General features: G+C 43.8%; 47 protein-coding genes and 3 tRNA genes. 7 read left to right on the forward strand and 43 right to left on the reverse strand.

The annotated features are described in order from the left end of the window. Positions 1-156: 156 nt before the first annotated feature. From ABS301_RS06205 to ABS301_RS06270, 14 genes are all read right to left on the reverse strand, one after another. A complete protein-coding gene (locus ABS301_RS06205) occupies positions 157-1,965 on the reverse strand; it encodes a cadherin-like beta sandwich domain-containing protein (RefSeq protein WP_349671394.1) in 1,809 nt (602 codons plus the stop codon). Positions 1,966-1,986: 21 nt separating this feature from the next. Continuing rightward, positions 1,987-4,368: a dockerin type I domain-containing protein gene (locus ABS301_RS06210; protein WP_349671395.1), complete on the reverse strand. Its 2,382-nt coding sequence runs from the start codon at positions 4,366-4,368 to the stop codon at positions 1,987-1,989. 226 nt (positions 4,369-4,594) lie between these two features. Further along, the gene (locus ABS301_RS06215; RefSeq protein WP_349671396.1) at positions 4,595-5,044 is read right to left on the reverse strand and encodes a MarR family winged helix-turn-helix transcriptional regulator; all 450 of its coding nucleotides are present in this window, start codon (positions 5,042-5,044) and stop codon (positions 4,595-4,597) included. A gap of 22 nt (positions 5,045-5,066) precedes the next feature. Next, positions 5,067-6,923 (reverse strand): ABC transporter ATP-binding protein, encoded by a 1,857-nt coding sequence (locus ABS301_RS06220; RefSeq protein ID WP_349671397.1) that lies wholly within the window; start codon positions 6,921-6,923, stop codon positions 5,067-5,069. After that, entirely contained in the window at positions 6,920-8,650 is a 1,731-nt protein-coding gene (locus tag ABS301_RS06225) for an ABC transporter ATP-binding protein (RefSeq protein ID WP_349671398.1), read from the reverse strand. The genes ABS301_RS06220 and ABS301_RS06225 overlap by 4 nt, the downstream gene beginning before the upstream one ends. A 171-nt stretch (positions 8,651-8,821) precedes the next feature. Next, positions 8,822-10,234, reverse strand: coding sequence for an oxaloacetate decarboxylase subunit alpha (locus ABS301_RS06230; RefSeq protein WP_349671399.1), 1,413 nt, complete (start codon positions 10,232-10,234; stop codon positions 8,822-8,824). Positions 10,235-10,300: 66 nt separating this feature from the next. Then, entirely contained in the window at positions 10,301-11,449 is a 1,149-nt protein-coding gene (locus ABS301_RS06235; RefSeq protein ID WP_349671400.1) for a sodium ion-translocating decarboxylase subunit beta, read from the reverse strand. 56 nt (positions 11,450-11,505) lie between these two features. Then, positions 11,506-11,886 (reverse strand): biotin/lipoyl-containing protein, encoded by a 381-nt coding sequence (locus tag ABS301_RS06240; protein WP_349671401.1) that lies wholly within the window; start codon positions 11,884-11,886, stop codon positions 11,506-11,508. A 19-nt stretch (positions 11,887-11,905) separates the two neighbouring features. Then, entirely contained in the window at positions 11,906-12,688 is a 783-nt protein-coding gene (locus tag ABS301_RS06245) for an OadG family transporter subunit (RefSeq protein ID WP_349671402.1), read from the reverse strand. A gap of 17 nt (positions 12,689-12,705) precedes the next feature. Beyond that, positions 12,706-14,160, reverse strand: coding sequence for an acyl-CoA carboxylase subunit beta (locus ABS301_RS06250; protein WP_349671403.1), 1,455 nt, complete (start codon positions 14,158-14,160; stop codon positions 12,706-12,708). Between the two features lie 273 nt (positions 14,161-14,433). Beyond that, the gene (locus ABS301_RS06255) at positions 14,434-15,018 is read right to left on the reverse strand and encodes a hypothetical protein (protein WP_349671404.1); all 585 of its coding nucleotides are present in this window, start codon (positions 15,016-15,018) and stop codon (positions 14,434-14,436) included. A gap of 135 nt (positions 15,019-15,153) precedes the next feature. Next, positions 15,154-15,999, reverse strand: coding sequence for a YitT family protein (locus ABS301_RS06260; protein WP_349671405.1), 846 nt, complete (start codon positions 15,997-15,999; stop codon positions 15,154-15,156). Positions 16,000-16,027: 28 nt separating this feature from the next. Then, positions 16,028-16,870 carry a tyrosine-protein phosphatase gene (locus tag ABS301_RS06265; protein ID WP_349671406.1) on the reverse strand — a complete coding sequence of 281 codons (843 nt, stop codon included), beginning with the start codon at positions 16,868-16,870 and terminating at the stop codon, positions 16,028-16,030. An 82-nt stretch (positions 16,871-16,952) separates the two neighbouring features. Further along, positions 16,953-18,275 (reverse strand): D-alanyl-D-alanine carboxypeptidase family protein, encoded by a 1,323-nt coding sequence (locus ABS301_RS06270; protein ID WP_349671407.1) that lies wholly within the window; start codon positions 18,273-18,275, stop codon positions 16,953-16,955. Positions 18,276-18,388: 113 nt separating this feature from the next. On the opposite strand from ABS301_RS06270, the gene ABS301_RS06275 reads away from it, so the two are divergent. Next, a complete protein-coding gene (locus ABS301_RS06275) occupies positions 18,389-19,633 on the forward strand; it encodes a DNA polymerase Y family protein (protein WP_349671408.1) in 1,245 nt (414 codons plus the stop codon). A 29-nt stretch (positions 19,634-19,662) separates the two neighbouring features. Here the strand turns inward: ABS301_RS06275 and ABS301_RS06280 are convergent, their stop codons facing one another. Together ABS301_RS06280 and ABS301_RS06285 are read right to left on the reverse strand one after the other, a co-directional pair. After that, complete coding sequence (locus ABS301_RS06280) at positions 19,663-20,541, reverse strand: YitT family protein (RefSeq protein WP_349671409.1); 879 nt, start codon at positions 20,539-20,541, stop codon at positions 19,663-19,665. 31 nt (positions 20,542-20,572) lie between these two features. After that, positions 20,573-20,842, reverse strand: coding sequence for a U-box domain-containing protein 56 (locus tag ABS301_RS06285; protein WP_104436877.1), 270 nt, complete (start codon positions 20,840-20,842; stop codon positions 20,573-20,575). An 87-nt stretch (positions 20,843-20,929) separates the two neighbouring features. Here ABS301_RS06285 and ABS301_RS06290 point away from each other — a divergent pair, with 87 nt between their 5' ends. Continuing rightward, positions 20,930-21,853, forward strand: coding sequence for an RluA family pseudouridine synthase (locus tag ABS301_RS06290; protein WP_349671410.1), 924 nt, complete (start codon positions 20,930-20,932; stop codon positions 21,851-21,853). Here the strand turns inward: ABS301_RS06290 and ABS301_RS06295 are convergent. After that, positions 21,816-23,219, reverse strand: a complete 1,404-nt coding sequence (locus tag ABS301_RS06295; protein WP_349671411.1) for an RsmB/NOP family class I SAM-dependent RNA methyltransferase — start codon at positions 23,217-23,219, stop codon at positions 21,816-21,818. The genes ABS301_RS06290 and ABS301_RS06295 overlap by 38 nt on opposite strands. A 101-nt stretch (positions 23,220-23,320) precedes the next feature. On the opposite strand from ABS301_RS06295, the gene ABS301_RS06300 reads away from it, so the two are divergent. Further along, entirely contained in the window at positions 23,321-23,896 is a 576-nt protein-coding gene (locus ABS301_RS06300; protein ID WP_349671412.1) for a hypothetical protein, read from the forward strand. A gap of 8 nt (positions 23,897-23,904) precedes the next feature. Here ABS301_RS06300 and yedF read toward each other — a convergent pair whose 3' ends face one another. The 20 genes from yedF to ABS301_RS06400 all read right to left on the reverse strand — a co-directional run bounded on the left by yedF (position 23,905) and on the right by ABS301_RS06400 (position 41,927). Beyond that, a complete protein-coding gene (yedF, locus tag ABS301_RS06305) occupies positions 23,905-24,516 on the reverse strand; it encodes a sulfurtransferase-like selenium metabolism protein YedF (RefSeq protein ID WP_349671413.1) in 612 nt (203 codons plus the stop codon). 95 nt (positions 24,517-24,611) lie between these two features. Then, entirely contained in the window at positions 24,612-24,950 is a 339-nt protein-coding gene (locus tag ABS301_RS06310) for a DUF1292 domain-containing protein (protein ID WP_170822987.1), read from the reverse strand. A gap of 95 nt (positions 24,951-25,045) precedes the next feature. Beyond that, entirely contained in the window at positions 25,046-25,570 is a 525-nt protein-coding gene (locus tag ABS301_RS06315) for a cob(I)yrinic acid a,c-diamide adenosyltransferase (protein WP_349671414.1), read from the reverse strand. A 16-nt stretch (positions 25,571-25,586) separates the two neighbouring features. Continuing rightward, positions 25,587-27,419 carry an ATP-dependent helicase gene (locus ABS301_RS06320; protein WP_349671657.1) on the reverse strand — a complete coding sequence of 611 codons (1,833 nt, stop codon included), beginning with the start codon at positions 27,417-27,419 and terminating at the stop codon, positions 25,587-25,589. 82 nt (positions 27,420-27,501) lie between these two features. Further along, positions 27,502-28,962 carry a glutamate--tRNA ligase gene (gene gltX, locus ABS301_RS06325; RefSeq protein WP_349671415.1) on the reverse strand — a complete coding sequence of 487 codons (1,461 nt, stop codon included), beginning with the start codon at positions 28,960-28,962 and terminating at the stop codon, positions 27,502-27,504. 95 nt (positions 28,963-29,057) lie between these two features. Next, positions 29,058-31,607, reverse strand: a complete 2,550-nt coding sequence (locus ABS301_RS06330; RefSeq protein ID WP_349671416.1) for a transglycosylase domain-containing protein — start codon at positions 31,605-31,607, stop codon at positions 29,058-29,060. A 79-nt stretch (positions 31,608-31,686) separates the two neighbouring features. Continuing rightward, a tRNA-Thr gene (locus ABS301_RS06335) sits at positions 31,687-31,759 on the reverse strand. A gap of 193 nt (positions 31,760-31,952) precedes the next feature. Next, positions 31,953-32,906: an L-lactate dehydrogenase gene (locus tag ABS301_RS06340; protein WP_349671417.1), complete on the reverse strand. Its 954-nt coding sequence runs from the start codon at positions 32,904-32,906 to the stop codon at positions 31,953-31,955. A gap of 56 nt (positions 32,907-32,962) precedes the next feature. After that, positions 32,963-34,039, reverse strand: coding sequence for a type IV pilus twitching motility protein PilT (locus tag ABS301_RS06345; protein ID WP_349671418.1), 1,077 nt, complete (start codon positions 34,037-34,039; stop codon positions 32,963-32,965). A 19-nt stretch (positions 34,040-34,058) separates the two neighbouring features. Then, positions 34,059-34,481: a short-chain dehydrogenase gene (locus tag ABS301_RS06350; protein WP_349671419.1), complete on the reverse strand. Its 423-nt coding sequence runs from the start codon at positions 34,479-34,481 to the stop codon at positions 34,059-34,061. Between the two features lie 16 nt (positions 34,482-34,497). After that, positions 34,498-34,905, reverse strand: a complete 408-nt coding sequence (locus tag ABS301_RS06355; RefSeq protein WP_349671420.1) for a hypothetical protein — start codon at positions 34,903-34,905, stop codon at positions 34,498-34,500. After that, positions 34,898-35,389 (reverse strand): DUF4860 domain-containing protein, encoded by a 492-nt coding sequence (locus ABS301_RS06360; RefSeq protein WP_349671421.1) that lies wholly within the window; start codon positions 35,387-35,389, stop codon positions 34,898-34,900. Before ABS301_RS06360 ends, ABS301_RS06355 begins: the two co-directional genes overlap by 8 nt. A gap of 10 nt (positions 35,390-35,399) precedes the next feature. Continuing rightward, entirely contained in the window at positions 35,400-35,723 is a 324-nt protein-coding gene (locus ABS301_RS06365; RefSeq protein ID WP_349668529.1) for a hypothetical protein, read from the reverse strand. A gap of 9 nt (positions 35,724-35,732) precedes the next feature. After that, the gene (locus tag ABS301_RS06370; protein WP_349671422.1) at positions 35,733-36,785 is read right to left on the reverse strand and encodes a type II secretion system F family protein; all 1,053 of its coding nucleotides are present in this window, start codon (positions 36,783-36,785) and stop codon (positions 35,733-35,735) included. Between the two features lie 29 nt (positions 36,786-36,814). Continuing rightward, positions 36,815-37,798, reverse strand: coding sequence for a transglutaminase-like domain-containing protein (locus ABS301_RS06375; protein WP_349671423.1), 984 nt, complete (start codon positions 37,796-37,798; stop codon positions 36,815-36,817). A gap of 20 nt (positions 37,799-37,818) precedes the next feature. Next, on the reverse strand, positions 37,819-38,556 hold the full coding sequence (gene rlmB / locus ABS301_RS06380; RefSeq protein ID WP_349671424.1) for a 23S rRNA (guanosine(2251)-2'-O)-methyltransferase RlmB: 738 nt from the start codon (positions 38,554-38,556) through the stop codon (positions 37,819-37,821). Further along, positions 38,553-39,011: a Mini-ribonuclease 3 gene (locus ABS301_RS06385; protein ID WP_349671425.1), complete on the reverse strand. Its 459-nt coding sequence runs from the start codon at positions 39,009-39,011 to the stop codon at positions 38,553-38,555. The genes rlmB and ABS301_RS06385 overlap by 4 nt, the downstream gene beginning before the upstream one ends. Beyond that, positions 38,996-40,399 (reverse strand): cysteine--tRNA ligase, encoded by a 1,404-nt coding sequence (gene cysS / locus ABS301_RS06390; protein WP_349671426.1) that lies wholly within the window; start codon positions 40,397-40,399, stop codon positions 38,996-38,998. The genes ABS301_RS06385 and cysS overlap by 16 nt, the downstream gene beginning before the upstream one ends. 21 nt (positions 40,400-40,420) lie before the next feature. Beyond that, positions 40,421-40,966, reverse strand: a complete 546-nt coding sequence (ispF, locus tag ABS301_RS06395) for a 2-C-methyl-D-erythritol 2,4-cyclodiphosphate synthase (RefSeq protein WP_349671427.1) — start codon at positions 40,964-40,966, stop codon at positions 40,421-40,423. A 34-nt stretch (positions 40,967-41,000) separates the two neighbouring features. Further along, the gene (locus ABS301_RS06400) at positions 41,001-41,927 is read right to left on the reverse strand and encodes a diacylglycerol/lipid kinase family protein (RefSeq protein ID WP_349671428.1); all 927 of its coding nucleotides are present in this window, start codon (positions 41,925-41,927) and stop codon (positions 41,001-41,003) included. Positions 41,928-42,169: 242 nt separating this feature from the next. Between ABS301_RS06400 and ABS301_RS06405 the strand changes: the two genes are divergently transcribed. Further along, positions 42,170-42,613 (forward strand): hypothetical protein, encoded by a 444-nt coding sequence (locus tag ABS301_RS06405; RefSeq protein WP_349671429.1) that lies wholly within the window; start codon positions 42,170-42,172, stop codon positions 42,611-42,613. A gap of 122 nt (positions 42,614-42,735) precedes the next feature. Here the strand turns inward: ABS301_RS06405 and ABS301_RS06410 are convergent. From ABS301_RS06410 to ABS301_RS06420, 3 genes are all read right to left on the reverse strand, one after another. Next, a tRNA-Met gene (locus ABS301_RS06410) sits at positions 42,736-42,809 on the reverse strand. A gap of 34 nt (positions 42,810-42,843) precedes the next feature. Further along, positions 42,844-42,916 (reverse strand) — tRNA-Val (locus tag ABS301_RS06415). A 390-nt stretch (positions 42,917-43,306) separates the two neighbouring features. Beyond that, entirely contained in the window at positions 43,307-44,221 is a 915-nt protein-coding gene (locus tag ABS301_RS06420) for an NYN domain-containing protein (RefSeq protein ID WP_349671430.1), read from the reverse strand. 196 nt (positions 44,222-44,417) lie between these two features. On the opposite strand from ABS301_RS06420, the gene ABS301_RS06425 reads away from it, so the two are divergent. From ABS301_RS06425 to ABS301_RS06435, 3 genes are read left to right on the forward strand one after another with little or no spacing between them, the layout of a single operon-like run. Further along, positions 44,418-44,609, forward strand: a complete 192-nt coding sequence (locus ABS301_RS06425) for a spore coat associated protein CotJA (RefSeq protein ID WP_349671431.1) — start codon at positions 44,418-44,420, stop codon at positions 44,607-44,609. Continuing rightward, complete coding sequence (locus tag ABS301_RS06430; protein ID WP_104436902.1) at positions 44,606-44,902, forward strand: spore coat protein CotJB; 297 nt, start codon at positions 44,606-44,608, stop codon at positions 44,900-44,902. The genes ABS301_RS06425 and ABS301_RS06430 overlap by 4 nt, the downstream gene beginning before the upstream one ends. Further along, a complete protein-coding gene (locus ABS301_RS06435; protein WP_349671432.1) occupies positions 44,902-45,519 on the forward strand; it encodes a manganese catalase family protein in 618 nt (205 codons plus the stop codon). The genes ABS301_RS06430 and ABS301_RS06435 overlap by 1 nt, the downstream gene beginning before the upstream one ends. A gap of 76 nt (positions 45,520-45,595) precedes the next feature. On the opposite strand, the gene ABS301_RS06440 is transcribed toward ABS301_RS06435, so the two are convergent. From ABS301_RS06440 to ABS301_RS06450, 3 genes are read right to left on the reverse strand one after another with little or no spacing between them, the layout of a single operon-like run. Then, positions 45,596-45,904 carry a DUF3837 family protein gene (locus ABS301_RS06440; protein WP_349671433.1) on the reverse strand — a complete coding sequence of 103 codons (309 nt, stop codon included), beginning with the start codon at positions 45,902-45,904 and terminating at the stop codon, positions 45,596-45,598. 14 nt (positions 45,905-45,918) lie between these two features. Next, positions 45,919-49,122, reverse strand: a complete 3,204-nt coding sequence (carB, locus tag ABS301_RS06445) for a carbamoyl-phosphate synthase large subunit (RefSeq protein WP_349671434.1) — start codon at positions 49,120-49,122, stop codon at positions 45,919-45,921. Next, complete coding sequence (locus tag ABS301_RS06450; RefSeq protein ID WP_104436906.1) at positions 49,115-50,194, reverse strand: carbamoyl phosphate synthase small subunit; 1,080 nt, start codon at positions 50,192-50,194, stop codon at positions 49,115-49,117. Before ABS301_RS06450 ends, carB begins: the two co-directional genes overlap by 8 nt. Between the last annotated feature and the right edge of the window lie 35 nt (positions 50,195-50,229).

The following is a 50,229-nucleotide window of genomic DNA, read 5'->3' on the forward strand; positions in this document are numbered from 1 at the left end:
ATAACAAACCAATTTAGTCTTTTCAATAGAAGAGACTTTACAGGAACCTAGCTTTTTTCCTTTTCTAGAAAAAAATATCTAAAATTTTATCATAAATAAAACGAAAGCACCTGTAAAACCTGGCGCTCTCGTTGGTATTTTCACTTATTTTATTATTTAGTCGTTAAGATCCATGAACTCAAAGTCATCATCGTCATTTTCATTCACTTCTCTGCTTCTTTTGGTATCGACTGTCCGTTCCTCTGGCTGGGTCTGATGAACTCTTTTTTTCGGCATTAAGTTCTGTTCCATCTCTTCCAGACTGGACTCTTCCATAAAGTCATCCTCTTCCTCATAGGCAGGGGTTTTGGGGATGAATGTGTCCGGCCTGTCCATACCATTTTCTTCAAAATCGGAATAAAGACTTCCTGTCCGTTCTTTTTCGTCAAATTCCTCCCGGCTGTAACGCTTTACGTTTGCAGGCGGAGCGGCCTGTGCTCTGCTTTCCCTGCGGCTTACGGGCTCGTCCTTCTTCTTTGTGTCATGGAACGGTTCTCCGGAATCATATGGCCTTACATCCGATCCGCCGCCTCTTTTGATCAGGAAAATTACAATGATCAGTAATGCCAGTGCCAGCACGCTGATAGCGATTAATATATAGAACTGCAAATGATAATCCTTAAGCAAATCGCTATAGGTTTTGGCAAGTTCCACATATTTATCATTGGTAACTCCGGAAGCAAAATATCTCTGAACGGTCTTCTCGGTAAGATCATACCGGTAGAAATTCTTTTCTCCATTCCAGTTCATACCATAGAACAGACAGTATTCCGGCTTTGATTCCGAATCGGCAACCCAACCGGTTACCTTTATTCCATCAATTTCGATCTGCTGCTCTTTAAAGCCTTCCGGAGCTGCAGTGTCTGTATCAAGAGGCATAATTACAACTGCTTTTTCTGTGGTTTTTACCTCAACAAACTGAGACCAGCTGTCTGCTGCTTCATTATAGATAAAGAATCCGCCGTTACCGCCCTCATCTTTTAAATACAGTAAGAGGATGTCTTTTTCAAGACCTTTTCCAGCCATCACCTCAGTACCTTTATACTGATAGGTTTTCGCTTCAAATCCCTCTGGCAGTGTGGCTTCGTCAAAGGATGAGGCAATGCTGTACACAACATCATGAATGGTTACGGAAGCAGAGCCAAACTGAGCTTCACCAGTTTCTCCGCCCTCATTGGATGCAGGAGTGGTTTCTCCCCCTTCCGGCTTGGTGACTTTAATCGTATAATTCTTAACCGTCTGACCGTCCTCTGCCGTTACTTTCACAACTACCTGATTCTCTCCGGCCTTTAATCCCTTTTCACCCTGAAGGGTTACATTGGCTCCCGCATTGGAAGCAACTGCGTTGACTACAAGGTCTGCTGTGTCTTTATCAACCTCTGCCGTATAGCTGTCCACTGCTGCAGAAAAAGCAGGAGTTAAGGTTCCGGGTGAAATCTTCAAGGATTTTAATGAGGCATCCTTTGAGGTTGTTGCAGGAGATGTGACTTTAACAGTGGCGCTTCCCTGCTTTGATAATGATATGGCAGCGGAATTCACATCATAAATTTCCTGGGATGTGACACTTATTTTCGCGTTACCTGCCTTTAATGATTTAAACTTCAAAGTAAAATTAAAGGCTTTCTGATCAGCAGAATTCATGGTTCCAAGTATTTTAATCGCTCCGGCTCCGCCGTTGGCGCTGGTTCCACTTACAAATTCCAAAATTCCCGGGTCATAAGACAGCATGATTTCTGCTGTCCCCAGGGGTGTATCGCTGGTGACTTTCATATTCACAGTTACATCATTTCCCACCATGACGGATGGGTCAGAAAATGAAATCTTTGCATCCGATGCCAAGGATACCATGCAACCCCAGGGACTTGCAACTGCCATCATACAAACCAGCATAAGGCTGGTGATCAATCTTTTCAGTTTCCTATTCATATAGTCTCCTATTTCCTAAACTTACATTCCGAGTACTTTCTTCTGTAACAGAAGAAGATCCTGGGAATTTACTTTTCCGTCTCCATTTAAATCGGCTGCTGCTTTCCCAGCATCTGATAGTTGTTCCAGACCCAGAAGATATCTCTGCAGCTTTAAGACATCCAGACTGTTAACTTTTCCGTCACCGTTCACATCACCACTTCCTTTTGAGGCGGTGTTTGCAGAGGTTGCCTGTGTCTGGGCTGGCTGTGTCTGGGTTTGTGCCTGGGTTTGTGCCTCTGTCTGGGCAGGGCTTCCCGGTCCCTGTGAAGCCCCGGAAGATGCCTGAACCGATATATTAGAGGCTCCTTCGGGTGCTATGGTAATATTGCTGCCGCCTGGTGTTCCGGAACTGGTTTCTGAGGATGGATTGGAAACTCCAGGTCCCCTGCTGCCGGAAGAACTGTTACTGCCGGAGGAGCTGTTACTGCCGGAAGAACTGTTACTGCCGGATGAGCTGTTGCCGCCGGATGAGCTGTTACCACCGGTAGAACCGGGGTTACTTGGAGTACTGCTTCCTGAATTATAGGTCGGTCCGTTTGCCTGTCTGACTACATGAAGAATATACTCCCTCACATTACCGTTCTGGGCAGTAACGGTTACTTTAATATCATTATTACCATTTTGAAGTGCAATAGTCCCGGTTCCGCTTACATTAGAAGCGGAATACAGTGCAGAAGCATTCACTTTAATACTGGTCACGCCAGAATCCACAATCAGATTAAATTCTTTTGTATCCCGGTCAAAGCTTGGTGTCATAACAAATCCATCTACACTAAGACCTGAGAGCTTGTTATTTGGATTACCATCACCAGTTGGCTGGCTGCAGGGATTTTCAGGCATATTATTATAAACCGGAATTTTAAATTCCAAACCGGTCTGTTTCATATCATTATTATAAGCTTTTGAATACACCGCAGCTTCGGATGCCGCACCCTGCACATTGGTCATATACTGATGTTTATACAGATTCGCCCCCTGTACATTAAATTTCTTCAGATAAAATGTATCCTGCCCAACTTTTACGTAGTTATTACCATAATATAATGCGCCGCCTAAAATTGATTTTTCCGGCGAATTCCAGGGACGTTCATAATTGCCTGCCTGAGACGCCCACCATAATCCTCTTTGCACAGCAGTCATGTTTCCAGACTGATATGCTTCAATATTAAAGAAATTGTAAAACCCGGCATAGCCTGATTCTGTGCCGGAAATACTTTTGCCGGTACCTGCAGAACCCTGCTCCTGAATGATCATCGCTGCCAGAACATAAGGATTAACGCCGGACTGCGTGGCTGCATTCATAATCATATTGGCATAAGCACCGCTTCCAGTGGTAGTCCCAGTAGAAGGCGCAGAAGCAGAAGGTCCGGTGAGACTTGCTCCGGGCCCATAATCCATAAGAACGGCCGCATGGTTGGGTGTAATGGATGCATGGGGTGATTCCTGGCTTACATTACCGGAAGAAGTACCCTGTGTTTCGGTTTTTCCGCCAGGGCCAATATTGGCTCCGGGGCCTGCAGGGCTGCCTGACTCCGTAGACGTACTGCTTTCCGGTGAGGTGGTTGCACCTGACTGGGAAGTATCTGTATTAACGGTACCTCCTGACAGGAAGCTGCCCTTAACCATGGTATTTAATCCTTCCATTGTATGCTTGTTGCTGTCATAGGTATGTGTTAAAAACTGAAATACATTGGTTTCGTCCAGAAAATTCCTGGGATCCATATAATACTTTACAATATCCTCTGATGCGGTAACCCAGCTGCTTCCGTCAAATCCTACCCAGGTACTGTTGTTCCAGTCATAAGCACCGGTTTCCGTGGATTTCCAGGAAGACATACTGTTTGTGTGTACCAGTGTCTTTCCCACCAGACTCTCTTCTTTAACTGCAGTATTCCAGTCTATATTGGTTTTCTGAGCAGTAAACACCCAATTGGGGTATTGGGCATGAAGCGCCCTTAAGCGCGTCTTATAGCTTTCAGGGAACCCCTGCGCAGACAGTCTTGACTCAAAATCAGCATTGCTGGTATATACTGCGGCAAATTTTAAATAGCTTTTTGTAACGTAACCTGACACGGTTTGTCCGTTGGAATTGTTAAAGCGTATCTCATACCAGAGGGCTCCATCCGATCCGTTCTTTTCATTGACCACAGTGACCGCTGCACCATTGGTCAGTTTTGTAACGATTGAATAGGAAGTACCCGGTCCGCTTCTCACATTCAGTGTTGAAGCATTCACCGTTGCCGACTTATTCGTATAAGCATACGTATCTATGTAAGGCGATATCGGTCCTACAAAAGAATCGATCACCATAATACTGGCAAGAACTGCTGCCATCCTGCCAGCTTTTTTATACTTTCTCATCTGTTTCTCCCATAATACCCTTAAGTATTTTAATTTCCAGTTATATGTAAATCATACATTATTTTATTATAATGACAAATGATACCATGTGTCAACACAATCAGTTAATCTTCAATTAATTGGAAATATTTGTAAGAAAATCTTTCATTTTATCCACTGAAGAAAAACAGCGGAATGCATAAGCACTCCGCTGCCCAAAAAACTGCTTTCACTTCTATTAATTATGCTATTCTTCACTACCACTGACATTATAACGTTCCAGATTGTCACACATGTTTTCCATAACTCTGTAAAATACATCCATATCTGCCTGAGAGATTCCCTCACCAGCAATCTCTTCAAACTGTTCGAATACTTTTCGTATTTCTCCTGCTTCCTGATATCCCTTTTCTGTCAGGCAGATGGAAAACGATCTTCTGCAATCGGGATTGCTTTCCCGGACAAGAAGCCCCAGTCCTTCCAGCTTATCGATGTTTCTGGACATGGCTGCTGCATCGATTCTGCATCGGTCTGCCAGCTCTTTCTGGGTAATGCGGTCCTCTTGCTGAAGATGATACAGTATTTTCGCCTGCCCCTGACCAGGCGTCAGTCCTAAATCAGACAACAGAGGGAAAAAGATCTGTTTTCTTGCTTTTTCACCCCGCACCATCAATTCCCTGATACTTTGTTTCTTCACAGTCTGCCTCCTTCTTTCTTATTTATTCCAATTCAAACTGCCCTGTATAGAGCTGATAATACTTGCCCTGCTCTTCAAGAAGTTCTTCATGGTTTCCACGTTCAATAATCTCTCCCCGCTCCAGTACTAAAATGGCATGTGAGTTTCGGACGGTTGAAAGCCTGTGGGCGATAACAAACACGGTCCGCCCTTTCATCAGCGTATCCATCCCTTTCTCAATCAGCTTTTCCGTACGGGTATCAATGGAACTGGTGGCCTCATCCATGGCCAGCACCGGCGGACGGGAGATGGCAGCTCTGGCAATGGCAATTAGCTGTCTTTGTCCCTGGGATAAATTACTTCCATCATTTTCAAGCAGTGTATCATATCCGGCAGGAAGTCTTCTGATAAAGGAATCTGCATTGGCAATTTTTGCAGCTTCCCGCACATCCTCCTCCGTCGCATTCAGCCTTCCATATCTGATATTATCGGCAATGGAACCGGTAAATAAATGTGTATCCTGTACAATCAGTGAAATAGATCGCCTTAAGTCATCCTTTTTAATCTGCCGGATGTCAATTCCATCATAGGTAATCAGTCCTCCGTTTAATTCATAGAATCGGTTGACCAGATTAATGATAGTGGTTTTTCCTGCTCCTGTAGATCCTACAAACGCTATTTTCTGACCGGGCTTTGCATATAAAGTAATTCCATTCAATATGGAGTGTTCCGGATTATAGCCAAAAACCACATCATGGAAACGAACATCTCCCTTAAGGGGTATCAGCCGGTATCCTTCTTTCTCATCTGGCACCTTCCATGCAAAGCGCCCTGTATAAGTCTGGGATTCTATTAAAATACCATGTTCCCCTTCTTCCGCTTTGACAAGTGTCACATCTCCCTCATCCACTTCCTGCTCTTCTTCCATCATCAGAAAGATCTTCTCCGCACTTGCCAGAGCCACCATCAGGAAATTAATCTGCATGGTAAACTGGTTCATCGGCATGGCGCTTTGTCTTACATACACCAGATAAGAGGCCAGCGTACCCAGGTTAATCAGCCCGGCGATTGCAAACAGACCTCCCACACAGGCAGAGACTGCGTAATTAAAATAAGACAGCGCAACAATTGTAGGTACTGTAATTCCGGTATAGATGGATGCCTTGGTAGCGGAAAGCCGGAGTGCTTCATTTAATTCACAAAACTTCTCAAAATCCTGTTTCTCATGGCGGAAAATCTTTTCCTCTTTCTGCCCTTCTACCATTTCTTCTACAAACCCATTGATGCTTCCCAGATTCCTCTGCTGCTTTGCAAAATAATTTTTACTTATCTTTCCATTGTGCCGGATATAAAGAAGCATAACCACAAGAAAGAAAACAACAATCATGGAAAGGCGCACATCCAGGATCAACAGCATGATGATAGTTCCGGTTGAAGTAATAAAACTTTGAATCAGCAGGGTAAAGCTGTTATTTAACGCTTCCGATATGGTATCCACATCATTGGTAAAATGACTCATCAGTACCCCATGGGTATGGGTATCAAAATAAACGAGAGGAAGCTTTTGTGTATGGCGGAATAAATCCATTCGGATCTCACTCACCACCTGCTGGGAAACATGAACCATCATTCTGCTGTAAAGCAGACAGGAAAGTGCTCCTGCCAGATAGATTCCGCCCATAATAAGAATCATGCGGATGAGACCAGGAATGTCCCCTGGCAGGATATAGTTGTTTATCACCGGCTTTAAAAGATAGGTTCCCATAATTCCGGAAAATGCACTGATGCATACCAGAACTGCTATGATCAAAATGGAAATCCTGTAATGCCCAATATACTTTAAAAGATGGAAAAGGGTCTTTTTTGCATCCTTTGGTCTTGCACGTCCTGTCTGTTTCATGCCAAAAGCCCCCCTCCTTTCTGCTGGGATTCAAAGATATCCCGATATATTTCATTATGGTTTAAAAGTTCCTCATGGGTACCGACTGCATTCACCTTTCCGTCGTCTAAGATAATAATCTGGTCTCCATGGGAAACGGAAGAAATTCTCTGGCTGATTATAATCTTGGTCATATCAGGAAGTGCATCCTTTAAGCCATCATTGATCTTTTGCTCTGTAGCTGTATCAAGAGCACTGGTTGAGTCATCCAGAATAAGAATTCTGGGTTTTTTTAAGATTGCCCTTGCGATGCAAAGCCTTTGTTTCTGCCCGCCGGAAAGGTTCACGCCTCCCTGTCCAAGGACTGTATCAAGCCCGGCATCCAGACGGTCAATGAATTCATCCACACAGGCAATCCTGCATGCTTCTTGGATCTCTTCGTCGGAAGCATTCTCCTTTCCCCAGCAGAGGTTTTCTTTCACTGTTCCTGAAAACAATGTGTTTTTCTGTAATACCATACCAATGGCTTCTCTTAAATGATCCTGGGTATACTTGTAAATCGGCTGTCCATCTATTAGAATTTCTCCGGAGTTTATCTCATACAACCGCTGGATCAGCTGAACCAGCGTGCTTTTTGCAGCACCGGTCTGCCCGATAATTCCTACCGTCTGGCCAGGTAAAATCTGAAAGGATATATCAGAAAGCACATATTCTTTTGCAGTCTCCCTGTATTTAAAATATACATGATCAAACTGTATGCCTCCCCTGGTAATCTCAATGTCAGTTGCACGGTCATCACGAATTTCAGGCTCTTCTGCAAGAACTTCTGAAATTCTTCTCCAGGAAGTTAAGGATCTGGTAAACAAAAGGAATACATTGGAAAACATCATAAGAGAATTCAGCACCTGAAGCACATAGCTTAAAAAGCTGGTGAGGGCCCCCACCTTCATTTGTTCTCCGATTACCAGATTCCCGCCAAACCAGAGAATGCTTAAAATGGTTCCGTACATAACAAACTGCATGGCAGGCATGTTGAGAGCTGCCAGTGAGAAGGAGCGTTCGGAGGTGTTCCTTAAATATGTATTGACCTCTCCGAATTTTTCTGTCTCATACTCCCCCCTGACATATGCCTTTACTACACGAATTGCTCTTAAGTTTTCCTGTATGGCGCGGTTTACTAAATCCATGGCGCCCTGCATTTTCCCATAAAGGGGTCTTACATTCTTAATAATAAAAAATAAGATTACCGCAAGCAGGGGGGCAGCGATAAAAAACACCATCGCCAGGCGGGCATTCAGCCGGAAGGATACCACCAAAGCGGTCAGCATCATCACCGGCGATCGAAATCCGGGACGCATCCCATTGGTTATGGAGTTCTGAATGGTGGTAACGTCACTGGTGAGTCTTGTTACCAGGGAAGATGTGCTGAATCGGTCTGTATTGGCAAAGGAATAGGTCTGCATCTTCTGAAATTCCGCTTTGCGGATCTCCGCACCGATTCCATTTCCACAGATTGCTGTCAAACGTGCGCAGGCATGCCCCAGTAAAAGAGCAACTGCTGCAAAAGCAATCATCTGTCCTCCCTTCATTAAAATATAACTTTTGTTGCCACTGGCAACTCCCACATCAATAATATCTGCCATAATCATTGGTATGATCAGTTCAAATACGGTCTCGGCCTCGATGCAGATAATTGCAAGAATTAATTCTTTTTTGTACTTCCTGGCATAATGCAGCAGATTATTCATTTTTTCTTCTCCACATTGATTATTACAATAATTGTATTTGCAACTATTGACTATACAACTATTATATTCTCTTCTATGGGAATGTCAATGAAATTCCCTCCATTTTCCAAAAAAATCAGGCCTGGAGTCCCTGTACAGGAAGCTCCAAAGCCTGATTTTAAATCTGGTTTATTAAACCGGATAAGTCTTATTCTGCTTGTCAGCCAGAGTGGAATCCACACCTGTCTGCTGAGCTGCACGGTATTCAAAGAATTCCCTGGCAACACTTGGGAACAGAGCATAGGATAGAACATCTTCATCCTGTTGTTTCCACTGTGCACATTCTTTCTCAAACTGAGGAAGCTGTGGTGCGATTAAGTCAGCCGGACGGCAGGTAATCGGTGTTTCATCACCAATGATCTTTTTCTGTACTTCTGGATTAAAGGGTTTTACTGTCTGTCCGAACTCACCCATAAGGATTTTTTTGGTCTCCTTGGTTACCATCTTGTAACGTTCCCCGCTGATCACGTTTAATACAGCCTGAGTTCCCACAATCTGGGAAGATGGAGTAACCAGAGGTGGCTCACCAAAGTCAGCTCTTACTCTTGGAACCTCTTCTAATACCTGTAAATATTTATCTTCCTGTCCTGCTTCCTTTAACTGGCTGACAAGGTTGGAAAGCATACCGCCTGGCACCTGATACTGGAGTGTCTTAATATCCACACCAAGCACTTTGGGATTTAACCGGCCGCTCTTTAATGCCTCATCTCTGATCGGCTGGAAATGAGCTGCAATTTCAGCCAGCAGGTTCTGATCATATCCTGTGTCATAAGGTGTTCCACGGAAGGTTTCCACCATTACTTCAGTGGCTGGCTGGCTGGTACCTAAGGCCAGAGGTGACATTGCTGTGTCAATAATATCGCAGCCTGCCTCTACTGCCTTTAAATAGGTCATGGAAGCAACACCGGAGGTATAATGGGTATGAAGGTCAATGGGAAGTTTGGTTGACTCCTTTAATGCACGAACCAGCTCATCCGCATTATACGGTGTTAAAAGTCCTGCCATATCCTTAATGCAGATGGAATCTGCACCCATATCCTCAATTCTCTTTGCGATGTCTTTCCAGTAATCCAGAGTATAGGAATCACCCAGCGTATAGCTTAATGCAACCTGAGCATGACCCTTTTCTTTATTACAGGCTGAGACTGCAGTCTGTAAGTTGCGCATATCATTGAGACAGTCAAATATACGGATGATATCAATTCCGTTTGATATGGATTTCTGAACAAAATATTCCACTACATCATCAGCATAATGATTGTATCCCAGAATATTCTGGCCGCGGAACAGCATCTGCAGTTTCGTATTCTTAAATCCGTCTCTTAATTTTCTCAGTCTCATCCAGGGATCTTCTTTTAAGAAGCGCAGGCATGAATCAAAGGTAGCACCGCCCCAGCATTCAACTGCATAATAACCAACCTGGTCCATCTTCCCCACGATGGGAAGCATCTGCTCAGTTGTCATTCTTGTAGCAAGCAAAGACTGATGAGCGTCACGAAGAACTGTCTCTACAATCTTAACCGGCTTTTTTTCTATATCTGCCATTTTCTTACCTCCTGGTTATTGTTCATTTACTTTGCTTTTCGGGTATCGTCATGATATCCGGTTCGATTATCTCACTCCGAAAATAGCCATGAATGTACCGGCTGCTACTGCAGTACCGATAACACCGGCTACGTTTGGTCCCATGGCATGCATCAGCAGGAAGTTGGTTGGATCAGCCTCTGCTCCGACTTTCTGGGATACACGGGCTGACATGGGAACTGCGGATACACCGGCGGAACCGATGAGCGGATTCACTTTGCCTCCTGTCAGTTTGCACATGATCTTTCCGAACAGAACACCTGCAGCTGTTCCAAATGAAAATGCAACCAGTCCCAGAATAACAATTTTAATTGTGTCTAAGTTTAGGAATGCCTCCGCACTTGTGGTTGCTCCTACTGAAGTACCCAGAAGAATAACTACAATATACATCAGTGCGTTGGCAGCCGTTTCCGTCAGCTGCTTTACAACTCCGGATTCTTTAAATAAGTTGCCAAGCATCAGCATACCAATTAAAGGAGCAGTTGTTGGCAAAATCATACATACAACAGTTGTTACAATGATTGGGAACAGAATTCTCTCAAGTTTGGATACCGGACGAAGCTGTTCCATCTTGATCTTACGCTCTTTCTCCGTTGTGAGAAGCTTCATAATCGGTGGCTGTATAATTGGAACCAGAGCCATATAGGAATATGCCGCAACTGCAATCGGTCCCATCAGAGAAGTCATTCCCAGTTTACCTGCCAGGAAAATAGAGGTAGGGCCATCTGCGCCTCCGATAATGGAGATCGCTGCAGCTGCTTTATCGCTAAATCCCATAAAAATTGCAAGAAAATATGCGGTATAAATACCGAACTGGGCAGCTGCTCCTAACAGAAAGCTCTTAGGGTTCGCAATGAGCGGACCAAAGTCTGTCATAGCTCCTACACCCATGAAGATAAGCGGAGGAAGAATCCCCCATTCATCCAGTTTAAAGAAATATTGCAGCAGTCCGCCGCCGGCACCATCCGCTCCAACTTCTTTCATAATATCTGGATAGATATTTACCAACAGCATACCAAAAGAAATCGGCACCAGAAGCAGTGGCTCAAACCCTTTTTGAATCGCCAGATATAAAAACAGAAAAGCGACCAGGATCATAAGCATGTTACCTGCAGTCAGGTTGAAGAATGCGGTCTGCTGAAGAAGATTGGTGAATGTATTACTAATATAATCCATGTTAATCCCTCCATAAGGAATCCGCGCTATTTATTGTGATAGCGGATCTTTCCGTACTAGTTTAATGTAGCCAAAGTTGCGCCTGCTTCTACGGAATCACCCACTGCTGCCTGAACGCTGGCAACTGTTCCATCGGAAGGTGCTACGATTTCATTCTCCATCTTCATGGCTTCCAGAACAAGAAGAACTTCGCCTTTTTTAACAGACTGTCCTGCACTAACCTTAACACCAAGAATCTTACCTGGCATTGGTGCAGTTACTTTTACGGAACCTTCCGGTCCTTTTGCTGCTTCTTTTTTAGGTGCCGGAGCGGGAGCTGCTGCTTTAACCGGTGCGGATACCGCTGCCGGAGCAGATACTGCTGCGGCTGTACCTGTTGTTTCTTCTACGGTTACATCGTAAACATTACCATTCACTGTAATTTTATAATTTTTCATGATGACAATCCTCCTGATTTTATGCTTTTTTCCAATTACCGGTTGCTGCACGTTTAATGGAACGAACAACAAGACCGCTTGGTGATACTCCTTCAGATGCTGCAATCGCTGCTGTTATTACAGCTGCCAGTTCCAGATCATCCTTCAGCTCGTCTTCCTCTGCGAGGGGTTGGATAAATACCGGTTCAGCTTCAACAGCCACCTTTATTTCCGCTACGTTCTTTTTATTAAGCAGTTTCTCTTCAAATATACTGATATAGCGGAAACAACCAATCAGCATACTGATGAAAATCAATACAACAAATACCGTTCCCATTCCCATGAGCGTATTAAAACCGGCTTTTTCCATCTTTTCAGCTATATTGTACTCTGGAACAAATGCCACTCCGGTTATCTTGGAAAGCTTATGGTCAAAGGTTACGGTAAAGTCCATATTTCTCTTTTCAAATACGGTATTGACCGTAGCACTGTATCCATCCTTGCTTTCTTCTAATTTTACAGAATCCGAAGCTGAAACAAAACTGCCTAAATCACCCTTTACATTATTCCAGGAATCGATTCCCTCTGCTAACGCAGCCACCTCATCCTTTTTCGTCAGGCTCTTTCGCATCTGCTCGGTATCTTTGTCCTCAAGACCGGTGTACAGCTCCAGATACGAGGCGACGGGAATCTGCTCAAGCTGCGCCTTCATATCAGCATCAATACCTTCGGACTGTTTACTGGCAGCACCGCATGCAGATAATGAAAAGAGGCAGACTGCCATAGTAAGACCCACTACTGCTCGTTTCAAATTTAATTTCATATGCCTGTCACCTCATTCTATATCGTGCCATGTTTTTTCGCCGGACGATCCTCTCTCTTTGTGAATAACATCTCAAATGCAGCGATTACTCTGGCTCTGGTTTCGCTGGCATCGATAATGTCATCAACATATCCTCTTTTTGCTGCAGAAAGTGCGCTGGACTGAAGAGCCCGGTAGCTTTCCGCCTTTTCTTCCATCACTGTCTTTCCATCTTCTCCCTTTGCAATCTCATCTGCATACATGATCTTTGCTGCCTGAACCGGGTCCATCATTCCTATGGCTGCCTCCGGCCATGCATACACAATATCAGCACCAATGGATTTGCTGTTCATGGTCAGATAAGCGCTTCCCAGTGCCTGGCCAACCACAACGGTTACTTTCGGAACTGTTGCATTAGCAAATGCATAAGTAAGCTTTGCAGCTGCTTTCGCAATGGTTTTTTCAGATCCGGTTGTGCTCTCATAGCCGGTTACGTTCACCAGGGTGAGAAGCGGGATATCAAAAGCATCACAGAAACCAACAAACTCTGCAGCCTTCTCACAGCCTTGTCCCGTTAATTTTGCTTCACAGGACATAGTCTTTAATCCACTCTCGTCATAGGATTCTGTTCGATTGGCAACGCAGCCCACGGTGATTCCGTTTAAACGGATAAAGCCGGTAACCATAGAGGAGCCATATTCTTTTCCGGTCTCCATAAAGAAATGATTATCAGAAATCTGTGTGAGCGCAATTTTCGTATCACCAACATAGTTTGCTAAATCGGAGCATACGCGGTTTAAATCATCCGTGCACTCATCGTAAGACATGTCATCCTCGCTATTGGCAGGTAAAATCGTGACCAGAGTTCTGATGTTTTCAAAAATCTCATCTTCCTCTCCGATAAAATCTACCAGTCCTGCTTCCCTGCTCTGAAAACTTGCGGAAGCGGTATTTAATTTTTCTGTATAGTTATCCTGAATGGCATTGGGTGAATTAACAAACAGCTTTGCAGACTTTCCTTCCATAAAAGTAAAATCTGCCATAGCTGCAGAAACAGCCATTCCACCGCCACAGGTGCCAAAAATTGCTGCGATCTGCGGTACCACTCCTGATGCTAAAGTCTGGCTCATATAAATTTCACCAAAGCCGTTTAAGGCATCTGTTGCCTCCTGAAGTCTTAATCCGGCACAGTCGATCAGACCGATTACCGGTGCTCCCATTTTCATTGCCATGGCATAAAGTCTTGTGATTTTTTTAGCATGCATCTCTCCTACAGCCCCACCAAAAACAGCTGAGTCCTGACTGTAAACATACACAAGGCAGCCCCCAATGGTTCCATAGCCGGTAACAACACCGTCAGAAGGAGTTTCTCTTGCTGTCATGTTAAAGTCTGTACTTCTGGCTGTTACATAGCCGCCGACTTCAACAAAACTGTTTTCATCAAGCAAAGCGTGAATTCGATTACTTGCTGATGTTTGTGTTGAATTACTCATTTTGCAATCCTCCATTTTGTAATATTTGCATAGCCTCCGTTAAAAAAACAACGATAGGACTATATAATAACACCAATTTCTGCCAATTATAATTGTATAATTAATTTCAACTTATTTCAAGTTCTTTTTAGTAAAAAAAGAGCAAAAAACTATGGATTTCTTACAATCCATTGTCTCTTGCTCCTAATTTTCGTTGGCATAATATCGATTCGTGTAAAATTTTCCGGCATTTTGTATAATTTTGTCGAATGTTTTTGTATGTTGTATACAATGCTATTCTTTCATTTCCGTAATCCCAATGCTGCCATCTGCTGTTTCCTGGAATACAATCCTTGATGCACCCTCTCCCATCACGATTCCTGCCTCGGACTTCTTTAAGGTAGCTGTGTCCACCTTGGCGATTGATACCATTAAATCATCCCCAAATACCATATCCGGATTCAGCTTTAATAAATCTTCCTGCTTCTTTAAAATAATTGTTTCCTGATCCCCGTTGATAAATACACATGGATAGGCTATCAGCTCTGCCAGTTCTTCTAAATTTTTATCTGAAACTGCTTCCTGTATTTTTTCCGCAAAGGCTTCCGCCTGCGTTCCCGGTCCCCCGTAGGTCTCGTCAGCCTGCATCTCTTCCTGATCTTTCATAAGTGAATCCGGTTCCCCATCTTCTGATGAAACCGTTCCTTCTGTGCTGCTTTCCGATACGGACTTTTTCATATTACTGTCCGCAGCCTCTGATTCAGTTATCTGCCCAGTGCCTGTACCAGCGGCAGATTCACCCTTTTTCCCGCAGCCAGCTGCAAAAAACACAGCCAGTGCAATGATAAAACAAACGATACCGAATCTTTTCCTGAGCATCTTTTTTTCGTTCCTCCCTGCGTCCATTTACTGCTTCGGGCACAGTATAGCACCGGTAAAGATTGGAAGTCAATAGAGTTCCCAAAACCGTAAACCTTAGTCATTTTTCCGTAAGATATTTGTCCGCATTTTTAATTATTTATATTCTTTATGAAGTGTAAAGCCTCTTCCACGCACCTCTGTAACCTGGTTGATAATCATAAAGGCATTGGGATCAATTTCAAGAACCAGTTCATTGAGTTTGGGCAGCTGCCTCCCTGATATGACAGTAAGAACAGCAAAGGAGGATTCTCTTAAATGTCCTCCTTCGCTGGCAAGCAGGGTTGTCCCTCTGTCCATACGCCGCTGTATCTCCTGGCTGATCTGGTCATACTTTTTACTTATGACCTTTACCTGCATCTGATTACGGCCTGTCATAAGAACTTTATCCAGAACCATTGTGTATAAAAGAACAAGAAGGATTCCGTAAAGAATCTGTTCCAAACTGGAAAAAATCATCTGGGTAAGCAGAATCAGGCAGTCAAAAACAGACATGGTCTGGGAAATCGACAAATTCCACTTTTTATTCAGTATGAGCGGTGGAATATCCATTCCTCCCGTAGAAGCGCCGGCCCGTATTACCATTCCAATGCCGGCACCAATTAAAAGACCGGAAAATACAGTGGCAAGCATGCGATCCTGGGTTATGACCATATTACCGGACAGCCTTTCAATTACCCCCAGAATAAAGGGATAATAAAATGTGCTGATCAGGGTTGTCAGGGCAAATGCCTTACCCAGTACGAAAGCACCTGCAACGAACATAATGATATTAAAAACTCCTATGAAAAGAGCTATGGGAATCCCCAGTTTTGCATGGGCTACTAAAGCGAGACCTGTCGTACCTCCTGTAATCAGTCCGTTTGGAAGAATAAACAGGGAAACAGCAAGTGCATATACGGTGTTTCCTGCCAGCACCGTCGCTATTTTTTTTAAATTCATACTTCAGTAACTTCCTTTCAACTTCTTATTATGCCAAAAATTTTGCTCTCAGCTCATTCCTTTTTTCCGGAGTTACAAAGAGCCGTTCTGACAGGTAATGGTCTATGGTTCCATAAGACTGCTCGATGGCAGAAAATGCACGGAGAATATAGGCCTCTGAAACAGTAAATAATACACGGACGCAGTCTGCAAGACCCTTGTCCCCAGTCTGTTGTTCAATCAAAGAACAGGTCTGGTTTACCTGCGCTATTACATAATCATTGGTTTTTACGAAATCCTTTATAATGGTTTCCCGCTGTACCCCAAGGGCAGTCAGAAGAAGAGCAGTTCCAACTCCTACCCGATCCTTTCCGGCTGTGCAGTGCCATAAAACCGCTCTGTCATCTGCTTCCAGCAAAAGATTAAAAAAACGGGAATAAGACTCTGCAGCATGATCATTTAAAACCAGATCCTCGTAAAGCCTGTCCACATATGTTTCCGGCTTACCACCTAAGGAAGAGGCATGGAGGAGGATTGATTTTATTGCATCTGGTTCCCCTTCCTCTGCCTCTTGTTCTTCCTCTTCAAAGGTGATTCCCACTGTCTTTTCATCCAGAATGGGATTGAATATATTACGGACTCCCGGCATATCCGGATCCGGCTTTTGTTTTCTTTCCGTTGCCGTTCTAAAATCAATCACCGTTCCAAGACCGCAGCGGTCGGATAATATCCGGATATCCTCTCCCGTTGCCTCGTAAAGGGTACCACTCCTGATCAGCCTGCCCGGCAGTATCATCTTCCCATCCTGAGTCTTCAACCCGCCTAAATCTCTGGTGTTATGCAGCTTTTCAAGCTTTATTCTTCCCACGAAACCGGTATTTTTCTCATTCATTTTTATTATTTCCTCCCATTCCTTTTGTACCATATCTGATCAAAAGGAATTGTGTTTTTGTCAAGTATATCATAAGATTCCATTAAGAGGAAGTCAGTATTTGGAAAAAACCAGGCATGGAAAGATAACGGGTAACCATATTTTTAAGGCACCAGATAACAGTCAGGCGTTTGGTTCCTTCCGTTAAATAAACCGGATATTCTTTCACTGGCTGGTTGTTTAACCAATATGTAACTGACCCTATTTTCTGTCCTTTTTTAACAGGAGCCTCTATCTTATCTGGAATGCTGGTCTTCACAGTGACCTTCTCATCATCTGCCAGCAGGAGTTTAAGACTTTTCTCTCTGTCTTCTGCCATGGAACTGGCGATGAAAACCGGCTTGTCAAGCCCACCGGATATGGGAATTCCCTCATTAATCAGCACCTCTGGCATGGGTACTTCTTCATATACATCCCGGTAATGAAACCGATCCATTCCATACTGAAAGAGTTTTCTGGCATCGGACCATTTCCAGGTTTTGTGAGGAGGCCAGCCGCATCCTAACAGAGCGATGGTAAAAATTCTCCCATCACTTTTCACAGATCCCACATAGGAATAACCTGCACCACCAGTAAACCCTGTTTTCCCTGAGAACGCTCCGCTCATAGAGCTTAAAAGGGCATTGTGATTTGTGCAGCTAAAGGATCTTTTTCCATCAACATCTGTAAAATAATAGCTCTGGGTTCCGGTTATTTCCAAAAACTCTTTGCTTTTTGGGGAATTTCCAATGCAGTAATTCATAATCCTGGCTAAATCGGCTGCTGTGGTAGAATGTTCTTTTATTTCTCCGTCATTCTCCTCCTTCGCATCCAGACCGTTGGGAGTAATAAAGTAAGTATTGCTGCACCCCAGCTCTCTGGCTTTCTGATTCATGAGTTTCGCAAACCCCTCTCTGCTTCCTCCTACATGCTCTGCTATCATCATGGCTGCATCGTTGTGTGATTCAAGCATCAGACTGTAGAGCAGATCCTTTAAATAAATGGTCTCTCCTTTATAGACTCCCAGATGAACCTTGGGCTGGTTAGCCGCATTCTGGGTGGCAGCCACCGGATCAGAAAGATTGCCGTTTTCAAGAGCGATAATACAGGTCATGATCTTAGTCGTACTGGCCATGGGGCGCACCAGTTCCTCGTTTTTTCCATATAAAATCCGGTTGGTTGAGGCATCCATTAATACCGCTGACTGAGCATAAAGATTGAGTTCGTCGGTTGTCTCAATTTGTGTCTTATGATCCATTTTTTCTGAAGTCACTGATGTATGGTTTTTAATGGTCTCTTTTTCTGCCAGCTTCACCGCAAATGTTCCCATAAAGGAAACAATGGCGATTCCTGCTGCTGCCAGGAGTATTCCTTTGGCATGCCTCATAAAAGAGCCTCCCCCTAGACTTTATTTTATCCTATTCCGCGTATTTTTTAATTATTCCCCTTTACATTCCGAACATATTTTCGGTATAATAAAAGAAAAAAGGAGAATCAGATATGGTAACGGAGCCTCTTATTTTCCATATTGATGTTAACTCTGCATTTTTAAGCTGGGAATCTGCAGACCGCTTAAGACAGGACCCGGAAGCTCTTGATTTGCGCACCATCCCCTCTGCAGTCGGCGGTGATGCCCAGTCAAGACACGGGATTGTGCTGGCGAAATCCACGCCTGCCAAAGAATATGGAATTACAACCGGAGAACCCATCGCCCAGGCTCTTCGCAAGTGTCCGGGGCTTACAGTGGTTCCTGCCCGCTTTGATATCTATCTGGAATATTCCAAAAGACTGATGGATCTTTTGTCTGACTATACACCGGACATTGAACAGTTTAGCATAGACGAAGCCTTTCTTGATATGACTTCCACCATCCATCTTTTCGGATCTCCCATTGATACAGCCAATCTCATACGGGAGAAGGTCTGGCAGGAGCTGAAGTTTACGGTGAATATCGGAATTGCGCCTAATAAGCTGCTGGCCAAGATGGCTTCGGATTTTAAAAAGCCCAACCTCTGCCACACTCTGTTTGCCCATGAGATTAAAACCAAGATGTGGCCTCTGCCTGTGGGAGAACTGTTTTTTGTAGGACATTCCGCGAAACAGAAGCTTGTGGGGATCGGCATTCATACCATCGGACAGCTGGCAGCCTGTGATGTAAAATATTTAAAGCACCTGCTGGGAGAAAAATATGCGGTTTTAATCCACGACTATGCCTGCGGGATTGATTCCTCTCCGGTAGGCCACCGGGAACCGGTGAATAAAGGGTATGGAAACAGCACCACCTTGTCAAGAGACGTGGAAGACATGGAAACTGCCCGTTCTATTCTTTTATCCTTAAGTGAGACAGTGGGGGCCAGACTGCGCAGAGATCATGTGTTGTGTGACTGTGTCTGTGTGGAGATTAAGGATTGGGATTTTCATACTACCACCCATCAGACTACCTTAAACTGTCCCACTGATTCTACCACTCTTATTTATGAACACGCCTGCAGACTGCTGGAAGAATTCTGGGATCGTACGCCCCTTCGTCTTTTGGGAGTGCGCGCCACCAAGATTTCGGATGAGGGATATTTGCAGATGAACTTATTTGAATCAGAACAATCAAAAAAGATGAAAGAGATGGAAAAAGCTGTGGATCATATCCGCAGCAAATTTGGTACTGACAGCGTAAAAAGAGCCAGTTTTTTAAAGAAAGACCGGATGGTGGATCATGCAGCCGGAAAGGAGAAGCACATGAAGCAGTGATGCGCTCCTTTCCACTCCGCTATTATCAGTTAAAACTGTCCGTTTATGGGTTTAAAGCCTTCCCCATAAACTTCGTTGGAATCGGTTATGATCAGGAATGCATCCTTGTCCGTTTCATGAATTGCTCTTCGGATGGAGACCACCTGAGAATTGTTGCATGCGCACATAACCACATTCTTTTCATCTTTGGTAAAAGAGCCCTGGCCTTTCAAAAAGGTGCAGCCTCTGCCCGTTGCTTCTTCGATTTTACATGCTACCTCCTCTTCATGAGAGGTAACCACAAATACCAGTTTGCCGGCACCCAGACCATACATGATTTTATCAATCACCATGGTGGTCACGATGGAAGAAACCAGACCAAGTATGACAGCATCCACATTCCGAAACACCAGTCCGCCCGCTATGATTACTACAGCATCCACCACAAGGGAGATCTTGCCGATGGTAAGATGAGGAAATATCTTTCTGATTGCCATAACCAGGAAATCAGTTCCTCCAGTGGAACCGTTTCTTAAATATACCAGGGTTAAACCAAGCCCGGAAAAAATTCCGGTACACGCCGATGCATAGAGGGGATTGCCCTGATAGGCCGGAAACATAGGAACAACATAATCCAGTACCAGTGCAAAGATCAGCATGCTTTTCATAGAACGCAGAAGAAAGCTTCTTCCCAAAAGCTTATAGCTGACCAGTATAATGGGGATATTTAAAACAATGCTGGTGATACCCATAGGCAATCCGAACAGATAACGCAAAATTAATGCAATACCAGATACTCCCACCGGTGCAAACTGTGCATTGACAGCAAAGTTATAGATTCCCACATTAAATAAAAGTGCTCCCACAAGATCACACAGCAAATCGATGCCAAGCTCTTTGGGGGAGTATTTATCACGGTCTCCCATCATGTTGTACTGCCTCCGTTTCTCTTTCGATTATTTATAGAAAATAATCATTGATTTCAAATTCTTTTTTGCCAATCTTTATGTGTTTAATCAAAACACTGACCTCGCCATCTTCGTCAGTGCAGATTCCGGTTGCATAGATCTGTGTCTTACCATAGGATTCCGTCAAATTCAATTCTTTATCCAGAATTCCCTTATCTGCCAGTGCTTCTGCAAGATCAAGCAAAACCTCCTCTACTTCTTCCTCAATATGGTATTTCTCAAACTCTGCTTCCAGTTCCTCATACGTTTCTTCATTAAACATCTGATATCCCCCTTTCCATTTTTACAAATTAATTATACACGCAAGTTGCTTCTTGTCAATCATGTTCCCTCATGATAGAATCGGTTTATGAAAATGAACATAAATTACTTAATCACAGAAGCTTCCAACCATAAAACCATAGGGCAGTTTCTATTAGACCAGGGATACTCCCAAAGCCTGATCCGGCGCTTACGCAATACGGAGAATGCAATCACAGCCGGAGGCAGGCCAGTGTACACCACTTACAGACCAGCAAAAGGAGAGGTACTTACCATCACCTTTCCTGAAGAGAAAGATTCGGATAATATCGTACCCACTGAGATGCCCATCGATATCTTATTTGAGGATGAGCATCTTCTGGTTATCAACAAAGCGGCAGGCGTTCCCATTCACCCTTCCCAGGGAAATTTTGATAATACCCTGGCCAATGGACTGGCATGGTATTTCAAAAAAAAGCAGGAGGCTTTTACCTTTCGAGCCATTAACCGGCTGGACCGTGATACCACCGGACTCTTAATTATTGCCAAAAATCCCTTAAGTGCCTGTATCCTGTCTGACATGGTAAAAAAGCATGAAATACACAGACGGTATCTTGCAGTGGTCCAGGGTGAACTTCCAAAGGAGGGAATCATTGATGCTCCCATAGCCAGAACTCACGATTCTACCATTGAGCGTTGTATCGACCCCGTAAACGGCGACCCGGCAAGAACCTTTTTTTGCCGTCTTTTTTATGATCCCGTCACAGGACACTCCCTTGCAGGACTTCGACTGGAGACTGGACGAACTCACCAGATCCGGGTTCATCTAAAATCAATCGGACATCCTCTGCCAGGTGATTTTCTTTACAATCCGGATTACCGTTACATAAATCGGCAGGCACTCCATTCCTTCCGTCTGGATTTTATCCATCCGGTCACCAGCGTTCCCCTGTTTTTTGAGGCAGCTCTTCCGGTAGATATGCAGTTTATTGGCGTTACATCCACCGAAGGCCTTTGGGATAATGATTTTTAAGAATTCCAGCGGCCAGTTTCGCAAACCCAATGGAATAACCATCTGTCACAACCAGCACCCAGCCTTTCTTATCCAGCCTGACCGGCCAGGAAAAGGGGGCTGAAAGCGTCTGTCCTTTTAAATATTTCACTATATCCTCGTGATCTGCAGGTATCTCTGCCCAGGAAAGAACCTCCTCTTTTTTTAAGGAAAGAGCCAGTGCATGGGAAGGTTCAAACCGGTTCTTTTTTATGGTACCCATGTGAAGTCCCGGACGGATTACTTTCATTCCCTTTAAATCAATCATCTCCGGCGGAAGAAGATAAAGCTGTTCTCCAAACAGGATATATTCTTTTCTCTCTAAAAAAACTTCCGGATCAGCAAGCAGTTCCTTTAAAAATATCTCCACCTCTTTCCAGATAGCTTTATCCTTTAAATAGGCAGGACAGGATCTTTTTCTCTCAGGAATCTTATCCCCATCTCTTTTTAATACAGCCAGAAAATGACCTTCCCCTTCTGACTTATGAGGCCAGATACGGAATGTCTTTTTTAAGTCTTCTGATCCGTACTTACTCCACTCCGGCATGCCATGAGAAAGTCCTGGGCGTTCCCCCCTGTCCACAACGGAAAAATCAGGGTGGGAAATCAGAAACGATTCGATCACCTGCTCATTCTCCTCGGGAGAAAAGGTACAGGTGGAATAGACCATGATACCCTCTGATTTTAACATTACGGAAGCATTTTCAAGAATTTCCCTCTGCCTCCGGGCGCAGGCTTCTACGTGATCCGGGCTCCATTCCAGTCTGGCAGCCTCATCCTTTCGAAACATTCCTTCTCCAGAGCAGGGAGCGTCCACCACGATACGATCAAAAAATTCAGGGAATTTAAGGGACAGCGAATAAGAATCTTCATTGGTTACAACAGAATTACGAATTCCCATACGCTCCACATTCTGGGCCAGAATCTTTGCCCTGGCAGGATGAATCTCGTTGCTCAGCAAAAATCCTTCTCCTTTTAGTTTACCAGCAATATGGGTTGTTTTTCCGCCGGGAGCTGCACACAGATCAAGAATCGTTTCTCCTGGCTTTGGATCTAAAAGCTCTACCACTGCCATGGCACTTGGTTCCTGAATATAGTAAACACCGGCTTCATGATATGGATGCTTTCCAGGCCGCTGTCCCGCCTGATAATAAAAGCCTTCCGATGCCCAGGGAACCGGTTCAGATAAAAAAGGAGATTGCCGGACAAATTCCCCGGGGTCTGCTTTTAATGGGTTAATCCTGAGTCCCAAAGACCGGTCCTCCTCATAGCTTTTTAAGAATGCATCATATTCATCCCCCAGCAATCCTTTCATCTTTTCCACAAATTTATCCGGTAATTGAATCATTTTAATTCCTCTTCCTGTCTATTTTTAAAATCTCCATAATTTTATGTTATTTTTTCAAGTTAGTGGCAAACTAAACAGAAGAAATATCCGGGAGGTGCCATATGACTTTATTAACCATAACCGCTTATATTATCATCCCTGTCTATACCATACTGTTTGCCTGGGGGACCAACTGGTTCACCCTTAATTTTTCCGTTCTTGGAAGCCTGGCAGACAGAAAAAACCTGTTTCTTTTATGGGGTATCATTGTTGGTGCTTATTTTTATTACGTTTTAAAAAAGATTATTCATACACTTCCCAGAAATAAAAAGGAGATGGTATTTTCTACATTAGCCCTCCTTCTTTTAGGCCTGGCAGTTACCATCCCTTATCTGCCTGATTCACAGCCCTTTCATGCCGTTCTTCATGTATTTTTGTCATTTGCAGCTTCCATCTCTCTCATGATCAGTCTTTATCTGGTGACATGGAAGCTTACCTGCATGAATCAGTCAGTTTATCGCCCTTATTTCATCAGTCTGATCGTTATCACCGTGGTATCCATGATTCTCTTTTTTCTGACTGGAATTGTCAGCTCAGCTCTTGAAATATTCTTTGTTCTTTCAAGTACTTTTTTGCTGCATAAGCTCTATTTAAAGGTGTGCAGTCCGGCTATCTCCCTGAGATACCAGAGCTTTTAAAAAAGGTTCTATGGCCGGATAACCAGACGGGCACCTGCCATCTTTTCCGTAATCTCATACATGTTGGTTACGGTTCCTACGCTGAGTTTTTCTGTTAATTCATAAAAATTCAGACAGGTTCCACAGGTTAAAATCTCAACTCCCTGAGCTTCCAGCGTCTTTAAATCTTCCAGAGAGGATGAGCCCTCGGTTGACAGCCTGACTCCTCCATTGTAAAGCAGTATGGTTTCAGGGAGTTCTTCCAGCTGGGTCAGGGCATACACAAAGCCTTTCATCAGAATACGGCCTAGTTCTTCACTGCCGGTTCCCATCTGGTCAGAGGAAAGTACGGCAACCAGACCTTTCTTCCGACTGTCAGGTTCACATTCTTCTAACGTATTCTTCTGTACAGGCTCAACTCCTTTTTCCATGTAAAACAGGATCTGATATTCTTTATCTGACAGCTTTGTGGAAGAAGGATTCACTCCTGAATAATTCCCCAGTTTCATCACATTTTGTACAGCAATCTCATTATCAACGAGAATGGTCAGAATCCCTTCCGTCATATCTTTCATGGCTTCCTTTGCCTTAATCACCGGCTGTGGGCACGCCAGCCCTCTGGCATCAACTGTTCGATCCATACTTCCTTCTCCTTTTCTTCTATGCAATAAAATCAAAAGCCGGGACCGGCTCCATATACCGGACCTTTCCCGACTTTTCATTCTTAATTCACTTTTTACTCTTCTTCCTCATCTTCGCCGACAAGCTCATCATATTCTGCTTCGTCTAACATCTGATCAAAAGCATCTGCAACGATTTCATATTCATCGTCATCTTCGATATTTTCAAGATTTGGCTGTCCGTCTTCGCTTTCGGAATAACGATACAGATAAACTTCTCCCTCTTCTGCCTCAGCGCCTTCCATAGGAAGCAGAGCGATATAGTCTCTCTCAGCTGCTGTGAAAATTGTAAGTACAACGCACTCCAGTTCCGATCCATCATCCAGGGTCAGTGTCACTGTCATCTCCTCCTGGGGTTCCATCTCATCGTGCTCTAAATTAGGATCCTGTGCCATCCTGATACCTCTCTTTTTCTATCTTAATATAGGTGTCTGTTTACACCTTTCTTCACTCTATCAAACAATCGGCTAAAAATCAAGGGATTTTGTCCTTAATATTCAATTCCTCTTCTGGCATTGATCCCCCGGTCATAGGGATGTTTGATCTTTTTTATTTCTGATACGTAATCCGCCTGATCAAGAAGCTGATCGGAAGGATTTCTTCCTGTAAGCACTACTTCCAGCTTCTCTGGCCTGCCGAAAATAAACTGGAGCACCTTCTCCTCATCCACCAGTCCGTAATTGCATACAGCCATAATTTCATCTAAAACCAGCAGATCAAAGGGTTCTTTCGCCGCTTTTTCCAGTACGCAGTCCAGAAGACTGGAATAATAAACTCTGGCTTCCTTCTTTTGTTCGTCTGTCATGCTGGTGAAAAAGCCAAAGCTTTTCTCACATGGCATAACTGTGATACCGGAAAGGGATTGAAGCGCCAGTACCTCTCCGGAATGATCGGTTTTAAGAAACCGGGCAATGAGTACCTTTTTATTACAGCCGCTGGCGCGGACTGCCAGACCGATGGCTGCCGTAGTTTTTCCTTTTCCATCTCCGCAGTAAATGTGAACACAAGATTCCATAAAAGCCACTCCCTCCTTAATTTTTCTCCAGATACTCCCGGACAAAGCGGGATACATCCTGTTTTTTTCCGTATCGTTCCTGGACATAATTTACATGAAGCCGTTCCTTGGCCCTTGTCATCGCCACATAAAACATCCGCCGCTCCTCTTCTAAATCAGCTGGAAGAACAGCCTTCTGGTGTGGGGTCACTCCTTCATTGGCGTCTAAAATATAGACAATTTTGTATTCCAGCCCTTTGGAACTGTGCATGGTCATTAATGCCACACCTTCTGCTTTTGTCTGCCCGGATTTAGCCCGGTTATTTAACTCTTCCCCATACTCTTTCATATGCACCAGCCACTGGTCAAAGGACTGAAATCCTGCCGCACTTTCTGAAAGCTGATCCGCCACCTCAAGGAGTTCCTCCGGCTTCATCCTGCGGTACTGGGCATATTCCCTTAGATAATCATCATACCCAATTGCTTTCCTGATATAATTAACCGCTGCAACTGGCGCCATGTTTTTTATCATCCGTAAATCATATTCCAGCTGTTCCACCCGTTCCACCATGAAGCTGCGGTCCTGGTAGAAGGATTTCACAGACTCAAAGTTTACCGGATTGCCTTCCAGGGAATCCCTGCTTATGTAGCGGTTGGGGCGGTTGATGATTTGGAGAACGCTGGCTCTCTGACGGTCACCCTGTGCCGTTTTCATATAGGAGACCAGATTCTGGGCAATCCAGTGATCGTATAGATTGGGAACAGAATCCCGGGTGATAAACGGAACATTATATTCCATAAATTTCTCTATTAAAAGTCTGGGACCCAGATTAGTCCGGTATAAAACAGCGATATCACTGAGTGCATATCCTGCTTTCCCATAATTAAGAATCTCCTCCACAATTTCCATGGTTTCTTCCTGTGGATCCTTCCACAGCCTGGTAACCACTGGTTTTCCGGAACCTTTGTCAGTTACAATTTTCTTCGGGAATCGCATTTCATTGTGGGCGATCAGTTTCCCTGCTGTTTCCACAATGTCTCTGGTGCTTCTGAAATTGATATTTAAAAGAACCTTCTTTGCACTTTTATAATCTTTTTCAAACCCAAGCATGATTTCCGGCTTGGCTCCCCGGAACCGGTAGATGGACTGGTCATCGTCACCCACAATAAAAAGATTATCCTCAGGCTTCGCAAGCATACGGACAATTTCATACTGTACCCGGTTAATATCCTGGAACTCATCCACCAGAATGTACTGGTATTTTCTCTGCCACGCTGCCAGTATATCTTTTCTCTGGGTGAAAAGCTCATGGCACATGACCAGCATGTCGTCAAAATCAATCAGATTGGCTTTTCTCAGCCTGTCCTCATACCCCAGATAAAGCTGTTTAAATATTTCTTCTGAGCAATTTTTGGAGTAATAATGATCCAGTGAGATCATATCCCCTTTCACAGAACTGATCTCTGATAAAATAGAGGTAATAAAATCCCCTTCATCTTCCACTTCCACACTGCGGCGGTCCATTTCTTCCTTTACGAACCTGGTTTTCTGGTCTTCCCTGATAATATTCCTGGCATCATAGCGATAGGCGAATTTGAGAATACGGAAAAATATGGCATGAAAGGTACCGAAGCTGACAAAGGGAGCAGGATCTCCCATCAATGCATCAAATCGTTCCTTCATCTCCGTGGCTGCCGCCTTGGTAAATGTAATGACCAGAATGCGGGACGGATCCACGTGATATTCCTCAATGAGATGGCAGACTCTGTGCGTAATGGTAAATGTTTTTCCTGATCCCGGCCCAGCCAGCACTAACATCGGTCCATCCCGGTGAAGAATTGCTTCTTTCTGGGCGCCTTCATAGGTCACTTGTTGTTTCATGTTATCCTCCGAGTCAAACAAAGAAGCAGGAGTCCGGTTTTCTGCCTTTCCCCTGCTTTCATCTTCTTTTCTATAAAGTCTCTTTGCTTAAAAGTTCGATTCCTTTTCTGATTCGATTTAAGGATTCTTCTTTTCCAAGGACCTCCATGATTTCTGTTGCACCTGCCGGAGTCATCTGCTTGCCGGAAACTGCAGTGCGGATGGGCCACATAACATAGCCGGTTTTATATCCTTTTTCAGAAACAAATGCGGAAAGCGCAGCATAAAGTGCATCGTTGCTGTAATCTTCCTGTGCTTCCAGAATGGGAAGTATCTCCTGTAACAGGGAAAGAGAGGTCTGGCTGTCCGTCTTCATCTTCTTATTAAAATACATGGAGCAGTCATATTCCGGCAACTCCTGAAAGAAATCAATATGATTCTCAATATCAGGGAACACTTCGATTCTGGTCTTAACCATGGCAGCGATCTTTGTGAAATCCAGATCCTTTTTAATGACTTTCCTGATATAAGGTTCTGCCATTCCATAAAATCTGTCTAAGTCCATCGCTTTCATGTATTCACTGTTCATCCACTTTAACTTGGTCATGTCGAACACAGCCGGGGATTTACTGATATTGTGGAAATCAAATTCCTGAATTAATTCTTTGAGAGAGAAAATCTCCTGGTTTCCAACTGGTGACCAGCCAAGCAAAGCCACATAATTAACCACTGCCTCAGAAATGAATCCCTGTTCAATTAAATCCTCATAAGAAGCATGGCCGCTTCTCTTGCTTAATTTTTTATGTTCCTCATTGGTAATCAGAGGACAGTGTACATAAACCGGAACTTCCCAGCCAAACGCGTCGTAAAGACGGTTATATTTGGGTGAAGAGGATAAATACTCGTTACCTCTTACCACATGGGTGATTCCCATCAGGTGATCATCCACTACATTGGCAAAATTGTAAGTTGGATATCCATCGGATTTAATCAGAACCATATCATCAAGCTCTGAGTTATCTACTGTGATATCACCGTAAATTTCATCGTGGAATGTGGTGGTTCCGTCAACCGGATTATTCTGGCGTATTACGTATGGCATTCCTGCCGCCAGATTAGCCTGTACCTCTTCTTTCGTAAGGTGAAGGCAATGCTTGTCATAAACCATGATTTCCTGACCGTCTACGGTTTTCTTTAAAGAATCCAGACGTTCCTGGGTACAGAAGCAGTAGTAAGCCTCTCCTTTTTCCACCAGCATCCTGGCATAATCAAGGTACATTCCCTGAGCGTGACGTTCACTCTGTACATAAGGACCAACTCCGCCATCCTTATCAGGACCTTCATCATGAACGAGTCCTGTCTCTTCCAATGTTCTATAAATAATCTCCACAGCACCTTCTACAAAACGTTCCTGATCGGTATCTTCAATACGGAGAAGAAAATCTCCACCTTCATGTTTTGCAATCAGGTACGCATACATGGCTGTTCTTAAATTGCCTACGTGCATGCGTCCTGTGGGGCTTGGGGCATATCTGGTTCTAATTCGATTCATTATAAACACACTCCTATATCTTCATTCTCGTGATGTTTCAGACAAATTTTATTATATAACGAACATCCGGAAAAAACAATGACTTCACTCTATTTTTATTCCATTCCAGGTCCCACCGCTTCTGCCTGGGTGTCATCATCGCCCGGTCCGTTGCCAACTTCCCCGCCTGACTGAGGGTTACTATCCCCAGGGAAAACAGGAGTTGCGGTCTCTCTTGGTTTCGTCATTCCAGGTCCGATCTCCTGTGGTTTCGACGAATCATCCTGTTTTGGAAGAGCAAGAACACGGTTGACCGCTTCATCTAGTGCCTGCTTTAAACTGTCATAAGTTTCCGTTCCGTTTAACTGCTCCAAATATGTTTTAGCCGTTGTAATCTTATCATCCGTAGAACTGTCACGGTGATTTAGTCCGTTAAATTCAGCAATCAGAGACTGCAACGAAGCGGCTGCCTGTTCCTGGGTCTGTCTGGCTGCATCCTGTGCTGCCTGATTCATCTGAGACTGGGCTTCCTGCTGCTTACGGGCTTCTTCATCTTTCCATTTCTTTGTATCTGCCATTGCTGCCGCTTCTGCCACGGAGGAGAATAAATCCTTATTGCCAGTTTCCTGATCCGTTTTCTCTCCTCTGGAATCCACATTATAAGCGGAAACGGTAGAAGGCATATCCCAGTCCAGGGGAGGCAGGTCCTTATTGATTTCAGCCATAAAATCATGCCACATCTTACCGGAATAAGTCTTTCCGTAAACTCCCGGCATTGCTCTGGGAGTATCATATCCCACCCAGATCGCAGTGGTGTAATATCTGGTATAACCGCAGAACCAGGTATCCTTACTGCTGTTAGTGGTTCCTGTTTTTCCTGCTGCCGGAACATTAATTCCCAGTCCGGAGCCTGTTCCGTAAGGCTTATCCAAAGTTCCTTTCAGGACATCGGTAACCATGTATGCCGTATCTTCCGTAAAGATTCTCTCATCTGCCTGACTGCCTTTATAAATTTCCCCGTCATACTGGCTCTTAATACTTGTAATGCAGGTTTTATTGCTGTATTTTCCCTGATTGGCAAGAACCGAATAGCCTTTTGCCATATCCACAACTCTGGCTCCCTCAGTAAAACCTCCGATACTCATACTGCTGTTGCCATTGTCCATATTGCTTAAGCCCACGAAGTGCATTTTTCCCAGATAGCTGATCCCTTTATCGACTCCAATATCCGTCAGAACCTGCCATGCGACTGTATTTAAACTCCGGTTTAATGCTTCTCTTACAGACACTTCACCAAAGTACTTGCTTCCGCTGTTTTTGGGCCCACCGTCAAACAAATGATCATTGACCAGTCTGGAAGGATAATAAAAGCCGGTTTCAAATGCAGGAGCGTAATCAATCAGCGGCTTAATGGTAGAGCCTGGCTGCCTTCTGCTTAAAAATCCACGGTTATATTCATCATCGGTTCCCCGTCCGCCTACTATTGCCACCACATATCCGGTCCGGTTGTCTACGCAGACAGCCGCTCCCTGTAAAGCGAATTTTCCATTCTCCTGAACTTCCGTAAACCCCTTTAAATGAGTATCGATGTTGTTTTGCAGCGCAGCCTGCAGTTTGGAATCCAGGCTGGTATGAATTTCAAATCCTCCCTTGCGTACCATATCGCTTTTTGCCTGATACTGCTCCTGATATAATTCCTTATAGGAATCATAGGAACTTTTACTTGGAAAGACATACTGAAATACAAAGTCATCATTCTTCATCAGTTCCAGCACAGCGGAATGTATGGCGTAGCTGGTCTGATAATTCTCCGTCGTTCCGCCTTCATAAACCTTGGCGACTGTAAGGGGCTGGGCTTTGGCATTCTCCTGCTCTTCCCTGGTGATGAACTTACAAAGCGCCATATTGTCAATTACCTGATCCCGCTTCCATTTGGAGGTATCAGGATGTGCCACCGGGTCATACCTGGAAGGATTGTTACTGATTCCGGCAAGAGTTGCTGCTTCCCAGATAGTCAAATCCTTTGCTTCCTTATCAAAATAATAACGGCTGGCCTCGGATACACCATAACTGCGGTTTGCATAATAATTGGTATTGCAGTAAAATTCCATAATATCCTTTTTGGAATACTTGTCCTCCATCCGGGGAGCAGCAAAGAATTCTGTTATCTTTCTCTGAATGGTCCTCTCCTGGGTTAGATAGGTGTTTTTGATCACCTGCTGGGTGATGGTACTGCCTCCCTGGGTCGCCACACCTTTGTTTTTTATGAAAACCAGACCAGCTCTTAAAAGCCCTTTGTAATCAATTCCATGATGTTTATAGAATCTCCTGTCCTCCTGGGCTATGTAAGCATTCTGAAGATTTTCGCTGATCCCCGTAATTGGTACATATTCGTAATGACCGGAATTAATGGTTCCGATTAAGTTTCCTTCAGAATCATAAACCCTTGTATCCATTGGCTGTGAGAAATCAGTTTTGGAAGTCTGACTTATAATGGTGTCAGCCTTTTCCTTACATGTCATGATCTCATCCTGATATTTTAAAAATACGGCACCCCCAGCCAGGCACCCTATCACCATCGCCAACAGAAATACAAAGAGTATGACCTTTATGGGACGAAAAAATAAATACCATGCACTTTTTCGTTTCCTGCTTTTCTTCCCCATAACAACCTGCCTCCTTCTCTTCTTTTTATGATATAACAAAAACGGGAAGTCTCTTGAATAAGACTTCCCGTTTGTTATAAGCTGATGACGGGACTCGGACCCGTGACCTCCTCACTACCAATGAGGTGCGCTACCACCTGTGCCACATCAGCATTTCTTTGGTTCGTCGCTCGAACCTCGTATATCATAGCATGGGAATATCTATTTGTCAACGTTTTTTATAAGTTTTTTATAATATACATGAAACTACAAAAATTCTACAAATACTTCGCATAAAAGTCCTTTATTGAGACCGGAACAGACCAGGAAAGAACAGGGTTTTCCCCATTCTTTCCTGCTATATTTTTATAAAATACCCTGAAAGCTTTCTCGTAACGTATCACAGGAATGGCCAAACTGTTTCCTCTCTTCTTCTGTAAGAGAGAGAGTTAAAACCCGCTGAATGCCGTTCTTATTTATGATGCAGGGAACTCCCGCATATACGTCATTCTGACCGTATTCCCCTCTTAACATGGTTGATACGGTAAAGACACTGTTCTCGTCTCCAAGTATTGCTTTTGTAATTCTGGTTAAAGCCATTCCGATTCCATAGTAGGTTGCCTGCTTTGCATCAATAATACGGTATGCCGCTCCCCGCACCTCATCTTCGATCCGTTTTAACTCCTCCCTGCATACCATATCATCTTCGCCGCCGCTTCCACAAAGTGATAATATGGGTTTTGTAGCAATCATGGCCTGACTCCACGGTACGAATTCACTGTCTCCGTGCTCGCCCATTACGTATGCATGGACATTTCTTGGATCAACTCGAAGTGATTCCCCAAGGAGATACCGCAGCCTGGCTGTGTCCAGGGCTGTACCGCTTCCTAACACCCGCTTGGGATTAAAGCCGGAAAGAGAATAGGTAATCCTGGCCATAATGTCTACCGGATTGGTTGCAACAAGAAAGATTCCGTTAAATCCGGACTCTGTTACGGGCTGCACAATGGACTCAAAGACGGAAGCATTGCGTTTTAACAGATCAAGTCTGGTTTCTCCCTGTTTCTGTGCCACGCCTGCACAAATCACCACAATATCCGCATCGGAACAGTCCCTGTATTCTCCTGCATAAATCTTCATATGATATCCGGAAAAAGCAAGCCCATGATTTAAATCCATGGCTTCTCCCTCTGCTCTTTTTCGATTAATATCGATTAAAACAAGTTCATCACAAATTCCCTGGTTTAACATGGAATAAGCGTAGCTCATTCCAACCATTCCAGTCCCAACAAGCGCAACTTTTCTTTTATCTGTTCTCATATTTTATGCCACTCTCCTATTCGTATTATAGATAGTGTTACTGCATGAAATGGAAACTATGCGTTTGATATTCCCCGTTCAATTTTTTTTGACATCAATTCACTGTTACTGCTGTAAATAATTGCATTTTCCTTTGAGATTCTGCCTTCCCTGTAAAGGTCTAACAGGCTGGAATCCATGGAACGCATTCCTTCTGCCTGAGCTGTGGCAATGACGGAATCAATCTGATGAGTCTTTGATTCCCGAATCATATTTCGGATTGCATTGTTAAAAAACATGATTTCAAATGCGGGATATACACCTCCGTCTACGGTAGGAATCAGCTGCTGGGATATCACAGACTGCATTACCATAGACAGCTGCATTCGAATCTGCTGCTGCTGATTCGGCGGAAAGCTGTCGATAATACGGTCAATGGTATTGGCTGCACCCACAGTATGAAGTGTAGAAATCACCAGATGACCAGTCTCCGCTGCAGTCATGGCAATTCGGATTGTTTCGTAATCCCTCATCTCTCCAACCAGTATGACATCCGGAGCCTGACGCAGCGCCGAACGAAGTCCGGTCACATAGCTGTCTGTATCCGTAGTCACTTCCCGCTGGGTTACCACGCTCTGTTTATGGCGGTGTAAGTATTCCAGGGGGTCTTCCAACGTAATAACATGGGCATTTCTATTATTATTAATCTTATCAATAATACAGGCAAGGGTGGTTGTCTTTCCGCTTCCCGCCGGCCCTGTTACCAGTACAAATCCTTTCGTCAGTCTGGCTGCATCCATCACACTTTCCGGAATATGAAGCTCCTTATAATCAGGGAGATCGAAGTTCACCACACGGATCACTGCAGCCAGAGAACCTCTCTGGCGGAATACGCTGGAGCGAAATCTGGAGATTCCTGGTATGGCAAAGGAAAAATCATCATCACCATGTTCCCTTACCTTCCCCATGTCTCTTTCTCCTGCCAGCTGGTAAAGTTCCGTTATCAGCAGCTCCATCTGGGCGGGGTACAGCTTTTCCTCACTCTGGTAAACAATTCTGCTTCCGATCTTATACGAAAACGGCATACCGGGCACAAGAAAGATATCAGATGCCTTCTGTGCCACAGCAGAACTCAACAAATCTACTACCTTCATCTTCCAATCTCCTGCTCTGTCAATTCCCGCCCTTAAAAACCGGCAGGGATTGATCAATTTCATAATCTTCTGTCTGTATGACTTTCCACTGGGATATTTCTATCTTCCCGCTCTGATCCGGTGGTACATGAAGCTTTATGGAAAGAGACTGGGATCGTTTCATGGGAATCTGAGTGGATGCCATCCCAGTCTGTGAATCATAGTAATCTCCCAGTTTCCCGGAACGTGAACTCTGCAAAACCATCTGATAAAAAACTTCTCCCTCTTTATCTGCCCTATAATACTCTGTAACAGAATCTGCATTCCTCTGGGCCAGATTCCATTCGCTTTTGGCAGTACTAAGAGAAAGCATTCCAAAAGTAACCAGACAGAGAATCATAAATATCAGAATAAGAGTAGGCGTTCCCATATTGGCCCTGTAGCCAATCTCCTGTTTCGCCATATGATTCCTCCTTCACTCAAGGGTTTTCATGCCGGCCAACCGCCAGAGTATAAAGCGTATTACCAGCCTTTGATACAGTCACTTCCGCTTCCAGTTCACTTACAGGCTTAACCTCTCCGTAATAAACGGCTTGGGACTGGTCAGCGGCATTCCCTTTTTTGTCAAACATCATGATGTAGGTTTCCACTGGGGAATCCTGTTTCACACCATTGAAACGGTGAATCAGTCCCGCTTCTCCTTCTGCCTTCCAGATTTCAGCTACACTTTGTGCAATCAGAACACTCTGATTTAAATCAGCTGCTCTTTTACTCAGTAAGTCCGCCTTTACAAATGCCTGAATGCAGACAGCTGCACACAGCAGAAAGAAAAATACGGCGACAATCATCTCCATCATCATTACATTGGATCTGTTTTTTCTATTCATCTGCAGCTCCTTTGCTTCTTAAAGAGATAAAGAGCTGGCTTCCTGTTTCACCTTCTGATTTCAAATGGAGAAGGTGGTCCTCCATATTCATGGTGATTTCTTTGCATTCCAATATCTGATTTCCGTCACCAATGGATAATCCACTGTCCTGATCTGCAAACAGCTCCCATAAGCTTCCGTCACGGTAATAAATCTGTGTCACATACGACGTGTCTTCTATAGACTGCTTCAATGTAAGTACCTGCACTCCATCCACATCAGTCAGTGATACAGCACCGGCTTCATCTGCCTGCCTGACCTTATTGGCAATATAGCTGAAAGCTATATCTTTCTCATAGGTCAGTTCCGATCTGTTATTGATGTTCTCATAAACTCTGCCACCGATCAGAATCAGAAACAGAGCACACATCACAAACACGAGAAATAAAAGGAGGGGAAATACGATGGTTCCCAACCGGCTTTTTGGTATTTCTTTTCCTGCCATGGCTACCTCTCTATGGATTTTGTAAGTTAACCGTGATATCCGGCATGAAATTTGATGCGAATCCGCTGTAAAATACATCGTAGCGGTCTCTGTCTATTTTAATGCCGTAATTTTCTTCTAAATACTCCACACTGGGTGGATATCTTCCTTCAATAGCATAGCACTGAACCGATGCCCTGCGTATGGCATCCCGTAAAGTCTCTGCACCTCTCTCTCCAGACCGCTTTGAAAAAGTCAGAGCGGAAGAGACAAAAAGCACAACGGCGAGAGAAAACGCCCCAAGGGATACAAGCTGTCCTAACAGCTCTTTTCCTGAACCATTTCGTTTTTTCATAGAGACCTCCTAGCCGATGGCAGACAGAACACCGATTAACGGCAGCATGACTGACAGAAGAATCATACCAACCGAAACTGCCAGAACTGCTATCACAGTTGGTTCAAACCGGCCAATCATCTGCTCCGTGGCAAGATCTGCCTCTTCCTCATAGCTTTTTGATATCTCTGACATCACACTGTCCAGACGGCCGCTTCTTGTTCCTACTTTAATCATCTGGATATAAAACCCGTTGAAAAGGCCCGTCTCTTTCATTGCGCTGTAATAGTCGCTTCCGGCTTCCAGCTGACTGGCACACTGTCGTATTTTCTCTTCCACTGCAGGGTTTTCTACCAGCTCACCTGCAAGCTCCATACCTTTTTCCAGATCCAGCCCGCTTTTTAAGGTTAGGGAAAGAACTGCAGTAAAGCGGCGGTTTGCTATGGATTTTGCTATTTTACTTCTTCGCTTCATCCAGTTGAGTAATCGCTCTGCAAGAAGGAATCTTCTCCCGTTCCTCCCTAAAATCCAGACAAAAAATGCTGCAATCCCAAGGAGAAGAATGATCACCAGCGATATGGCACAGAATATTCCTCCCAGTCTTGTTGCAGCAATTGATACCGGCGGCATCTGAGCCCCCAGCTGTTTATATACCTTCTCAAATACAGGCATCACCTTGGTAAACAGTACAAACAGAACAATCAAAAGCATCCCAATCATCATTGCAGGATAGGAAACTGCGTTCTTCATGTTCTTCCTCATAATATGTTCTTTTTCATAATATCCGGCTAAAGACTCCATAATCTGATCCAGAGTTCCTGTCTCTTCTCCAAGCCTTGCCATCCGGACCATATAAGCCGGATAAACTCCGGTTTCTTTCAATACTTTGGAAAATGGATTTCCCAGTTCTGCTTCCTCTGCCATGGATAAAAGCAGCTTCTTTTCTTCCTCACGCTGCGCATCCTCCGCCATAACAGACAATCCCTCATCAAGAGGGATCGCTGCATGAAGAAGAATGGATATCTGTAGGCAGAATGCAGAAAGTTCCCGGGCAGAATACTGTTTTTTCTCTACTTTTGCCATCTGTCCTTTCTCCCTTTTCATTCCATTCATTAATACGTATATTTCGCCTTATAATTGGAGCTGTTTGTAATATAATCCTTAATGGAAGGATCATTCTTTCCCGACGAGGCAAAGGTTGGATCCATCAGTTTCCACTGAGTTCCGTCAAAATAAATGATATTATCCACCCAGCCCTGTCCTTCTATGTACACACTCACCCATGCGTGGTAAAGGCTTCCTGTATATCCCACCACCAGTTTGGTTGGGATATTCTGAGAGCGAAGCATAGCTGTCATGACAGCTGCATAGTCAAAGCAGATTCCCTTCTTCACAGACAGAACATGATCCACATTGGGTAAGTAACCTGACTGGACTGAATTGGCAAGTGCAGTATCGTATGTAAAATTCTGTACAACGTAATTATATACATTGCTTACAACTCCCAGCCCATCTGCTGCAGAAGCAGCAACTTCTGCACCTTTTGCAACCACAGCGCTGCCGGCAGTAAAATTCACATACTGGTTGGGATACAAAAATGGTTCATACTCATTTGACAGCGTTACGTTTAAACTGTTATTGGATTTTACCGCATATTGGTTTCCAGAAACCTGTTCCAATACCCGGACTGTATAGGTTCCGCTTCCTTCAGTCAGAGGAAATACCTCATACGCCGATCTGGAATTTAAATCATAGGTATATGTCTCGCCTCCGCTTTTCATAACCTGAACCTTAATTTTAGCTGAATTACCTGTATACTGTACCATCACATATCCATGGCTGGTATTGGACGCATCTAAAAGAACGGAATTGCTGTTGTAAGTAACCGTTCCTGATGCCTGAGGAACCTTAACACTGCTTCCCGCAGGTTTGGAATAAAGAGGAACTGCCTCATCTTTAATTGTAAGAACCGTTTTCCACTCTGTGGCTTCTGCTGTCTGATCAGCAGAAGCAATCCGGTTTGCCGGAGCACAGCCGTTTAAAGAAAACAACAGGGCTGCACTGACGGCAGCAGCAGCCATACCTTTTTTTCTCATGCTCATCATCTCCTAAATGGTTATCCCAGACGCTGCCTTACTATCTCATAAGCCAGCACTCCTGCAGCTACTGAGGCATTGAGAGAATCAATGTTTCCCTTCATCGGAATGGAGGCGACCATATCACAGGTTTCTTTTACCAGTCTGCCCACTCCGCTTCCCTCACTGCCAATAACAAGACCAATGGGTCCTTTTAAATCCAGGCGGTACATGATTTCTCCATCCATATCCGCACATACGAACCACATTCCCTTTTTCTTTAAATCTTCCATTACAGCAGTTAAATTGGTTACTTTTGCAACCGGTGTATAATTAAGCGCACCTGCTGAAGTCTTTGCCACTGTAGCGGTTAAACCAACAGCTCTCCGCTTCGGTATAATAACACCATGGGCTCCTGCAAGGTTGGCTGTACGGATAATGGCTCCCAGATTGTGAGGATCTTCAATTCCGTCAAGGAGGAAGAAAAACGGCGGTTCTCCCTTTTCTTCTGCTGCTTTTAACAAATCTTCCACTTCTGCATATTCATAAGCAGCAGCATGGGCGATCACACCCTGATGGTGACCTTCCTCAGACATCTGATCCAGACGCTCTCTTTCCACAAAGTTAACGATGGTATCTGTCTTTTTGGCTTCCCTTAAGATGGATTGAATTGGGCCATCGGATACACCTTTCTGCACGTACAGCTTGTCAATGGTCTTTCCGGAACGGAACGCTTCAAGAACTGCATTCCTTCCTTCTATTGTAAATTCTTCTATCATTCCAGTTCTCCTATTCTGTTAAGCCCCCTGCTTACCACCCAAATCAAACGTTCCAGCTTTCCGCTTAAATAGAGATAACCGCATAAAGCTTCAAACCCGGTTGCGGTTCTGTAATCTGCCACTGTCGCATGTTTGGCTGTTGTGGCAGATTTGGCATTGCGCCCCCGCTTGTATACGGTAATCTCCTCCTCAGTCAGTTCTTCCCCTTCCACCAGACTTCTGATGATGTCAGCCTGAGCCTTAGCATTCACCAGTCTGGCGCTTTTCTTATGCATGTTATTCACCTGGGTGCTTCCATGATTCATGACTTTCGTCCGGATAATCAGTTCATACACCGCGTCTCCGATATAGGCCAGTGCAAGAGGAGAATAACTGGTAATATCCACTTTCTTTAACTGAAGTGTATCTGCAAAATAATCGGCAAATGCAGTCAGTGAAATTATACTCTCTTCCATTTTACACCTTCCCTGGTGTCCTCCAGTACTATGCCCTGATCCAACAGTTTACCCCTGATTTCATCAGCCAGCGCAAAGTCCTTGTCTTTTCTTGCCTGCTGTCTTGCAGCAATCATAGCTTCAATCTCTTCCGCAAGAATCACTTCTTCTTTTTCTGTGATAATGCCCAGAATATCGCAAAGCTTTTCGATGGTATTTTTCAGCAAAGTAACATACTCCAGAGAGCTTTCCTCATCGGTAGTGGAATTGCTTACTTTCACCAGTTCAAAAATTGCGGAGATGGCATCTGCCGTATTAAAATCATCATCCATGGCAGCTTCGTATTTCTCCACCAGAGCGTTAACCTGATTTTTGTCTTCCTTCTCAAGCATCCCCTCTGTTTTAGCTGAAGCTTCCAGGCTTTTTAACTTATCAACCGCAGTCAGGATGCGCTCCAAACCATTTTTAGAGGACTCCATTAAATCTGCGCTGAAATTTATAGGACTTCTGTAATGGGCACTGAGCATAAAGAAACGAAGCACCTGAAGATCATATTTTTCACTGATATCACGAACGGTAAAAAAGTTACCCAGAGATTTTGACATCTTCCTGTTATCAATATTAAGAAATGCGTTATGCATCCAGTATTTTGCAAATTCTTTTCCGTTGGCTGCCTCACTCTGCGCAATCTCATTCTCATGATGGGGGAAGATTAAATCCTCACCGCCTGCATGAATATCGATCTGGTCACCCAGATATTTCTTGGACATAACCGAGCACTCAATGTGCCAGCCTGGACGGCCGTTGCACCAGGGAGATTCCCAGTAAGGCTCCCCTTCTTTTTTCGGTTTCCAGAGTACGAAATCAGAAGGATCTTCCTTTTCCTCTTCTCCGGTTACTTTCAGTTCACGAAAGCCGGACTGCAGATCCTCCAGGTTTTTATGAGACAGTTTTCCATACTGTTCAAATGACTTTGTACGGAAATAAACAGTTCCATCCTTCGCTTCGTATGCATGACCGGACTCAATCAAATGTGCGATCATATCAAGCATTCCGCAGATTTCTTCCGTAGCAAGAGGATTTTTGGTTGCCGGCTTTACATTCATGGCCTCCATATCCTTTTTGCACTCTTCAATGTAGCGCTTTGATACCGTATCTGCATCAACGCCCTCTTCAATGGCTTTTTTAATAATCCTGTCATCCACATCGGTAAAGTTGGAAACAAAATTTACATCGTAGCCCTTATATTCAAAATATCTCCGTACTGTATCAAATACAATCATCGGACGTGCATTTCCGATGTGGATCAGATTATATACCGTAGGTCCGCAGACATACATCTTCACCTTCCCTGCTTCTAACGGTACGAACTCTTCTTTTTGTCTGGATAATGTATTAAATATTTTCATGCTGTCTCCCTTCTTCTCCTGTTATTCATGTTTACAGCAGCCTTTACAGCCCTGACAGTCGCTTTGCATGATTCTTTCATCATAACAGTAATCTCCGACAGAAGTTAAAAGAACAACGGCCTGTGAGGAAATCCCTTCTCCTCTTCCGGTAAATCCCAGTCCTTCCTCTGTTGTCGCTTTCACGTTCACCTTGTCAACCGGCAGATTCAGCGCGTCAGCCATATTCTTCGCCATAAGCGGTCTGTATGACAAAAGCTTTGGTTTTTGGGCGATTACAGTGGAATCGATATTCTCCACAACATATCCGTTCTCTTCCAGCAGACCCGCCACATTCTTTAACAGTTCGATACTGGAAACCCCTTTAAACTTAGGATCTGTGTCAGGGAAATGTTCCCCGATATCTCCTAATCCAGCAGCTCCCAATAAAGCATCTATTACTGCATGGGTCAGCACATCTGCATCTGAATGTCCCAGAAGTCCCATCTCATATGGAATGGTCACTCCACCCAGAATTAAATCTCTGCCTTCTGCAAATTTATGAACATCATATCCCTGTCCAATTCTCATTATTTTTTCCTTTCCTATATAAATAGATCAGATCTTAAACGATCATTCGAAGTTTCTTACTGATACAGCGGATCTCCACGTCATTCTGACAGAAACAGCTTTCTCCATCAGCATGAACCGCCATGGGGCGATCCATATGAATGTGAATCTCTTCGCAGGTATAGAAGCGGATTCCTTTGTTTACAGACTTTTTTCCCATAAGGGAATTAAGCAGTACACAGATAAGCTTACTCTTTTTCCGGTTATTCATCACGCAGACTGACAGTTTTCCGTCTTCAAAATCTGCATCTGGCGCAAATTTAAATCCTCCGCCTTCATATGGATGAATATGGGTCGAAATGAAATAAGCATGGTTAAACTCAATCTTTTGTACTCCGTTCAGGACGATATATCCCTTGCAGGGCTTCGCTGATATAAGTTGTCTGATGCCCACAAGCAAATAGGCCATTTTCCCAATTCTCAGTCTGTGAAGCAGCCCTTTCGTTCTGGAATACAACAGATTATGACAGACAGCCGCGTCCATGCCGATACCGGAACTGACCATAAAGCGGCGATGAGAGATCTCACTGTCTCCATATGATAATACTCCATAGTCCATCAATTTATAATATTTGGGGTGCAAAATCTTATTTAAACATCGGATGGGATTCTTAGGAAGTTTTAAGCTTCTTGCAAGATCATTGCCAGATCCTGCCGGAATATAACCAAGTGTAACACAACTGCACATGGAATATCCATCAAGAATCTCATTGACTGTCCCATCGCCTCCAACTGCGATGATTACATTGGATTCTTTACACCCTTCTGTTAAATTTTTTGCAAATATCTTTGCGTCCCCTGGCTTTTCAGTTAAATATGCCTGATATTCCACACTGGAAGCGTTTAATGTCCGTTCCAGCTTATCCCAGATAATTTTACCCCGTCCGCAACAGGAGTTCGGGTTAACAATAAAATAGTACATGGAATCCCTCCGCTTTTTGCTATTTGTAAGTATAACATAAAACATCAAAAATGAATATAAAAAAAAGGAAAAAGGTCTGGGTGCCTTGTCGAAAAAGAAAGAATTTTGTAGTTTATGAGCTTATTTATCCGAACATCATATTTTTATTGCATTTTTAACACGCTTTTTATATAATATTTTTATATTTGTCAGTCAGTCTTAAGGCCGACTGCAAGCAAATAAAATTAACGGGGGTATTTACCATGAGAAAAGTGCAATTATTTCTAGTTGCTGCGTTATTGGCCGCAGCATTCAGTATGACTGCTTATGCTGCTGAATGGAAAAGCAACGACCAGGGGTGGTGGTATGAGAAAGATGACGCATCCTATCCGGCTAACAAGTTGGAAAAAGTTGGGGAATACTGGTACTATTTTAATGAAGCCGGTTACGCTCAAAGCGGCTGGGTTAAGCTTGATACCGGTTGGTATGAGCTGAACGACTACGGAATCTGTCAAAATCCCATCGATCCTGCAACACAGCTTCCAGCAGGTGCTCCTTATGGCGGTTGGATTAAATATGTTGAATGGTTTGGAACTAAGGAAGAACTTGGCGCTGTATCTTACAATAACTTTTACTGGATAAAGTTTTATGATGTACCAGAGACAGATATTACCAATGCATGTCAAACTGATTTTAATCAGGTTTAATGACCTGATGCGACTGGCCAGCACCATTGATGCTGGCCAGTATTTTAATCCACGACAATTGTTGCAAATAAAAAAACACATCGGATCCGACTCATATATCAGATTACCGTGTGTTTTTTAAGTAGCGGAAGGGAGATTCGAACTCTCGACACCACGGGTATGAACCGTGTGCTCTGGCCAACTGAGCTATTCCGCCATATTTAATTGTTTGATAAGCACTCGCTTATCAGTGGGACCTACAGGGCTCGAACCTGTGACCCTCTGCTTGTAAGGCAGATGCTCTCCCAGCTGAGCTAAGATCCCAGTGCTTGTCAGGAGCTTTTATTTTCTCTCGTTCCCGACTGCTTCATTAGTATAATATGAATTGTATTAATTGTCAACACTTTTTTGTCAATTTTTTTCTTTTTTTACATTGTCTTGTAAAACCCTGATTCCTGCGAGGTTTTCCCCATTTATCCTCCTAAAAAACTATTAATAGTGCGGTTGTATTTTGTTTTGAATCTGGTGAATCAGTCTCAATCAGATCGTTCGAAACGTGTCCAATTGTATTGCTCTGGTTCCCACAGAATTTGTTTTGTATGTATTATAATAACCAGATGCCAGACGGTTCGAAAATTTATATAAACCTTCAGTCTGATGTAAATAAAATAACTCAGCCTGAAGGTTTATTATATCTCATCCCAGTCGTTTTCTTTATTTTAAAAATACGGAATTACTGTTATTTTTATTCTCCCGGACTTCCAGCTGGGAAATGCTGTGTACAAACTTGGAAAACGTGGAATAACCGTAATCCTTAACTTTAAAATCAGTAAATTTACGATGCATTCCATTCCCAAGTGCCGCCAGCTCCATTCCATTTTTCCCGCTGCCTTTTACCAGTTTCACGGCATAATCATCAAGTTCCTGCTTTCTGGTACGGTTGTCCTTCATACGGACAGTCACTACATTGCTGGTCTTTCTCAGTTCAAAACTATCCATCTCTTCAAGAAACTTGGACAAAGAGCTGTAACCGTAATTTCTCACGTCAAAATCCGAATATTTTTTAACCAGACGGTTGCCGATTTCTCCCAGACCAGTTGCCTTGTTTTTATCCTCATTCTCCAGGATTATGGAAGTAATATCCTGTTCAATCACTTCTTTACCAATGGCGCCGCCACCAGTTCCCTCTTCATCCTGATCCAGCAAAACTTCAAGGTTGGTAAATACTGTACAGGCAGCACGGAAAGACTTAGGGGTCTTTTCCTCTCCCATTCCAATGACTTCCTTACCGGATTCCCGCAGACGGCTGGCAAGACGGGTAAAATCACTGTCACTGGATACAATACAAAATCCATCTACGTTATCTGTATAGAGCAAATCCATAGCATCGATAATCATAGCGGAATCGGTTGCATTCTTTCCTACTGTATTTGAAAACTGCTGAATTGGTGTGATGGAATTCTCAAGAAGTTCCATCTTCCATTTGCCCATCTGGGCGCTTGTCCAGTCACCGTAGATTCTTTTGTATGTAATTACCCCGTATCGGGTCATCTCATCCAGAATACACGTGATGTACTTGGCGGAAATATTATCCGAATCAATCAAAACTGCAAATTTCTTATCACTCAATCGTCTGCTCTCCTGTCATAATTGTTTTACATTTTATGTCAATTCCCTTGACTTTGTCTCTATTATATTTCATTTTCTTCATTATTACAATAAGATCACAATGGGTAATCTGGGATAATTTTTGCAAAGTAAATTTTTATTTTCGCTCCATAATAAAAAAGAGTTAAAGAATTCATCTAAAGAAGGGAGTGTTACTATGAATTCAGTAGCTGTAAAGGAATGTGAATGCGAAACTGCAACACCCAGCAAAACCGTAGCATTAGCCATAGCAACCGTTCCCATGCAGCCTTGGGAACAGCCTTACGATCCTAAAACTGCTTTAAAACACGGAACTATATTCCCCAGTCTTGATTTGCCATTTTACGTAACAGGAGGGGAACAGCCATGATTGATCAAAAGAACCTGCTCAGTCAGATAACTGAGATCAGCTTTACTGTAAATGATTTAAACCTTTATTTAGATACCCATCCTCTCGATGAAAACGCTCTGAACGCTTTTAAAGATGCAATGACCCAGAGGAAACAGCTTCTTCAAACCTATGCAGATAATTTTGAACCGCTCACCATGAACTGTATCTGCCCTGACAGCAACAATAAGACAAAATCACACACAAAATATCCGGACCAGAGACACTTTACCTGGAGTGACGGACCTCTTCCATGGGAAGGAGGTGTATTCTGATGTGGACTTATGAAAAAAGACTGCAATTTCCTGTAAATATAAAAAATACCTGTCCCAAAACGGCTTCTCTTATTATCAGCCAGTTTGGCGGACCTGACGGAGAACTGGCAGCTTCCATGCGTTATCTTTCCCAAAGATATACCATGCCATGCAAGGAAGTGGGAGGACTTTTAACTGATATCGGAACGGAAGAGCTGGGGCATTTGGAGATGATTTGCTCCATTATTTACCAGCTTACAAAAAACCTGACCATTGAACAGGCAAAAACGGCTGGTTTTGATGCCTATTATATCGATCATACTACCGCATTATGGCCTATGGCCGCCGGAGGAGTTCCTTTTAATGCCTGTGAATTTCAGTCAAAAGGCGATGCCATCACTGATCTGGTAGAAGACCTTGCTGCAGAACAGAAAGCCAGAACCACTTACGATAATTTAATTCGTATAATCGAAGACCCGGATGTAAGAGAACCACTTAAATTTTTGCGGGCGCGGGAAGTAGTTCACTTTCAGAGATTTGGTGAGGCTCTGGAAAATATAAAGACTACGTTAAATCCGAAAAACTACTATTATTATAATCCTGAATTTGACAAGCAGTTTGTAAAGAAAGAGATGTAAGATTCTGTGATCAAAAAATCACCTTTCGTTACTTATTAGTAGCGAAAGGTGATTTATATCACTCATATATAGGTTTTTAACGCTGTTCTTCATAGCTGTATTTCAACAGCTCATATATTTCATCTGTTACCCGATCATCTTTATAATACTCATCAAGAAGGCTGATGATTTTCGCTGCATATTCCGACGGAACCGGACGGGCTGCAACTGCCTCATGAAACTCCTTCTTCATATCACTTACCATTTCTTTTTTTTCCGGAACAGGCAGACCGTAGATCTTATAAAGCATTCCCATGGCCGCACACGCCTCATTGGGGGAAGTTAAAGGCGCGTTTTCAAACCTGGTTTTAATTTCTACAGCCTGTTTATTAATATAAAATACCATAATATTGTGATTCCTTATACATTTTTAACTAACGCTATGTCAATCAGGGTGAGTTCCTTCGCTCTGTTTTCCATGCTGGTTACAAGGGCTGCTGCAGTATCCAGGGACGTAAGCACGGTCACGCCGGTTTCGATTGCATTTCTGCGGATCACAAATCCATCCTTGCATCTGTCTGCGCCCTGAGGCGGAGTATCAATAACCAGGTCAATCTCATGACCCAGAATCAGATCCAGGAGGTTGGGGGACTCCTGCTCCAGCTTACGTACCTGGAATGCCTTGATTCCGTTATCGTTTAACACCTTGGCGGTACCGGCAGTAGAGAAGATCTTGTAGCCCTGATCTTTAAATCTGCGGGCTATGTCAATAATCTCTTCTTTATCCGAATCTTTTACTGTTATGATCATGTTCTTATGCTTTGGAAGCTTGATACCTGATCCTGCAAAAGCTTTGTAAAGTGCCTCATTAAAGGTTTTTGCGATTCCCAGGCACTCTCCTGTAGATTTCATCTCAGGCCCGAGGCTGATGTCTGCGCCACGGATCTTTTCAAACGAGAATACCGGCATCTTAACCGCAATATAATCTGCTTCCGGCTGAAGTCCTGGTTTGTAGCCAAGCTCTTTTATGGTATGGCCGCAGATAACTCTGGTTGCCAGGGGAACAATGGGAATTCCAGTCACCTTGCTGATATATGGCACGGTACGGGAAGAACGTGGATTTACTTCAATGACATAAACATCTTCTCCGCTGACAATAAACTGAATGTTGATCATTCCCTTTACATGAAGTGCTCTTGCAAGTCTTCTGGTATATTCTACAAGCTTGTCCTTGATATCTTCATTTAAGCTCTGAGCCGGATATACAGAGATACTGTCGCCGGAGTGAACACCTGCACGTTCGATATGCTCCATGATTCCCGGTATGAGTATATCTTCTCCGTCACAGACTGCATCTACCTCGATCTCTTTGCCTACGATATATTTATCTACTAAAATAGGGTGTTCCTGAGCAATCTGGTTGATGATGGCGATAAATTCATCAATATCCTGATCGGAAATAGCGATCTGCATTCCCTGACCACCCAGTACGTAGGAAGGTCTTACAAGAACCGGATAACCAAGTTTTGCAGCTGCCTTCTTAGCCTCTTCTGCTGTATAGACTGTCTGGCCTGCTGGTCTTGGAATCTGACATTCTTCCAGAATCTTATCAAACAGTTCCCTGTCTTCTGCCGCATCCACATCTTCTGCCGCTGTTCCAAGAATGGGAACTCCCATCTTCATCAGTGCCTCTGTCAGCTTGATGGCTGTCTGGCCGCCGAACTGTACCACTGCTCCGTCTGGTTTTTCGATATCAACAATGCTCTCCACATCTTCTGGAGTAAGGGGCTCAAAATACAGCTTATCTGCAATGTCAAAATCCGTACTGACAGTTTCCGGATTGTTATTGATAATAATAGTCTCATATCCTTCTTTGCTGAAACTCCAGGTACTGTGAACGGAACAAAAGTCAAATTCAATTCCCTGACCGATTCGGATTGGACCGGAGCCTAATACCAGAACCTTTTTTCTTCCTGTTGTCTGCTCTGCCTCATTTTCACTTCCAAAGCAGGAGTAGTAATATGGTGTCTCTGCCGCAAACTCTGCAGCACAGGTATCTACCATCTTAAAGGCAGCAGTTATCCCGTTTTCTTTTCTGGTCTGATGAATTTCTTCTATAGATATACCTGTCAGCTTTGAAATGACTGTATCCGGGAATTCCAGTCTCTTTGCTTCTTTTAAAAGTTCGGTAGTAAGAGGTCCCTTCTTTAAGGCTTCTTCCATCTCCACCAGAATTGCCAGCTTATCAATAAACCAGACATCAATCTTTGTGATGTCATGAATGAGCTCATAGGTAAAGCCTCTTCTTAATGCTTCTGCAATCACCCAGATTCTTCTGTCATCTACCAGATGAAGGGTTTCTGTCAGCTGATCATTGGTAAGACCTGTAAAATCATAAGACATTAAGCTGTCTACATGCTGTTCCAGGGAACGGATCGCTTTCATTAAGCCGCCTTCGAAATTGGTACAGATACTCATTACCTCACCGGTTGCCTTCATCTGGGTTCCAAGGGTTCTCTTGGCACTTAAAAACTTATCAAACGGAAGGCGTGGCATCTTAACCACACAGTAATCCAGCATGGGCTCAAAGCTTGCATAGGTTTTCCTGGTTACGGCATTTTTAATCTCATCAAGGGTGTATCCCAAAGCGATCTTAGCTGCAACCTTGGCGATGGGGTATCCGGTTGCCTTGGAAGCCAGAGCGGAAGAACGGCTCACTCGTGGATTTACCTCAATAACACAGTACTCAAAGCTTTCAGGGTGTAGAGCGTACTGAACGTTGCAGCCCCCTGTTATGCCTAATTCGCTGATGATCTTTAATGCAGAGGTACGAAGCATCTGGTATTCCTTATCTCCCAGTGTCTGGGAAGGAGCCACTACGATGCTGTCGCCTGTATGAACCCCTACCGGATCTAGGTTTTCCATGTTGCAGACGGTAATTACATTGCCTGCCCCATCCCGCATCACTTCATATTCAATCTCTTTCCAGCCTGCGATGCAGCGTTCTACAAGTACCTGACCTACACGGGATAAACGGAGTCCGTTTTCCAGGATTTCCCGGCACTGTGCCGGATTTTCAGCAATTCCGCCGCCTGAGCCTCCCAGTGTATACGCAGGTCGTAAAACGATGGGATAACCGATCTGCTCGGCGATTCTTAATCCATCTTCCACATTCTCAACGATATCCGAAGGAGCTACCGGCTCACCGATCTTCTCCATGGTTTCCTTAAACAGCTCCCGGTCTTCTGCCTTTTTAATGGTCAGGGCAGTGGTTCCGATAAGGCGGACATTGTTCTTTTCAAAAAAGCCCTTATCTTCCAGCTCCATGGCAAGGTTTAAACCTGCCTGGCCTCCCAGCGTAGGAAGAACGCTGTCTGGTCTTTCTTTTAAAATCAGCTGCTCTACAACCTCTACTGTCAGCGGCTCAATATAAACCTTATCTGCAATATCTTTATCAGTCATGATGGTTGCAGGATTGGAGTTTAATAAGACAACTTCAATTCCTTCTTCTCTTAAAGAACGGCATGCCTGCGTTCCGGCATAATCAAATTCTGCTGCCTGGCCGATGATAATCGGACCAGATCCAAGGACTAGTACTTTTTTGATCTCCTGATTCTTAGGCATTCTTTCCCACCTCCATCATATTTATAAACCGGTCAAATAAGTAACTGGAATCCTGAGGTCCGGGACAGGCTTCCGGATGATACTGTACAGTAAATATGTTCTTTCCGGTATATTTCATGCCTTCGTTTGTTCCGTCGTTGACGTTAACAAAGGCAGGAACTGCCACAGCCGGATCCACAGTATCCTCATCCACCACATATCCATGGTTCTGAGAAGAGATGTAAACTCTTCCGGTTTCTAAATCCTTAACCGGGTGATTGCCGCCTCTGTGTCCGTATTTCAGCTTATGGGTATCAGCACCAGTGGCCAGTGCCATCAGCTGATGTCCCAGGCAGATTGCAAAGATGGGGACCTGTGATTCATACAGCTTGCGGATTTCCTTAATAATCTCCGTACACTCTTTTGGATCTCCAGGACCGTTTGACAGCATAATTCCATCTGGATTTGTGGAAAGAATTACTTCTGCTTTCGTATCAGCAGGATATACAGTAACCTCACAGCCTCTTTCATTTAAAGACCGTGCAATATTCTTTTTAGCTCCTAAATCTAACAATGCTACCCGCTTGCCTTCACCGGGAAGCACATAAGATTCCTTACAGGTGGTTGCTTTCACAACGCCCGTTACGGAATAAGTTTTCATACGCGAAATGACTTCGTCAAGATCAAATCCTTCATCGGTTGTGATCATGCCGTTCATTGTACCTTTTTCTCTTAAGATTTTTGTTAGGGCTCTCGTATCGATACCACTGATACCTGGAATGTCGTTAATTTCTAAGAAATGCTGAATGGTATCCTCGCTTCTAAAGTTGCTGGGGATTCTAGATAATTCTCTGACAATGTAGCCATCCGGCCAAGGTTTGTATGACTCCATATCTTCCTGACAAATGCCGTAATTACCAATTAGCGGATATGTCATCACAACTGCCTGTCCCGCATAGGATGGGTCGGTGAGGACTTCTAAATAACCCGTCATGGAAGTATTAAATACGATCTCACTGATCACTTCCCGTTTTGAACCAATGCTCGTGCCTGTAAAAACAGTGCCGTCTTCCAGTATTAAAAAAGCTTTCATACGCAAAGTCCCAATCCTTTCTTAATATTTGTCCA

This window comes from Lacrimispora sp., assembly GCF_031982545.1.
Taxonomy (GTDB): domain Bacteria; phylum Bacillota; class Clostridia; order Lachnospirales; family Lachnospiraceae; genus Lacrimispora.

Coding starts and splice junctions, on each gene's coding strand:
- ABS301_RS06360 (WP_349671421.1), bottom strand. CDS start 35,389: ATGGCAGGAAAAGAAATACCAAAAAGCCGGTTGGGAACCATCGTATTT.
- ABS301_RS06365 (WP_349668529.1), bottom strand. CDS start 35,723: ATGAAAAAACGAAATGGTTCAGGAAAAGAGCTGTTAGGACAGCTTGTA.
- ABS301_RS06405 (WP_349671429.1), top strand. CDS start 42,170: ATGAGAAAAGTGCAATTATTTCTAGTTGCTGCGTTATTGGCCGCAGCA.
- ABS301_RS06295 (WP_349671411.1), bottom strand. CDS start 23,219: ATGATTCAATTACCGGATAAATTTGTGGAAAAGATGAAAGGATTGCTG.
- ABS301_RS06310 (WP_170822987.1), bottom strand. CDS start 24,950: ATGGCACAGGATCCTAATTTAGAGCACGATGAGATGGAACCCCAGGAG.
- ABS301_RS06400 (WP_349671428.1), bottom strand. CDS start 41,927: ATGTACTATTTTATTGTTAACCCGAACTCCTGTTGCGGACGGGGTAAA.
- ABS301_RS06340 (WP_349671417.1), bottom strand. CDS start 32,906: ATGAGAACAGATAAAAGAAAAGTTGCGCTTGTTGGGACTGGAATGGTT.
- gltX (WP_349671415.1), bottom strand. CDS start 28,962: ATGAATCGAATTAGAACCAGATATGCCCCAAGCCCCACAGGACGCATG.
- carB (WP_349671434.1), bottom strand. CDS start 49,122: ATGCCTAAGAATCAGGAGATCAAAAAAGTACTAGTCCTTGGATCTGGT.
- ABS301_RS06285 (WP_104436877.1), bottom strand. CDS start 20,842: ATGTTTAATGAAGAAACGTATGAGGAACTGGAAGCAGAGTTTGAGAAA.
- cysS (WP_349671426.1), bottom strand. CDS start 40,399: ATGAAAATATTTAATACATTATCCAGACAAAAAGAAGAGTTCGTACCG.
- ABS301_RS06245 (WP_349671402.1), bottom strand. CDS start 12,688: ATGAAATTAAATTTGAAACGAGCAGTAGTGGGTCTTACTATGGCAGTC.
- ABS301_RS06205 (WP_349671394.1), bottom strand. CDS start 1,965: ATGAATAGGAAACTGAAAAGATTGATCACCAGCCTTATGCTGGTTTGT.
- ABS301_RS06430 (WP_104436902.1), top strand. CDS start 44,606: ATGATTGATCAAAAGAACCTGCTCAGTCAGATAACTGAGATCAGCTTT.
- ABS301_RS06375 (WP_349671423.1), bottom strand. CDS start 37,798: ATGAGAAAAAAAGGTATGGCTGCTGCTGCCGTCAGTGCAGCCCTGTTG.
- rlmB (WP_349671424.1), bottom strand. CDS start 38,556: ATGATAGAAGAATTTACAATAGAAGGAAGGAATGCAGTTCTTGAAGCG.
- ABS301_RS06210 (WP_349671395.1), bottom strand. CDS start 4,368: ATGAGAAAGTATAAAAAAGCTGGCAGGATGGCAGCAGTTCTTGCCAGT.
- ABS301_RS06240 (WP_349671401.1), bottom strand. CDS start 11,886: ATGAAAAATTATAAAATTACAGTGAATGGTAATGTTTACGATGTAACC.
- ABS301_RS06275 (WP_349671408.1), top strand. CDS start 18,389: ATGGTAACGGAGCCTCTTATTTTCCATATTGATGTTAACTCTGCATTT.
- ABS301_RS06230 (WP_349671399.1), bottom strand. CDS start 10,234: ATGGCAGATATAGAAAAAAAGCCGGTTAAGATTGTAGAGACAGTTCTT.
- ABS301_RS06220 (WP_349671397.1), bottom strand. CDS start 6,923: ATGAAACAGACAGGACGTGCAAGACCAAAGGATGCAAAAAAGACCCTT.
- ABS301_RS06385 (WP_349671425.1), bottom strand. CDS start 39,011: ATGGAAGAGAGTATAATTTCACTGACTGCATTTGCCGATTATTTTGCA.
- ABS301_RS06255 (WP_349671404.1), bottom strand. CDS start 15,018: ATGCTCAGGAAAAGATTCGGTATCGTTTGTTTTATCATTGCACTGGCT.
- ABS301_RS06290 (WP_349671410.1), top strand. CDS start 20,930: ATGAAAATGAACATAAATTACTTAATCACAGAAGCTTCCAACCATAAA.
- ABS301_RS06265 (WP_349671406.1), bottom strand. CDS start 16,870: ATGAATGAGAAAAATACCGGTTTCGTGGGAAGAATAAAGCTTGAAAAG.
- ABS301_RS06350 (WP_349671419.1), bottom strand. CDS start 34,481: ATGGCGAAACAGGAGATTGGCTACAGGGCCAATATGGGAACGCCTACT.
- ABS301_RS06235 (WP_349671400.1), bottom strand. CDS start 11,449: ATGGATTATATTAGTAATACATTCACCAATCTTCTTCAGCAGACCGCA.
- ABS301_RS06315 (WP_349671414.1), bottom strand. CDS start 25,570: ATGGAATCTTGTGTTCACATTTACTGCGGAGATGGAAAAGGAAAAACT.
- ABS301_RS06300 (WP_349671412.1), top strand. CDS start 23,321: ATGACTTTATTAACCATAACCGCTTATATTATCATCCCTGTCTATACC.
- ABS301_RS06355 (WP_349671420.1), bottom strand. CDS start 34,905: ATGAATAGAAAAAACAGATCCAATGTAATGATGATGGAGATGATTGTC.
- ABS301_RS06345 (WP_349671418.1), bottom strand. CDS start 34,039: ATGAAGGTAGTAGATTTGTTGAGTTCTGCTGTGGCACAGAAGGCATCT.
- ABS301_RS06370 (WP_349671422.1), bottom strand. CDS start 36,785: ATGGCAAAAGTAGAGAAAAAACAGTATTCTGCCCGGGAACTTTCTGCA.
- ABS301_RS06250 (WP_349671403.1), bottom strand. CDS start 14,160: ATGAGTAATTCAACACAAACATCAGCAAGTAATCGAATTCACGCTTTG.
- ABS301_RS06435 (WP_349671432.1), top strand. CDS start 44,902: ATGTGGACTTATGAAAAAAGACTGCAATTTCCTGTAAATATAAAAAAT.
- ABS301_RS06440 (WP_349671433.1), bottom strand. CDS start 45,904: ATGGTATTTTATATTAATAAACAGGCTGTAGAAATTAAAACCAGGTTT.
- yedF (WP_349671413.1), bottom strand. CDS start 24,516: ATGGATCGAACAGTTGATGCCAGAGGGCTGGCGTGCCCACAGCCGGTG.
- ABS301_RS06425 (WP_349671431.1), top strand. CDS start 44,418: ATGAATTCAGTAGCTGTAAAGGAATGTGAATGCGAAACTGCAACACCC.
- ABS301_RS06260 (WP_349671405.1), bottom strand. CDS start 15,999: ATGAATTTAAAAAAAATAGCGACGGTGCTGGCAGGAAACACCGTATAT.
- ABS301_RS06280 (WP_349671409.1), bottom strand. CDS start 20,541: ATGATGGGAGACCGTGATAAATACTCCCCCAAAGAGCTTGGCATCGAT.
- ABS301_RS06270 (WP_349671407.1), bottom strand. CDS start 18,275: ATGAGGCATGCCAAAGGAATACTCCTGGCAGCAGCAGGAATCGCCATT.
- ABS301_RS06450 (WP_104436906.1), bottom strand. CDS start 50,194: ATGAAAGCTTTTTTAATACTGGAAGACGGCACTGTTTTTACAGGCACG.
- ABS301_RS06330 (WP_349671416.1), bottom strand. CDS start 31,607: ATGGGGAAGAAAAGCAGGAAACGAAAAAGTGCATGGTATTTATTTTTT.
- ABS301_RS06225 (WP_349671398.1), bottom strand. CDS start 8,650: ATGAATAATCTGCTGCATTATGCCAGGAAGTACAAAAAAGAATTAATT.
- ispF (WP_349671427.1), bottom strand. CDS start 40,966: ATGAGAATTGGACAGGGATATGATGTTCATAAATTTGCAGAAGGCAGA.